Genomic DNA, 56708 nt, shown 5'->3' with positions numbered 1-56708 from the left:
AGGCCGCGATGGGAACGCAGGGATGGGAACTCCACGCGACGGCTGGCGCCGGCCGCGTTTTCACCGGCGAACGGGAAGGGACGAGCGGATCGCCGTCAGGCCAGCCCTGTCCGACTGGGTGGGCGGCACCTCGCGGCTGCGGGAGCTCTTGATGGACGCTCCCCAGCAGTACGTGCTCAGCGCGGATAAGTCGCACGCGGACGACCCGCCAGTGGCGGGGCTGGTGCCGGGCAAGGGCCGCACGAAGACCGGGCGCCTATGGCCCTACGTTCGTGAACACGGGCCTCCGCCATCAGCGCACGGAGTCTCACGCAGTGGGTTGCCGGGACGGCTTGCTCATCTCCGAATCCGTGGACCGGCCCGTTCGCCGGTGGACCAACCCGACCCGGTGGAGAAAACGCGTGTCAACAGAACCGCACCTCGACCTCGACCAGGCACGTCGGCGGAGGCTGTCACCTCGCCTTTGTCGTTGATCGCATAGGCGTTGTACAACCGAATGTCCTGTCCCAGTGGGTCAGTGGGATCGATCAGGTCCTTGAGCCGCTGAAGTCCGCCGCTTCGCGACCACAAGATGGCTTCGTCGTTCAAGCTGCCGGCGACCTGACCCTCGTTGTTGATGTCGTTGGCATGGCTGTATGCGTTACGCGGCCCTCCGAGGCGCAGCAGTCCTTCGTGCTTGCTCCATACGAAAGCCTCCCGGCGACCATCGCTCGAGCGCGTCTCCCCTACGACCTGCCCCTGTTCGTTGATGGCGTTGGCCTGGCTGCTCATGTTCGGAGGACCCAAATGGGCGCCGAGATCCTGCATGCCGGTGGCCTCGCTCCAAAGGAACGCACGTTCCCCGGTCCCGGCATTCTGGACTGTGACGGCTGCGAAGCCCACCACTTGCCTGGCGTTGTTGATCGCCCTCACGCTGACGCGGCCCTGCGGGTAAGTCGGCAAAGAGCCGAGGTCACGCACCCCGCCCCTGTGGTCCCAGAGCACTGCCCTGCCACTGCTCTCGCCGACCACATCGCCGAGATCATTGATGGCCTGAGCAAAGGCGGACTTCCGGTGGCCGGGCCGCTCAAGATCCGGTAACGCCTTGACGTCGCCACCAGCCGCCCACAGGACGGCACGGAACCGGCCTGGCCAGGGTTCACGATTGGAGCCGAAGGTCTCTTCCCAGCCAACGATCTGCCCTCGCTGGTTGATGCCGTAGGCCTGCTGTTCCCAGCCGCCGCTCGCGGGCAAGTGGGGGAGCGCTTGCGCCCGGCCGTCGCGGCCCCACAAAACAGCGCCGGAACCTTCGCCTTGAAACTTGCTGACGCCAACAATCTGGCCGTGATCGTTGAGATCGGTGGCGCGGGTAACGTCCTCGTAAGGAGGGAGATGATCGAGCAGAACGACGCGGTAGCCGGGCTCGGCTTCTGCGCCCAGCGCGGGGAGCGCCGCAACGGCAGCAACAAGGTATCGGCACACGGCATGATGAATGGGAGTGCTCATGGCGAGACCTTTCAGCGGAGACGGCCCTCATCAAACTAGTCGTTCGACGCGCCAGCGTCCACCCACCGGCGCAGCTTCCCGCTTCGGCGTCCGGGATCGAGCTAGCCCCGGCCTCCGCCATCGCTGGTTCCCCGGGGCTTCAGCGCCCCTCCGCCGTCGTCGGCGATCTCGCTGTGCAGGGCGATCCTGGGCGCCTATGCTGTTCCGTATCGAGCTGCGGCAGACGCCGCCACCGCACGACGGCACCGAACGGAACGAGTCAGCGCAGGAGGACGACGGGGCCAAAGCGCCGGCATGCGACAAGCCGAACTGAGCTGACAGGCCGTCCGATGCTGCAGACAGGAGCACTGACATGAACCTACTTCTGCATCGTTTCCGCTGTGTCTCCGTCCTGCTGGCGCTGCTGAGCAGCGTCGCTGCCGCAGCGCCACCGCTCTACCGCGCGGAGCGTTTGCCCGGTCTCTCGCCAGACGGCACCCCGGGGTCTGCTGCACTCTTCTACCAGTGGCTCAGCGATGCCGGTGAGGTGGTCTACCAAGTGCCCATGACCGGACGCCTCGCCGTCTGGTCCGGCGGCCGGCTGCGTGAACTTCCACCCTTGGGTTTGGACCCGGAGGGGAACAGGGACACGGTGCTCACCGGAATCAACGCGGCCGGTACCGCGATCGGCCTTGCCTCGATCCACCGTGGTCACACCTATCTCGGCAGTCGGGCGGTCCTGTGGCCGTCGACAGGCGGCATCATCGAGATCGGGCTCTTCGGCACCGATGCCACCGGATATGGCTCATCCTACCCCTCCGCGATCAACGACAGCGGTGTTGTTGCCGGCGGCTCGGAAGTCTTCACTCGAGAGGGCCGCTCCCTCGGCAGACGGGGTTTCCTGTGGCGACAGGGCCAACTGCTCCAGTTGCCTCCGCTGTCCATTCCGGGCTATATCCAGGAGGGATCGTTCGCCCTGGCGCTAGACTCTGCAGGGCGCGCAGTCGGCTACTCCTCTCTCCGGTCGGGCGAGGTGACCCTTACACGGGCGACCCTGTGGACACCTGAGGGCCACCCGATCGACCTGGGGTCGCTCTACGACCGACCCGGAAGCCCGGGCAGCAGCTCCGCGGTGGCCATCAATGAGCGCGGCGAGGTGATTGGCGCCAGCTCACCGACCGTCGCTGAGGCCGAGCAGGAGGCGGCTCGGCGTCTTTCACGGCCAACGATGTGGTCCGCGGGCCGGATCATCGACTTGGGGTCGATCGACGCCCCGCCGCGCGGCAATCTGCAGGGGCCGTTCGGGAGCGGGGCGTATGACCTGAACAACCTTGGTGAGGCTCTCGTATCCATGGACCCACCCAGCCCTCATCTGATGCAGGACGCTGCGCTATGGCGAGCCGGGCGCTTGCACCACCTGCGTCCTCCTTCACCGGCCGGTCCGCAGGCCTACGCCTGGGCGCTTGATCTCGACGACCAGGGGATCGTGGTCGGCGACGGTGAAAACCAGCCCGGGGCCTCGGGCCGGCGCGCACTCGTTGCCCGTGACGGCGTGACTTTCATGGACCTCAATGAACTGGTCAGACCGGGCGACCTGCAGGGCTGGACGCTGATCGCTGCCGAGCAGATCAATCGCCGCGGGCAAATCCTCGCCCACGGCGAGGATCGCGAATATCGCCAGGCCCTCTTCGTTCTCACGCCTCTAGATTGATGCGGCGGCTGCGTCGCGCTTTCTACAAACGCGAAGCCCTGCGTGGCGGCCGCCGGTGGGTCTGAACGGGCTCAACGGGACCCTCCGCATAGTCCCCACCTGGCCTCCCCTCACCCCCCACGCAACTCACGAAACCCCACCACCACCCTCATCACCCGGCACGTCGCCTCATCCAGCGGCCCGACTGCCCGATGCGCCACTGCCAGCTGCCGCGTCAACGCCGGCCGCAGCCTCACGATCTGGATCCTCCCCTCCAACGCCTCGCTCGGATCCTCGAACGGCAAAATCGCCGCCCCGTAGCCCGCAGCCACGAGCCGCCGCGTCACCTCGTTGAACTGCATCTCGATGCGCGCCGTCGGATGCAACCCCGCCGCCCCGAACCATGCCATGGTCTGCTGATGCACCTGCGTCGTGGGCTCGTTGAAGATCAGCGGCCGGCTCGCCAGCCACTGGGGCGTCACCGCTTTCGGGGCCTCCCAGCGCGCCGGCAACATCGCGACCATCGGCGTGTGCCGCCAGGGCGTCACCTTGAGCCCGGGGAAGACGGCCTGCGGCGTGGCGACCAGCGCGAGGTCCACATCGCCGACGAACAGCTTGTTCATCAGCTCGGCAGAGCGCCCCACCGTCACCTGGACATCGATGTTCGGCAGCTCCGCGTCGAGCCGCTCGAGGATCTGCGGCAGCAGGTGCACCATGGCGCCGGAGGAACTGCCCAGCCGCACCCGTGCGACCTGGCCTTCACGATGGCGCTTGACGAGCTCGACCGCCTCGTTCGCGTCGCGCAGCAGCTGGCGCGCCCGTGCGACCAGCACCTCGCCGGCACCGGTGGGCGTCACGCGACGCCCACCGCGGAAAAGCAGCAGGGTCGCCAGCCTCGCTTCGAGCTCGCTCACATGCAGGCTGACCGTCGGCTGCGCCAGGTGCAGCGCCCGCGCCGCAGCCGAAAAGCTGCCGAGCTCCGTGACAGCAACCAAGGTACGCAGCTGGTCGAGACTCAGTTCTCGCATCATCTTTCCTGATAGCGGCAAGCAGCAAATTCAACTTTTCCGATGAGACCACAAAGGGCAGCATAACGCCGATGAACTCCCGGTCGAACGCCGCCCGTCCCGCCTCGCTCAACGTCCATGCCCTGGTCGCCCTGTGCGTCCTGAACCACATCGCGCTCACCGGCAGCCGTGTCGCGGTATCGCTGAGCGCACTGACGCTCGGCTTCTCCGCCTTCGAGGTCGGCCTTCTGCTGGCGCTCTTCTCCTTGCTGCCAACACTCGGCGCAGTGGCCTTGGGCCGCTGGATCGACCGCGCCGGCACACGGGCGCCGGCGCTATCCGGCATGGCGGCCGTCTGCGTCGGCCTCCTGCTGCCAGCCTGGCAACTGACGCCCGCCATGCTGTGGCTGGCCGCGGCGCTGCTCGGATCCGGCTACAGCGCCCTGCTGCTGGCAGTGCAAGCCCAGCTCGGCCGCTGCCCCGATGCCGCCGAGCGCGCCAAAGCTTTCTCGGCCTTCGGGCTCGGCATGGCCATCTCGGGCAGCGTCGGTCCACTCGTCGCAGGCCAAGCCCTCGCGCTGGCCGGCAACCGGCTCGCGTTCTTGCTGCTGGCAGGCTTCGCGCTGCTGGCGTGGGGCGCCGCGGTGCTTGGACGACGTCGACTGGACGGCCCAGGCGGGCGAGCAGCCGGGGCGCAGAGCAGCCGGCCGTCCATGCGCCAGGTGCTCGCCGATCCGAAGCTGCGCCGCATCCTGCTCGCCGACCTGTTGATCGCGATCGCCTGGAATGCCAACACCTTCATCGTGCCCGTCTTCGGCACGCAACATGGCTGGTCGGCGGCGGCGGTCGGCCTTGTGCTCGCGACCTTCGGCGGCGCGGTACTGCTCGCGCGCGCCCTCCCCGCCGCGTGGCGGCAACGCCTGGGCGACTGGCACATGATCCGTTTTGCGCTCGCGTCCAGCAGCGTGTGCTATCTGCTGTTCCCGTTCGCGGGCTCGCTGCCGATCGCGTTCGCGCTCGAATTCGTTCTCGGGCTCGGCCTGGGCGGCGCCTTGCCGAGTGTGCTCGCGCTGCTGCATGCAAAGTCGCCCGCCGATCGGAGTGCCGAAGTGCTGGGCGTTCGGCTGGTCGCCCTCAACATCAGTGCGGTGGTACTGCCCATGGGCCTTGGGGGAATGGCGGCGTCGCTCGGCTTCGCCGGCGCAGTGTGGTGTCTGGCTACCGTTTTTGCCTATGGGGCAGCCAGGCAGCGGCAGCGCGCGGATGCCGGCGGCACCTCAAATCCAGCCTCCGAAAGGACATAAACCCTCTGTCCCTGCAGGATTCGACGAACACCGACGCCGCCGAAACACTCCAAGCAGAAACGAACCCTCGCCGCCACCCCAGCCCTGCCAAAGCTCACGGTGTGATTCCATGTCCACCTCGTTTGATCTCTTCAAGGCCATCCACGAACAGCTCAAGCACCAACGTTTCACCCCGGCGCTGGAACTGCTGCTGGAGCCAGGGGGCGCGAGGCTGCGCCGCCGCTACAGGAGCGATGCAAACCATGCCTGGTACTGCGTGGGAGACGCGCGCTCTCGACTCAGGGACTTTGCCGGCGCCAGAGATGCGTTTCGGAAGGCGCTGCGGATCTGGCCCCAGGATGCCGAAGCTCTGTTTGCCATCGGTACCTGCTATGACGAGCTGGGCAAGCCGAAGCTCGCAGAGCGATGTTTCCGGAACTGCCTGTCCTTGATGGACGCCAACGGTGCCCCCAGGGCATGGCTGAAAGACGCTGCGCTGTTCAATCTCGCCAACGCCCTGTTTGATCAAGGAAAGTATCGAGACGCGGCCGACCTCTACAAGAAGCTCGCCCGCAAAACGGGGTCGATGCAGGCCAAGGCCAGGACCAACCTGGCGATGGCACAAGCGCGAGTTGTGCCCAAAGAGGCTCGCCCCAAGAAGAGGCCATCAAGGTAGCCACCTTTCCGGGTGCGTCAAGGCGGGTCTCGGCGAGCCATCGTTTTCGCACTGCCCGCAAGACTGCGCATCACCGCCTCATGCGCCTTGGTCGCTGCCGCGACGACCTCCCGGTCCGCGTGCTGGGCGGCCATCAACGAGACAACATGCTGCTGCCACACCGGCAGCAGAACGCTGGAGAACTGGCCGAAGCGGTCCAACTGCTCGATCGCCTGCGCCCGTGCCAGCTGCAGTTGCGGCAGGCTCAGTGCCAGCGTGGCTTCCAGCGTCTTGAGATGGAGCAGGCGGCGTTGCAAGCGATCGCGCGGGCGGTCGTACTCGAAAGCGCCTGCACCCGGCACGCCGGCTTCCGGATGCTCGGACAGGTAGTCGACCGCGGCGAGGTGATGTGCCTGCACCGAGCGCAGCCGAGCCTCGGTCGACGCCACGGCTTGCTCCAGGATGCGCACGGTGCCACGAACCCGGTCGGCGGCGCGCTCTGCCTCCTGCAGCAAAGGCTCCAGGCGGCGCCCGGCGGCTTCGTAACCCGCTCGTACTTCGTCATCGAGCGCGAACATACGCTTCAGCCAGGCGGCTTTCCGGGTGATACGTCGCGGGTCGGCGCCGCGCAGCACGGCGCCGATTTCGGCGAGCTTCACGCCCAGAGCGATCACGGGTGACTGCTCCATCAGCGTGAAGACGCTGGCCAAGCTGTCCTCGTCGGTGGCGACGCTGCCGAACTCGCCGATCAGCGAGGGGTTCGCGAACACCTTGGGCAGCAAGACTGCCTTGATGTCTGCGACGCTCATTTCCCTGATCGTCATGCTGTGCTCCCCGTTCCCCTCGTCACAAGGGGCCAGCCACTCTCAACGGCTGCCGCCCCCCTATTGGAGCGCCGGGCTGGTGAAAAGCCAAAGCTCCTGGAAGATCGAGTTCGGCATCCCGTCGCTCATCTGCAAAGCCACCTGCCCCTGGGGACCGGGCACCAGCTGCGACGGCACATCGTTCCCCCCACCCGCGGTGAGCTTGTAGGCCGGTGTCGCGACGATGGCAAGCGTGTTGGCGTCCACCACAGCCAAGCTCCGGGTGCCATCGTCCGCCGGATTCTGGGCGCACACCAGTCGGTTCGGTACCGCGTGCGCTCGGCATCGACCCAGCACATTCACCTGCCCTCGCAGGGCCAGGTCGGAAGCCCCGACCACCAGGTTGCCGACCACCAGGCCTTGGGCGCTCCAGTCGATGTTGTGCGTGTAGTAGACGTCGGGGGTGGTCTCGACCGCGTCATACGTCACACCGTCTGGCAGGACGTTCAAACGATACACCTCTCCGGGGTGGGAGTACGTCTTCAAGCCATAGGCCTTCGTCCCCGCGGCGTCGAACACGACCACGGTGGGGCCGTCGGACTCCGGCGTCTTGGTCGGCTGCAAAACGCCCGCTCGGACCAGGACAACGCCGCCTTGGCGTGGCGTGAGGCCGGCCCGGTAGGTCGCCACGATGACGGCGTCGGAATCTGCCGGAGAGACGGCCATGTCTTCGGCGAGAAGGTGTCCAGCCAACGGACCGGTACCGAGATGGGCTCGCCATTCTTCTTCGAAGTTCGGAAGCCTCAGCTTGACGATTTCCCCGGTTCCGTCGAGCCCGACATACAGCGCATCGTCGGCCGCATCGAGCGCCAAGGCCCCCGGGCTGGTGCCGATAGCCCGGCTCGAATAGCTCACCGCGCCTGTCGACGGGTTGATGATGGCAATGCGATTGCCGTTGCCCGCCACACTGTCAGGAATGCTGGCGTAGTAGCGATTGCGGGTGCGGTCATAGACCAGGTCATTGTGCATCAAAGCCAGAGACTGAACCGTGCCGTCCGTTCGGGGCCATACCGCCTGGCCACCCACCGTGGCACTCCTCAGCACGAGTGTCTCAGGCAGGGTGACGGCCACACCGTCGGCGTCCTCCACCGTACGCTCCAGGCGTACCAGCCCGATCCCCGGCGCCCACCAAGCGTCTTCGTTGGATGTGATGGTGACCGACTCGTAGTCGCGCGAAGACGGCTGCAGCGTGAGCGCGAGCACGTTTCGGAAGTGCGCCACATCGGCCAGCGGCCCCCTCGGTGTCGTGATCGGCCCGATGGCCACCAGGATCTGGCTCCACTCCAGCCGAAAGCTTTCCGGAGCGCCGTCACCGTCCAGGTCCTCCGCCCAGACACCCTGGCGGATGATGCGGCGTGTGGCACCTATGGGATAAAAGGGCTCGGGATACTCCAGGAGGTCGCCGATGAACCGGCTGACGGAATCGGGAGCTATCACTTGGAAAGGGTTGACCACGAGGTGCCCCTCTTCCGATCGGCGATAGGTCACCACCTCGGTGCCGCCAGGGGCAGCCTCGGTCACCGTGAAACTCGAACCGGACACACCCGTCACCGTCCGGGTCACAGCCGCTTCGGTCGTTCCGTGGCTCTGCTGGAGGTCGTAGGTCCAGGTGTCGCCGGAGGCCGCCGGAAAATAGTTGCGCGCCCGGTGATCGAGCCTCGCACCGGCCGGGTTGATGTTCTGCGAAACGGTCGGCAACGGCTCCCGGGTGTCCGATCCGCCCCCCCCGCCTCCGCCGCAAGCGGACAGCACCATGGCGGCGAGCAAGGCCACCCCTCTCCGAACCCTCTTCACTCAGCTTCTCCTTGACGCCGGGGGACACTGCGCCCCTTTTTTGCCCGCCTTTGGCGGTCCGGCAGAGTCATGGAGTGTAGAAGAACAACTTACACTATGAAACGCACGCGTGACCCCTCACCCAAGGGGACCCGTCGCCGCTGAGCGACAAGCGAATGCGGCCATCCCCTCGTCAGTCGTCACTCCCAGCATCCAGCTCGGGGAACGACACCGGCGTGAACCCGAAGCGCGTGAAGCGTGGCGGAAGCAGCCTGTCCTTCCTCGTTTCCGAAATGGCCGAGCTCATCGGCCACCTTCCACGGCAACAGATCTGCCACCCGGTCCAGGGACTGTTCACGGCGCGGCAAGGAAAGGCACCACGTGGAAGGCAACAGCAAAAGCACAGCCCGCGGCAGCGCCGGACAAGGCGAACAGCCCGACGGTGGTCCAGGGGGACGGATGCCGGGGGGCCGCGTCCTTCAGGGCCAGGGCGAGCTCGCTTCGCATCAGCTGTCGCAGGACCTTGACCGACTCGGCACTCAATGGCCGCAGCTCCGCGTCGAGCTGCTGTGGGGCCCGCCGGCCAGTGGCGCTGGCGTCGCGCTCGATCTGTTCCCGGTAGGCCTCGCCAGCTTGGTTCAGAAGACCGATGAGGCGCGTGAACCGGCGTTCCGTTTCCTCGGTCTGTGCCGGCAACACCCTTTGGAGCTCTTTGACCGCCTCGTGGAGCTTTCCGATGTCGCCGAGCATTTCGGCGATCAGGGCGTCCCGCACGCTTGCGGCTTCCATGGTGCCGGTCTCAGTCCAGCAGGGCTTTGAAAGCGGCGTCCAACTCGTCCAGCACCCCGGCTGCGAGTCGTTTCACGCCCAGCGCCTGGGAGTACTTCATCTTTTCGCCCGGATCGGTCGAGTCCTTGATGAGTTGCTTGTAATCGGTCGGATCGTCCAGAACCTCTTGAATGCTGCGGCCTTGCAGCTTGCCGTACAGCTCATTGGTGTGGACCACGGCGCCGGGTGAGAGTTTGAAGTTCTTCCTGTCAGCGTGATACGAAAAGAGGGAGGCAAACAGCGAAGCAGGTGCGTCGCCCAGATCTACCATGTTGAAAAGGACGCGGATGCGGCTCGATTCGACCCCGATGGCGGACAGCGCTTCGATGGTGGTGATGGTGTCGCGCATCTGCTTGGCGACCGGGGCGGTCGGAACCACAAAGCAGTCAAAGTCCTCGTGACTGCCTTTGTATTGCCCCATCAGCGTGATGACGTCCTCGACGTTCGAAGCCCCGATGTCGACCACCGCGTTGTCGGTCACAGCCAGCGCTTCCAGGAGCTGGCCGTATTGTTTGCCTTTCATCGCCTCGTCCGTCAAGCCGTCATCCGCATTGATGGTTTCGATGGGAATGACCGGAGCGTTCTTCAATCGCGGCGCGAGGAGATGCCGGGCGACCGTGGACTTCCCGACATTCCCGGAGAAATTGATGACGGCGATCTTCATTATTTCTGACCCTTGTGGATGAATTTCAGGAAAGGATTGGCTTCTGTCTTGTTCATGTACTGGTCAGCCACCTTCTCGATTTTTTGTTTGTCGATCAAGACTGCCGGACTCTGCTCACTAGAATCTTTTCGCGGTGTTTGCCGGGCGGCGGGCGCAGGCGATGCCGAGTGAGAAGAGCGAGGGGGTGCGTTGCTGGAGGCGCGGCGCTTGCGCAGTCGATAGAGCGTGTTTTCAAAGGTCTTCATCGACATGGTGAAGCCTTGCGCATGCAGCACATCGAGGACGGCAGCCCGGCTGACACCGGCATTCAATGCGTGCTCTACATCGTCCAAGACCTCGCGAAGGCGAGCTGTCTCGGAGCGTTGCCCTTCCTCGGCAAGGACGCGAAGTGCTTGCGAGATGGCGGCTTTAGGAGGTTGCGGACTCGTCATGGCGCTTGATGTGTAGGCGCCCGCAGTGTGCACCAAGCGGTCCGCCCAGGGCGGCGTTACCGGACCAGTCGCGAATGGGCGTTACTGCTTTTACTTCGTCATAAGCAGCCCTGCCTTGCCGTGCAATTGATGTCCAGTTGCTGCATTAGTGAAGTGTTCTCGCCGTGGCGGCGGATTGGAAAAGTCGGCTCAATCGTCGCTCCCCACCTCCAGCTCCGGGAACAACACCGACGTGAAGCCGAAGCGCGTGAAGTCCCGCATCCGCATCGGATAAAGCTTCCCGATCAAATGGTCGCACTCGTGCTGCACCACCCGCGCATGAAAGCCCTCCGCCTCGCGTTCGATGCGCTGCCCCCTTGCATCGAAGCCGCTGTAGCGGATCCGGGCCCATCGCGGCACCACCCCCCGCATGCCGGGCACCGAGAGGCAGCCCTCCCAGCCCTCCTCCTCGGCCTCGCCCACCGGCTCGATCACGGGGTTGACCAGCACCGTCTCCGGTACCGCCGGCGCGTCCGGATAGCGCGGATTGCTGCCAAAGCCGAAGATCACCACCTGCAGGTCCACCCCGATCTGCGGCGCCGCGAGGCCTGCGCCCCGGGCCGCATGCATCGTGTCGAACAAGTCCTCCACCAGCGCATGCAGCGCCGGCGTGTCGAACTCGCGCACCGGCAGCGCCATGCGCAGCAGCCGCGGGTCGCCCATCTTCAGAATCTCCCGGATCGCCATGCCTGCTCCCCTCAGCCCTGCAGCAGCTGCCGCAAACCATCCTCGTCGAGCACCGTGAGGCCCAGCTCCTGCGCCTTCGCGAGCTTGCTGCCCGCCTCCGCGCCGGCCACCACGTAGTCGGTCTTTTTGGAGACCGAGCCGGCCACCTTGCCGCCGGCCGCCTCGATCATGTCCTTGGCCTCGTCGCGCGAGAGCGTGGGCAAGGTGCCGGTCAGCACCAGCGTCTTGCCCATCAGCGGCCGCGGCGCGCTGCTGGCGCTGCCCTCGCCCTCCTCCCAGCTCACACCGGCCGCGCGCAGCTGCTCCACCACCTCGCGGTTGTGCGGCTGCTCGAAAAAGGTGTGGATGCTCTGCGCCACCACCGGCCCGACGTCGTTGACCTCCAGCAGCTGCTCGACGCTCGCGTCCATGATGCGGTCCAGCTGGCCGAAATGCCGCGCCAGGTCCTTGGCGGTGGCTTCGCCAACATGGCGGATGCCCAGGCCGAACAGGAAACGCGGCAAGGTGGTGCGCTTGGACTGCTCCAGTGCGTCGACGATGTTCTGGGCCGACTTCTGCGCCATGCGCTCCAGCGCCGAGAGCTTCGCCACCCCGAGCGTGTAGAGCTCGGGCAGCGTGCGGATCAGGCCCTGGTCCACCAGCTGCTCCACCAGCTTGTCGCCCAGGCCTTCGATGTCCATCGCGCGGCGCTGGGCGAAGTGCAGGATGGCCTGCTTGCGCTGCGCGCCGCAGAACAGCCCGCCGGTGCAGCGATAGTCGACCTCACCCTCCTCGCGCACGATGTCGGAAGCGCACACCGGGCACTTGCCCTCCAGGCGCTTGTAGAGGTCCCAGGGCTCGCTGGCCGTGCCCTGGGGCGGACGCATCTCCAGCAGCACGGACACCACCTCGGGAATGACGTCGCCGGCACGCCGCACGATCACCGTGTCGCCGATGCGCACGTCCTTGCGCGAGATCTCGTCCTGGTTGTGCAAGGTCGCGTTGGTCACCGTCACGCCACCGACGAACACCGGCGCCAGCTTGGCGACCGGCGTCAGCTTGCCGGTGCGGCCCACCTGCACGTCGATATCGCGCACCGTCGTCATCTGCTCCTGGGCCGGGTACTTGTGCGCCACGGCCCACACCGGCTCGCGGTTGCGAAACCCCAGCTCGCGCTGCAGCGCCAGGCTGTTGACCTTGTAGACAACGCCGTCGATGTCGAAGGGCAGCGCGTCGCGCTTGGCCGCGACCTGCTGGTGGAAGGCCACCAGGCCCTCGGCCCCGGACGCCACCGCGCGCTCGGCGCTGACCGGCAGCCCGAAGGCCGCCAGCGCGTCCAGCGTGCCGCTGTGGGTCTCGGGGGCCTGCGTCCAATCGACGACCTCGCCCAGCCCGTAGGCGTAGAACGACAACGGGCGCTGTGCGGTGATCTTGGGGTCGAGCTGCCGCACCGCGCCGGCCGCGGTGTTGCGCGGGTTGATGAAGGTGCGCTCGCCCGCCTCGCGCTGGCGGGCATTGAGCCGCTCGAAGGCATCGCGCCGCATGTAGATCTCGCCGCGCACCTCCAGCACCGGAGGAACGCCCTGGCCTTGCAGTCGCAGCGGGATCTGGCCGATGGTACGGATGTTGGCGGTGACGTCCTCGCCCTGCTCGCCGTTGCCGCGCGTGACGGCACGCACCAGCAGGCCATTCTCGTAGCGCAGGCTGATCGCCAGGCCGTCGAACTTGAGTTCCGCCGCATAGTCCACCGGCGGCGCCTCGGCCGCCAAGCCCAGGCGCTTGCGAATGCGCGCGTCGAAGGCACGTGCGCCCTCGGCCGTGGTGTCGGTCTCGGTCTGGATCGACAGCATGGGCACGCGGTGCGGCACGCTCTGCAGCTCGTCGAGCAGTGCGCCACCGACACGCTGGGTCGGCGAGTCCGGTGTCTGCAGCTCGGGGTACTCGGCCTCCAGGGCCTGCAGCTCCTGGAACAGCTTGTCGTACTCGGCGTCGGGGATCTCCGGCGCGTCGAGCACGTAGTAGCGGTAGGCGTGGTGGTGCAGCTGCGTGTGCAGCTCGGCGGCGCGCGCCAGGGCCGCGTCGCGCGAGAGGGAGGAGTTGGAAGCCATGCGATCCGGAAGACGAGGAAAGGACTGCAAAGCCAGGAGCATGCCACGAGATGCCGTCGGCGGGCTGCCGGCGTCCGCAGCGACCGCGGAGCCCATGAAAAAAGGGGCCGCACGCGGGCGGCACCTTTGGTTCCCTTGGCCGGTCTCAGAACGGAATCGGCTTCCCGTCCACCTCGAACTGCAGGCCCCCGGCCGTGCCGATGATCTTGCCAACCACCACCCCGCCGCGGCGCAGCACGACTTCGCCGCTGGCGCCGCCGCCGATCGCGAACACGGTGGTCAGCTCGCCGCTGGCGGTGTAGCGCTCGCCCTGCACGTCGAAGGTGACGTTCTGGTACTGGGTGCGCATGCGCTTGGGATCGCCGGACGCAGTGTCCTCCACGACATCGATGACCAGGGTGTTGATCACCGGGAAGGTCGCGGTGATCGCGCTCAGGTTGTTCAGCAAGGTCGTCGACGCATGGATCTTCAAGGTCGCGCGGCCGGTGCGCTCGCTGCCGCTGGTCGAGCTGGTGAAGCTCGCCTCGGCGCCACCGGTGACGGTGAAGTCGCGCTCGGACGCACCCACGTCGCCGGTGCTGCGCAGGCGTGCCGCGTTGAGCAGCGCCGACATCGACCCGACCCCGGGATCCAGGGAGGTCATGTTGTAGTTCATCCCCACCGTGCCCGAATACCGGGTGCCTGCGCTCACGCAGTCGCTGAAGGCGGCCGTCAGCTGGCCCTGCATCGGCAGCACCTGCCCCACCGGGAAGGCGCCGCTCTGCATCGAGACCGCGGCGGAGCCTGAGCTGCAGACGCTCGCGGGGTCGAGCGCCAACAAGGTGTCGTCCTTGGCGAAGATCATCGGCGCGCTGGCCGCCTCGTACACCTGGAAGGCGAGATTCACCAGCCGCAGCAGCTTGATCGTCTCGTCGGTGGGGCTACCACCCACCGTGAGGACGGCGGCGTTGCTCGTGACGCTGCCGGCCGCGTTGCTGACGACCACACTGAAGCTGGCGCCGTTGTCGGCCGCCGTCACCGGCGCCGTCTGGTAGGTGGCCGAGGTGGCGCCGGCGATGGCCTGGCCGTCCCGGCGCCACTGGTAGTTCAAGTTGCCGCCTGCGGCGACGACGGCGAAGGTCGCCCGTTCGCCGACCGGCACCGTGGCGGGCAACGGCTGGACCTCCAGGCTGGGCGGCTGGGCCGCCTTGACGCTCAGTACCGCTTCGGCGCTGGTCACCGCGCCGGCGGCATTGCGCACCACGACACGGAACCTGGCGCCGTTGTCGGCCAAGGTCGTGGCCGGCGTCCGGTAGGTGCCCGTGGTCGCGCCCGGAATGTCGACGCCGTTGCGTTGCCACTGGTAGGTCGGCGAGCCACCGGAGGCGACCACGTAGAAGGTGGCCTGCTCGCCAACCGTCACACTGCGGGCCATCGGCTGCGAGGCAATCACCGGGGGCTGCAGCGCCTTCACGGTGAGCGTGACCTCCACGCTGGTGACGGAGCCGATCGGGTTGCGCACCACGACGCGGTACTTGCCGTTGTCGGTCGGGCCGGTCGCCGGCAGCCACAGGAAGGACGAGACCGCGCCGGGGATGTCCACGCCGTCGTGCTGCCACTGGTAGCTCAGCGGTCGCGAACCGACAGCGGTGACCTGAAACCACGCCGGGTCGCCCACGGTGGTCGTCAACGCAAGGGGCTGCTCGACGACAAGCGGTGCAACGGCGGTATCGGGCAGCACCAGGCATTCGTCGAGGTGAATGTCCTCCGCCGACGGACCGACGATGATGCTCGTCATGGCATCGCCATCGAGCCGCTGGGCCGTCAGCGTGGCCCGGCTGTTGCGGCGGATCGCTACCTTGAACTCGCCCTCTCTGTCGCTCAGGTCCGAGTCGGTGCCGGAATAGTCGATGCCATAGGTCTGCACATGCGCCCCCTCGACCCGGCGGCCTGCCTTGTCGGCGACGCAGCCGTAGACATAAATCGTGTCCTGGACGATGTCGGCGTTCCAGTAGGTGAAGTGCTTGACCTTGCCTTCGTAGTAGCGGTTCGGCGCGGTGCCCTGGAGGGTCGCCGAGCCTTCCTGGACCCAGCGCCCAGCGGTCTCGTCGAAGTACCACAGCGGAATCGTGGGCGGCGGCGTCGGCGAGCGCGAAGACAGCGGGATGCGCAGCGTCGCCTCCTGGCCGGCCTTCAGGTTCATGCGCCGGCCCTCGGCATCGCGCAGGCGCACTTGCATCGCACCGAAACTCTCGATGCGCTCGTCCTGGTCGGTGGTGTAGTCGCCCGGCATGCTGCCCGGGTCGGCCGCCGTGTCGAGCGGTGTCAGCTCGACCGTGACCCGGCCGCTGGGCGCCTCGCCGTTGGGCCCTTGCAGGCTGGCGGCCGGCAGGTCGACGCGCGCCGGGCTGTCCGGCACCGTCACCACGTTGGCCTGCGCAGCATCGATCGTCTGCGTCCTGCCGACCTTGACCAGCCGGACCTCGCCGCCATGGCGGCCGCCGGCCAGCAGGTCCAAGGCCAGGAAGCCGTCGGCATAGCCGGCCTTCTCGACCTTGACCACTTCACGCTGGCCCGCCGGCACGCCTTCGAGCACGAAACGCCCCTGGGCATCGGTGCGGGTTTCGGCGCCCGCCACCGTGACGCGAGCCTCGGCGATGGCCGCCGAGCCTTCGCTGCTGACCGCCACGCCGCTCACCGCGGCAGTTGCCGGCGGCGCGGGGGGGGCGTCGCCGCCCCCACCCCCGCCGCAAGCGGACAAAGCCAGAACGACGGCGGCAGTCTGGGCATGGGCCAGCCACCGCAGCAAACGATTTTTCAAGAGGCACTCCCTGCTGGAGGAAAGGGGCTCCGGGCGTGCGCGTGCAGCACCGAAGCAGGACGCCACGCAGCTCGTCAGCGGCTGCTCGGTGACGGTCGACGCGGCGCAGTGTAGAAGTTGGCAGGGTGCTTGCCGAGCGGCAACGGGACCCCGATCTAGGGGGTGCTTGAAACCGGATGTGTTAGGGGCTTGCGCGACCGGGCGCCACGCGGACTTGGCAACACGCGGCTGCAGGGCCGGCGCACGACCGGCCTTGCTTCACAAGCATTCAGCTGAACACGCGCCTGGCGGCGGGCGAGCCGGCCGCCAGGCCGCGCTCCTCCAGCGTGCGATAGAGCTGCTCCAGCTCGCGGCCGATGGCTTCGAAAGCGGCCGGGCTCAAGGGCTGGTGGTTGTCGTCGACGACCACCGCTTCCATGTCGCGGGCCAGCGCTTCGGCGCTGGATTGCCAGGACTGGAAGGGCTGCTCCGAGGCGGCCGTCTGCGGCACGTCGAAGGACAGGGTGACGTGCCGCACGGCCACCAGGTGCGGGTCCTCGGCAAAGGCCGCCTGCGGATCGAACTGCAGACTCAACACGGGCGGCGCCCCTTCCTCGCGGGCCGGCAGGACCAGTCGCCCGGGCACGACGCCCGGCACGAAGCCGTGCCGCACCGCGTGCTGCTGGATGTAGGAGACCGCCCAGGCCGCGCCGCGGCTCAGCAGATGGCAGATCAGCTGGGCGTCGTGCTGACTGGCGAACTGGTCGAGCTCGCGGGCCCGGCCCACTTCGTCCAGCATGTCGGGGAAGTCGGCGGCGGCGCCCATCGCATCGGCAAAGCCCTGCAGCTTCTGCACGAACTCGGAGTACTCGATCTCGTTGAGCGCGCCGGTGCGGTTGGCCAGTTGCACGCCGGCCTGCAGCTGGCGGTAGGTCTGGCCCGGATGGGGCGTCTCCCACTCGCCGCTCTGCTCGTTCTGCCCCTCGATGAAAAATGGCTTGCTGCCCGCGCGCCGGGTCGGCGGCAGGTGGGCCAGCACGTTGTCGCCGCTGACGCGGCTGTCGACGGCCAGCGTCGCCATCGCATCGATCAAGGGGTCGAGCCGCACGCCGTGCTGGCGGCGCAGTGCCACCGAAGGGATCAGCGGCGGGATCGAGGCATGTTCTTCTTCGGCCGGTGCCGCGGCGGCGCCGTCCGGCATCTCGACCGGGCCGAAGCTCGGCTCGATCGCGGGCGGCAGGTCCTTGGGCGAACGCACCAGCGGCTGGCGGATGCCGGCCTTGCGCGACTGCCAGGCGCCGTGCGCGACGACGCCGGCCAGCACCAGTCCGCCCAGTACTGCCAGTGCCACTTGCAAGCTGCTCATGGGGCCTGATGTCCTTTGTAGATGCTTACGCCGCCTCGGCCATGCCGAGCGCGGATTCCATATCGACCGCCACGATGCGCGAGACGCCCTGCTCCTGCATGGTCACGCCGATCAGCTGCTGGGCCATCTCCATCGCGATCTTGTTGTGCGAGATGAACAGGAACTGCGTGCCGCTGGACATGCTTTTCACCAGGTTCGCATAGCGCTCGGTGTTGGCGTCGTCCAGCGGCGCGTCCACCTCGTCGAGCAGGCAGAACGGCGCCGGGTTGAGCTGGAAGATCGCGAACACCAGCGCGATCGCCGTCAGGGCCTTCTCGCCGCCCGACAACAGGTGGATGGTGCTGTTTTTCTTGCCCGGCGGCTGGGCCATCACCTGCACGCCGGCATCCAGGATCTCGTCGCCGGTCATCATCAGCTTGGCAGTGCCGCCGCCGAACAGCGAGGGAAACATGCGGCCGAAGTGCTCGTTGACGAAGTCGAAAGTCTTCTTCAGAAGATCGCGGGTTTCAAGGTCGATCTTGTAGATCGCGTCCTCCAGCGTCGCGATGGCCTCGTTCAGGTCGGCCGACTGGGAGTCGAGGAAGGTCTTGCGTTCGCGCGCCGCCGTCAGTTCATCCAGCGCCGCGAGGTTGACCGCGCCCAGCGCCGCGATGTCGCGGTTGATGCGGTCGATCTCGCCCTGCAGGCCATAGAGCTTGACGCCGCCGTCCTCGATGCCGCGCGCCAGCGCCTCCAGGTCGACGCCGGCCGCCGTCAGCTGCTCCATGTACTGCGCGCCGCCCAGCGTGGCGGCCTGCTGCTCCAGCTGCAGCTTGGTGATGCGGTCGCGCAGCGGCTGCTGGCTGCGCTCGAACTCCATGCGCTGCTCCTCGGCGCGCCGCAGCTTGAGCGACAGGTCGTCGTATTCGCTGCGCTTGGCTGCCAGCGCCGCCTCGCGCTCGGTCCGCAGCGCCAGGGCTTCCTGCAGCCCCGCCTGCGCGGCTGCGTCGTTGAAGCTGTCAAGCTCCGACTGCAGCTGGGCAGCGGCCTGTTCGTTGGTGGCGATCTGCTGGGCGGCCGTCTCGATCGAGCGCTGCAGCTCGCCGCGCCGCGCGGCCAGCGCGCGCGCCGAGAACTGCGCCTCCTGCGCTTCGCGCTCCAGCGTGCGCAGCTGCTCGCGCGCCTGGGCCAGGCGGCGCTCGACCTGGATCACCGCCTCCTCCAACTCGGCGTGGCGCTCCTGCTCGGTCGCCAGCGCCATGTCCAACTCCTCGAAGCGGGCCTCCCCGGTGGCGCGGCGCTCGTTCAGGTCCTCCAGCTGGGCGTCGATCTCCGACAGCTCGGCCTCGATCTGGCCACGCCGGGCGCCGGTCTGCTCGGCCTGCTGGGTCAGGCGCAGCAGCTCGACCTGCAGCTGGTGGCTGCGCCCCTGCAGCTCGGTGGCCTCGCGCCGGGCACCGCCCAGCCGCTGCGAGGCCTCGGTGTAGGCAGCTTCGGCCCGTATCAGCGCCGTGCGCGAGTCCTCGGCGATGAGCGCCTGGGCGCGCACCTGGCGCTCCAGGTTCTCGATCTCCTGGGCCCGTTGCAGCATGCCGGCCTGCTCGGAGTCGGGCGCGTAGAAACTGACGGCGAACTGCGAGACCGCATGGCCTTCGCGGGTCATGATGACCTCGCCGTGCGTCAGCTTGCCGCGCTCGGCCAGCGCCTGGTCCAGCGAGCCCGCGGTGTAGACGCCTTCCAGCCAGTCGTTCAGCAGCGCCTTGAGCCCGGCGTCGTTGAGCCGCAGCATCTCGGACAAGCGCGGCAGTGTCTGGTGGGTGTTGGACAGGGCCGCCTGCGGCAGGGTGTAGAAGGCCAGCTTGGCCGGCGGCGCGTCCATCGCGAAGGCACGCACGGTCTCGACACGGCCGACCTCCAGCGCGTTGAGGCGTTCGCGCAGCGCGGCCTCCAGCGCGGTCTCCCAGCCGGTCTCGATGTGCACCCGGGTCCACAAGCCCTGCAGCCCTTCCAGCCCGTGCTTGGCGAGCCAGGGCTTGAGCTTGCCTTCGGTCTGCACTTTCTCCTGCAAGGCGCGCAGCGCCTCCAGCCGGGCGCCCAGGTCGGCCTGCTTGGCCGACTCGGCGTTGACCTCTTCCTGGCGGCGGCGGCGGTCCTCGTCGAGCTGCGGCACCTGCTCGGTCAGCTCGTGCAGCCGCTCTTCGGCGACCGCCAGCGCCTCGGCGGCCTGTTCATGCTGACGCTGCAGGTCGGCCAGGCGGCCTTCGTCGGGCGCGGCCAGCCCCTTGATCTCCGCGGCCAGGCGCTCGCGGCGCAGGCTGAACTGGCGTGACTGTTCCTCGACATTGCGCGACTCGGCGGCCAGCAGCTGGATCTGCTGCTGCACGCCGGCCGCCTTGCTGCGCTGCTCGTTGGCCTTCTGCTGGGCGGCGCGCAGGCTGTCGTCATGGCTGGGCAGGTTGGCGGCCTCTTCCTCGGCCTGGGCGGCGAGGATCTCGGAGCGTTCCTCGGCCATCGCGATCTGCTCGGCGATGGTGTCCAGCTCCCCCTCGGCCTGGGCCCGGCGCTCGGCCCACTGCTCGTTCTGCGCCCGCAGCTCGACCAGGCGCTGCTCGACGCGGCGCCGGCCCTCGACCACGTAGCGGATCCGCTCCTCGAGCCGGCTCACTTCGAGGCTGGCCTCCGACAGGGCGCTCTGCGCCGCGTGCAGCTCGTCGCTGGCGGTGTAGTGGGCCTGGCGGATGGTCTCCAGCTCGGCCTCGACATGGCGCAACTCGGCCAGGCGCGACTCCAGCGCGTTGGTGGCCTCCAGCACCTCCTTGCGCACCCGCTCTTCCTCAGTCGCGGCATCGCGGTGCTTGAGGAACCACAGCTGGTGCAGCTTGAGCGTGCCCTGCTCCTGCAGGTGGCGGTAGCGGGAAGCGATTTCGGCCTGGCGCTCCAACTTCTCCAGGTTGGCATTGAGCTCGCGCAGGATGTCCTCGACGCGGGTCAGGTTCTCGCGCGTGTCCTTGAGGCGGTTCTCGGTCTCGCGGCGGCGCTCCTTGTACTTGGAGACGCCTGCGGCCTCCTCGAGGAACATGCGCAGTTCCTCGGGCTTGGACTCGATGATGCGGCTGATCGTGCCCTGGCCGATGATGGCGTAGGCACGCGGCCCCAGCCCGGTGCCGAGGAAAACGTCCTGGACGTCGCGACGCCGCACCGGCTGGTTGTTGATGAAGTAGCTGGAGGTGCCGTCGCGCGTCAACACCCGCTTGACGGCGATCTCGCTGAACTGGTTCCACTGGCCGCCGGCGCGCGAGTCCTCGTTGCTGAAGACCAGCTCCACGCTGGCCCGGCTGGAGGGTTTGCGGTTGCCCGAGCCGTTGAAGATGACGTCCTGCATGGACTCGCCGCGCAGCTCGGAGGCCTTGGACTCGCCCAGCACCCAGCGCACCGCGTCCATGATGTTGGACTTGCCGCAGCCGTTCGGCCCCACCACGCCGACCAGCTGCCCGGGCAGCTGGAAGTGGGTCGGCTCCGCGAAGGACTTGAAGCCCGACAGCTTGATCGAATTCAGGCGCATGAGTGGGGGGAACCGGTCGAAGCCGTGCGGCGGTCAGCTCTCATAAGTGTTTGATTTTCCTCGCGATTCCCGGGTTTTGGCGAGGTTCAACCGAGGCGGGATGATACCATCGCCCCTTCTCCGAACAGACCGCCCCCGCAGACGCGACGCCATGTCCAAAAAAGCCGACAAGTCCGCCCAGAAAGCCGCCAAGGCGACCGCCGCCCCGGCACCGCAGCAGCGCCCGATGCCTGTGAACCCGCCGTCGGCGCCGTCGAAGGAACTGCATGTCTTCGACAACCCGGCGCCGCAGCGCGACTATGTGATCCAGTTCCAGATCCCCGAGTTCACCTGCCACTGCCCGCTGACCGGTCAGCCCGACTTCGCCCATTTCACCATCGACTACATCGCCGACCAGCTCTGCATCGAGCTCAAGAGCCTGAAGATGTACATGTGGAGCTTCCGCAATGAGGGCGCCTTCCATGAGAAGGTGACCAACGACATCCTCGACGACATCGTCAGGACCATCCAGCCGCGCTATGCCCGTATCGTCGCCAAGTGGTATGTGCGCGGCGGCATCTACACCAACGTGGTCGCCGAGCACCGCCAGCAGGGCTGGCAGCCGCAGGCCCCGGTCGAGCTGCCCCGCCACGAGCAGGAATCGGGGATGCTGCGCTGAACCGACGCGGGCCTCCGACCACCGTTTCGCCGTGCTGCAGCCGGGGCGCCCGCCGGGGATAATCACGCCATGAACCCCCTGCTCTCCCGCCTGCAGCCCTATCCCTTCGAGCGGCTGCGCGAGCTTACCCGCGATATCCAGCCCCATGCTGCACTGCGCCACATCGGCCTCGGCATCGGCGAACCCAAACACCCGACGCCCGAGCTGATCAAGGCCGCGCTGCGCGACGCCATGGCGGGGCTGGCCAGCTACCCGGCCACGGCCGGCGAGCCCAGGCTGCGCGAAGCGATGAGCGCCTGGGTGGCGCGCCGCTACGGCGTCCAGCTCGACCCGGCCACCCAGGTGCTGCCGGTCAACGGCTCGCGCGAGGCGCTGTTCGCGCTGGCGCAGACCGTGATCGACCCGAATCAGCACCGCGACCAGGGCGGCCCGGTGGTGGTCTGCCCGAATCCCTTCTACCAGATCTACGAAGGCGCGGCCCTGCTGGCCGGCGCCCGGGTGGTTTTCGCCAACAGCGACCCGGCCCGCAACTTCGCGCCCGACCTCGCCAGCATCCCCGAGTCGACCTGGGCCGCGACGCAGCTGCTCTACCTCTGCTCGCCCGGCAACCCCACCGGCGCGGTGATGGGGCTGGACGAATGGCGCCGCCTCTTCGAACTGAGCGACCGCTACGGTTTCGTGATTGCCTCCGATGAGTGCTATTCCGAGATCTACTTCCGCGACGAGCCGCCGCTGGGCGGGCTGGAAGCCGCGCTGAAGCTGGGGCGTGGCGACTTCCGCCGCCTGATCGCGCTGACCAGCCTGTCCAAGCGCTCCAACGTGCCGGGCATGCGCTCGGGTTTTGTCGCCGGCGATGCGCAGCTGATCAAGCAGTTCCTGCTCTACCGCACCTACCACGGCAGCGCGATGAGCCCGCTGGTGCAGCAGGCCAGCATCGCGGCCTGGAACGACGAGCAGCACGTCGTCGACAACCGTGAGAAATACCGCAGCAAGTTCGCCCGGGTCACGCCTATGCTGTCCGAGGTGCTGGACGTGCGGCTGCCGGACGCCGGTTTTTACCTCTGGGCCCGGGTGCCCGGCAACGGCGCGAACCCCGAGCTCGAGTTCGCGCGCGGGCTGCTGGCTCAATACAATGTGACGGTTTTGCCCGGCAGCTTCCTGGCGCGCGAGGCGCATGGCGTCAACCCCGGCGCCGGGCGCATTCGCATGGCGCTGGTGGCCGAGGTCGACGAATGTGTCGAAGCCGCCGAGCGCATCGTGGCCTACGTCCGTTCTCTCTCCTGACACCGAAGATCTTTTGTCATGACCCAACACATCGAAGCCCTCATCAACCAGGCCTGGGAAGACCGTGCGAACCTCTCGCCGAAGGCCGCCCCGAGCGAGGTGCGCGCCACCGTCCAGCAGGTCGTCGACGAGCTCAACGCCGGCCGCCTGCGCGTGGCCCAGAAAGTCGACGGCGGCTGGGTGGTGAACCAGTGGGTCAAGAAGGCCGTGCTGCTGAGCTTCCGCCTCAACGACAACGCGGCGATGCGCTCCGGCGACCTGGCCTTTTTCGACAAGGTCAAGACCAAGTTCTCCGACCTCAGCGAGGACGAGATGCGCGCCACCGGCGTGCGTGTGGTGCCGCCGGCGGTCGCCCGCCACGGCAGCTACATCGCGAAGAACGTCGTTCTGATGCCCTCCTACGTCAATATCGGCGCCTACGTCGACGAGGGCACGATGGTCGACACCTGGGCCACCGTCGGCTCCTGCGCACAGATCGGCAAGAACGTGCACCTGTCCGGCGGCGTCGGCATCGGCGGCGTGCTGGAGCCCCTGCAGGCCAACCCGACCATCATCGAGGACAACTGCTTCATCGGCGCCCGCTCCGAAATCGTCGAGGGGGTGATCGTCGAGGAGAACTCGGTGATCTCGATGGGCGTCTACATCGGGCAGAGCACGCCGATCTACGACCGCGCCACCGGCGAGACGAGTTATGGCCGCATCCCGGCCGGCTCGGTGGTGATCAGCGGCTCGCTGCCGCGCGACGGCGGCAAGTACAGCCTCTACTGCGCGGTGATCGTCAAGCGCGTGGACGCGCAAACCCGCTCCAAGACCAGCATCAACGAGCTGCTGCGCGCCTGAGGCGACGCAACTGGGCAGTAGCAGGCATGACAACGAGCAGCCAGCAACGAGGGGACAAGCGATGAGCGGTGGCAACATGGAGCGGGTGCTCCGCCTGATGGCCGAGAAAAAGGCGTCCGACGTCTACCTGTCGGCCAAGACGCCCATCCTCATCAAGATCCACGGGCAGATCCTGCAGGTCAGCGACCAGCCCCTGATGCCCTCGCAGCCGCGCCAACTGCTGGCTGAGCTGCTCACCCCCACCCAGCTCGAAGAGCTCGACGAAACCGGCGAGCTCAACATCGGCCTGGTGCTGCCCGGCGTCGCCAGCTACCGCCTGAGCGCCTTCAAGCAGCGCGGCTCGGTGGCCGCGGTGTTCCGCTGCATCCCCAGCGAGATCCCGTCCATCGACAGCCTCAACGTGCCGGACGTGCTGACCAATCTGGTGATGGAGAAGCGTGGCCTGATCCTGATGGTGGGCGCCACCGGCACCGGCAAGAGCACGACCCTGGCGGCCATGCTGGAGCACCGCAACCAGCTGGTGACCGGCCACATCCTCACCATCGAGGACCCGATCGAGTTCCTGTTCTCGAACAAGAAGTCGGTCATCAACCAGCGTGAGGTGGGCCGCGACACGCAGTCGCTGCAGGTGGGCCTGAAAAACGCGCTGCGCCAGGCGCCCGACTGCATCCTGATCGGCGAAATCCGCGACCGCGAGACCATGACCGCCGCGCTGTCCTACTCGCTCTCCGGCCACCTGGTGCTGGCGACCATGCACGCCAACAACAGCTACCACGCGATGAGCCGCATCCTGTCCTTCTACACGCCCGAGGCGCGCCCGGCGCTGCTGTCCGACCTGGCCTCCGGTCTGAAGGCCGTGGTGTCGCAGCGCCTGCTCAAGGCGGTGTCCGGGGGCCGCGTACCGGCAGTCGAGGTGCTGCTCAATACCAAGCTGGTGTCCGAGCTGATCGAGAAGGGCGACCTCACCGGCGTCAAGGAAGCCATGGAGAAATCCATGGCCGAAGGCTCCCAGACCTTCGAGATCGACATCGCCCGCCTGATCAACGAGGGCCGCGTGACCCGCGAGGAAGGCCTGACCTACGCCGACTCGCCGACCAACCTGATGTGGCGGCTGCAGAACGACACCGCCGCCCAGTCCAAGGCCACGCCGAAGAAGGAGGAGGCCGAGGACGGCCCGTCCTTCACCGAGATCACGCTGGACGTGCGCGAGGAGCGCCCGAGCGGCTACAGCACCACCGGCTTCGGCACCACCGGCTTCGGCTCGATCCGCTGAGGAAGCCGCCCCCGATGTCGCTCACGCTGCGCCTTGCCGAAGAACTCATCGCCCGCCCCTCGGTCACGCCGGAGGACGCCGGCTGCCAGGCCCTGATCAAGAGCCGCCTGGAGGCCCTGGGTTTCGCCTGTGAAACCCTCCTCAGCGGTCCCGAAACCTTCCGCGTCACCAACCTCTGGGCCAAGCGGGCCGGCAGCGCCGGCAGCGAGGCGCGCACGCTGGTCTTCGCCGGCCACACCGACGTGGTGCCCACCGGCCCGCTGGAACAGTGGCACAGCGACCCGTTCACACCGACCCACCGTGACGGCAAGCTCTACGGCCGCGGCAGCGCCGACATGAAGGTGTCGCTGGCGGCCATGGTGGTGGCGATCGAAGAGTTCGTCGCCGCGCATCCGCACCATCGTGGCTCGATCGCGGTGCTGTTCACCAGCGACGAGGAAGGCCCGGCCCGCGACGGCACCGTGAAGGTCTGCGAATGGCTGACGGAGCGCGGCGAGCGGCTCGACTGGTGTATCGTCGGCGAGCCCACCTCGGTGGACCGGCTCGGCGACATGGTCAAGAACGGGCGCCGCGGCTCGCTCTCGGGCAAGCTGGTGGTGCGCGGTGTGCAAGGGCACATCGCCTACCCGCAGCTGGCGCGCAACCCCATCCACCTGGCGGCGCCGGCACTGGCCGAGCTGACGGCGATCGAGTGGGACGCCGGCAACGCCTTTTTCCCGCCGACCAGCTGGCAGGTGTCCAACATCCACGCCGGCACCGGTGCGACCAACGTCATCCCGGGCGCGCTGACGGTGGACTTCAATTTCCGCTACTCCACCGCCTCGACGCCGGAGGCGCTGCAGGCACGGCTGGAGGCGGTGCTGCAGAAGCACGGCCTGGACTACGCGCTGGAGTGGACCCTCGGCGGCCTGCCCTTCCTGACCGAGCCCGGCGCTCTGAGCGACGCCCTGACGGCTGCGATCCGCAGCGAATGCCACCTGACGCCCGAGCTCTCGACCACCGGCGGCACCTCCGACGGCCGCTTCATCGCGCGCATCTGCCCGCAGGTGGTCGAGTTCGGCCCGACCAACGCCACCATCCACAAGATCGACGAACACGTCGAGGTGGCCCACATCGAGCCGCTGAAAAACATCTACCGCAAGACCCTGGAAGGTTTGATCGCATGACGCTCCTGGAACTCATCGAGCGCAACAGCGCCCGCCTCGACCAGGCGGGCGTTTCGTTTGGGCATGGCACCACCAACGCCTTGGACGAAGCGGCCTGGCTGACCTTGTGGAGCCTCTCGCTGCCCCTGGACGGGCTGGACGCCGTCGCGCAGCAGCCGGTCTCGCCCGAGCAGGTGGCCCGCGCCGAGGCCCTGGTCGAGCAGCGCATCGCCACCCGCAAGCCCGCCGCCTACCTGACGCACGAGGCCTGGCTGCAGGGCGTGCCCTTTTATGTCGACGAGCGTTGCATCGTGCCGCGCTCCTTCATCGCCGAGCTGCTGGCCGAAGGCAGCATCGACCCCTGGCTGTCGGAGCGCACGACCCGGGTGCTGGACCTGTGCACCGGCAACGGCAGCCTGGCCGTGCTGGCGGCGCTGGCCTATCCCGAGGTCCGCGTGGACGGCGCCGACCTCTCGCGCGAGGCGCTGGAAGTGGCCCGCATCAATGTCGAGCGCCACGGCCTGGCCGAGCGCGTGACGCTGGTCCGGAGCGACCTGCTCGAAGCCCTGCCCGGCCCCTACGACCTGATCCTGTGCAACCCGCCCTACGTCAATGCGACCACGATGGGCGCGCTGCCGGCCGAGTACCAGGCCGAGCCGGCGCTCGCGCTGGCCGGCGGCCCGGATGGCATGGACCTGGTGCGGCGCCTGCTGGAGCAGGCGCCGTCGCGCATGAGCGAAGACGCCGTGCTGGTGCTGGAGATCGGCAACGAGCGCGCGCATTTCGAAGCCGCCTTCGAGCGGCTGGAGACGGTGTGGCTGGACACCAGCGCCGGCGAAGACCAGGTGCTGCTGGTGACGCGCGCCGCCCTGCTGGAGGCCCAAGGCCGATGATCACCCTCAAGAACCTGACCCTGCGGCGCGGTACCAAGGTGGTGCTGCAGGACGCCAACGTGACCCTGCATCCCGGCGAGAAGGCCAGCCTGGTGGGCCGCAACGGCGCCGGCAAGTCCTCGCTGTTCGCGCTGCTGACGCACCGGCTGCAGGCCGATGCCGGCGACGCCGAGATCCCGGCGCGCTGGCGCATCGCCGAGGTGGTGCAGTCCATGCCGGAGACCGAGGACTCGGCCACCGACTTCGTGCTGCAGGGCGACACCCCGCTGATGGAGGCGCGCGCCGCACTGACGCAGGCCGAGGCCAGCGGCGACGGCCACGCCATCGCCGAGGCGTACCAGATGATCGACGAGGCCGGCGGTTTCGACGCGCCGGCACGGGCCCAGGCGCTGCTGATGGGCCTGGGCTTCAAGCCGGGCCAGCTGGAGGCGCCGGTCAACAGCTTCTCGGGCGGCTGGCGCATGCGCCTGCAGCTGGCGCGCGCGCTGATGTGCCCGGCCGACCTGCTGCTGCTCGACGAGCCCACCAACCACCTGGACCTCGACGCGCTGGTGTGGCTGGAGAGCTGGCTCAAGCGTTTCGAGGGCACGATGCTCGTGATCAGCCACGACCGCGAGTTCCTCGACGCCATCACCCGCGTGACCCTGCACCTCGACAACGCCCAGCTGACCCGCTACACCGGCAACTACAGCGCCTTCGAGCAGATGCGTGCCGAGCGTTTGCTGCAGCAGCAGTCGGCCTTCGAGCGCCAGCAGGAGCGCATTGCCCAGCTGAGCCGCTTCATCGACCGCTTCAAGGCCAAGGCCAGCAAGGCCAAGCAGGCGCAAAGCCGGGTCAAGGCGCTGGAGCGCATGGAAAAGCTCGCGCCGGTGCTCACCGCAGCCGACTTCAGTTTCGAATTCCGCGAACCGCTCAACCTGCCCAACCCCATGCTGGCGCTGGATGCCGTGTCCTGCGGCTACCGCAACGAGGAGACCGGGGCCGAGACCACCATCGTGCGCCACATCGACCGCTCGGTGCTGGCCGGCCAGCGCATCGGCATCCTGGGCGCCAACGGCCAGGGCAAGTCGACCCTGGTCAAGACCATCGCCCGCATGCAGCCGCCGCTCGCGGGCCAGATCACCGAGGGCAAGGGTCTGGCGATCGGCTACTTCGCCCAGCAGGAGATGGACGTGCTGCGCGCCGACGAATCGCCGCTGCAGCACATGATCCGCCTGGCGAAGGACGTCGGTCCCGCGGCGCGCGAGCAGGAGCTGCGCGACTTCCTGGGCAGCTTCCGGTTCGTCGCCGAGATGGTGAACCAGGCGGTCGGCACGATGAGCGGCGGCGAAAAGGCCCGCCTGGTGCTCGCCATGCTGGTGTGGCAGCGCCCCAACCTGCTGCTGATGGACGAGCCGACCAACCATCTCGACCTCAACACCCGCGAGGCGCTCAGCATGGCGCTGAACGAGTTCGAGGGCACCGTGATGCTGGTCAGCCACGACCGCGCGCTGCTGCGCGAGGTCTGCGACGAGTTCTGGCTGGTCACCAGCGGCGGGGTGGGCCCCTTCGACGGCGACCTGGACGACTACCAGCGTTGGCTGCTCGACCAGGCCAAGCTGCAGCGCGAGGCCGCCACGCAGGCGGCGCCGGCGCTGGCCGCCGCCCCAGCGCCAGCGGTCGCCGCACCCGCCCCGGCCAGCACCTCGACCATCGCTCCGGGCAACCGCCGGGAGGACCGCAAGGCCCAGGCGCAGGCGCGCCAGCGCGCCGCCGAGCAGGTCAAGCCGCTCAAGCAGGAACTGGGCCGCATCGACCAGCGCCTGGCCGCGCTGAACGCCGAGAAGACCGGCATCGAAGAGACGCTCGCGGCCGGCACCCTCGCCCCGCCCCAGCTGGCCGCCCACGGCCAGCGCCTCAAGGCCATCGCGACGGAAACCGAGGAACTCGAAGCGCGCTGGCTGGAGCTGTCCGAGCAGATCGACCAGCTGGCCTGAGGGGCGGGCCTCCGGGCCCCCGGTGCTTCAGTCCGCCGCCTGGCGCGCTCAGGGCGCAGGCGGACGGCGCCCCGTCAGCACCGGTTGAAAGAGCACGTCATCCCGGCGCGCGACATCGACGAAGCCCGCGGTGCGCATCAAGTCCGCCAGCCGGTCGACCGTGATGGCGTAGTAGCGGCTCTTGAGCACACGCGTCTCGCACCGGCCTTCGCCCGACTCCGAGGTGAGGTACATGCGCACCTCGTACTGATCGCCCTCCCACTCCCACACCTGGACCGCCAGGAAGCGGCTGGCGCCCTCACGGCGCAGCCCGTAGGGCCGGACATCCGGGCTCTTGCGCTCGATCACGGCGTAGTCGCGCACCGAAAACACTGCGACACCCCCCGGCCGCAGGCAGCGGTGGCAGCTGCGCAGCGCCTGAAGGATCTCGGCGTCGGACAGCAAGTGCGGCAGGCTGTTGTCGCAGGCGATCACCGCGTCGAGGGGCGGGCCGGCGTGCCCGGCCAAGGTGCGCAGGTCGTCGACCCGCGCCTCCAGGCGGAGACCGCGCCGGGAGGCCTCCTGCCCGAGCCGCTCGACCGCGCCCGGTGAGAGGTCGGATGCCGTCATCCGGTAGCCCTGCTGCAGCAGGCCGAGGGCCTGCGTGCCGATGCCGCAGGCGGCGTCGAGGACGACCGCGCCGGACGGGATCTCCAGTGCCTGCAGCAGCTCCGCGAGCGCCCGCCCCTGCGCGTCGACCGAAGCCTTCCAGTCGGCGTAAAGCAGGTGGTAGAACGGGGCGAGATCGTCGTAGAAGGTGGTGGTGTCCGTGTTCATGGGCGAGCTCATTGTGTTGGCGCCCGGGCCTTCGATCCGCGAAGGGCGACAAAGGCGCTGGGCTTCTCGCGCCGGATTTGTATTGCACACAATTAAATTGCGGCTTATACTGGCGCCATGTCCTCGCCCAAGCGCCCCCACCCCGGCCTGTCCGACACCGACAGCGCGCTGCTGCAGCTCGACAACCAGCTGTGCTTCGCCGTCTACTCGACCTCGCTGGCGATGACCAAGCTCTACAAGCCGCTGCTCGACGAGCTGGGCCTGACCTACCCCCAGTACCTGGTGATGCTGGTGCTGTGGGAGCAGGACGGTCTGAGCGTCGGTGCCCTCGGCGAGCGGCTGTTTCTCGATTCGGGCACCCTCACCCCGCTGCTCAAGCGCATGGAGGCCGGCGGCTGGTTGACGCGCACCCGTGCCGCCGAGGACGAGCGCCGCGTGATCATCACGCTGACCACGGCCGGTCGCAGCCTGCGCAAGCGCGCCGCGGACGTGCCGCGCGCGGTGTCCTGCGCGGTGCAGTGCAGCTTCGACGAGATGACCGAGCTGCGCCAGCGCCTGCACGACCTGCGCAAGCGCCTGAGCCTGCATCAGGCCCACCCAGAGCCGGTCCACGGCCGCGACGACGAGGCCGCCTGAGGTCCGCCATGGTCCCTGCCCTTTCGACCTCTTCTTTTTTCAATTGCGACCAATTAAATAGCTCGCTTTCTTTCTGGCAAACTTGCCTTTGACCTTTCCCTCCACGCTCAACCACTCAGGAGCCACACCATGAAACTCGACAAAGTCATGTACACCGCCCAAGCCACCGCCAACGGGGGCCGCGACGGCCGGGCCGTGTCCTCCGACGGCCAGCTCGATGTCAAGCTGACCACGCCGAAGGAACTGGGCGGCGCCGGCGGCGCGGGCACCAACCCCGAGCAGTTGTTTGCGGCCGGCTACTCGGCCTGCTTCATGGGCGCGATGAAGTTCGTGTCGCTGCAGATGAAAAAGCCCCTGCCGGCCGACACCTCGGTCACCGGCAAGGTGGGCATCGGGCCGATCCCCGCAGGCTTCGGCATCGAGGTCGACCTCGCCGTCTCGCTGCCCGGCATGGACCGCGCAGAAGCCGAAGCCCTGGTGGCGGCGGCGCACAAGGTGTGCCCGTATTCCAACGCCACCCGCAACAACATCGAGGTGCGTCTCAGCGTCGTCTGAGTCTGCTCGCAGGGAAAGAGCCGGTGCCGCCTCAATGGCGTCACCGCTCCGCGCCGCCCGACAACCCGCGCAAGCGGGTTGTTTCGCTTCCAGACGGCAGCGCCGCTCGCCGGATCGGCGCTGCGGGACCGCGGGGGTGCATCCCTTCAAGCGAGGGGATGTTTCTGGAAGTATCTTTAAGTAACATGACGGCATTGATTCGAGTTGCGTCGTTGCGTCATGAGGACATCCACCGTTTTTCTCTCCCTACCCGGACTGGCGCTGGCCCTTGGCGTCGCCGCCGCTGGCCTCTCCTCGGATGCCCGCGCCCAAGGACAGGTGTATCGGTGTCGCGACGCCTTCGGCGCGGCCACCGTGTCCGATCGCCCCTGCCCGGGGGCGAGGATGGGCTCGGTCGCGCCGCCACCCCACCACGGAAATTCCTCGGGTTGGACCCCTCCCTCGAGCCCGACGCGCAACCACTACTACTCCTCGCAGCAGTACCGGCTGCCCGATCACTACGCCTACCTCAGCCCGCGTTGCCAGCAACTGCACGACGCCATCCGCACCGCCGGAGCGCGGGGCGTAGGCTATCAAACCCAGAGCGACTTGCACGCCGAATGGCGGCGCCAGTGCAGCGCCAGCGAGACGGATGCATGGCAGCAAGCGCGCGACGCCAATCGCAGCGAGAGCCGCCAGCGCGAGGAAGCCGCCGCCGCGGTGCGCCGGGAACGCGCCGAGGTCGAGCGTCGACGCGAGCAATGCGCCGAACTGCGTGGCGCCTTGACGAAGCGCAAGGCGCGTGAGGCCACGATGACCGAGGGCGAGCGCGGCGACCTGCGGCGCTTCGAGGCGAACTACCAGGAACGCTGCTCGGCCGCGTGAGAGGCCCGAGGCCCGGCCGGCCTCGCGGGCCACTGCAGGGCCGATGCTCGCCTCATGCGCCGTGCTGTCGGCGCGCCTCGAGCAGGAGCTGCAGCAGCACTTCCACCCGCGCCTTGAACGGCGTCAGCGCCCCGGCATCGGGCAGCAGGTCACCGGGCTTGGCCAGCACCCGGCCTTGCGCGCAGCGGGTGCTGCGCCAGACCTTCACCCCGGCGGCCCGGGCCCGCACCAGGGCGGCCTCCAGGCGCTCATGCACGGTTCCGTTGCCGGTCGCGAGCACCACCAGTCCCTGCACGCCCAGCGCCTGCAATGCGCTCACGACCCGCCCGTCGGCACCCGCATGGCTGGAGACCAGCTCCACCCAGGGCCAGTCGGCCGCCTCCGGCTCCAGCAGGTCCAGCCCCAGCCCCTCCCCCTGCGGCCACTCGCGCAGGCGGCGCAACTGGCCGGCTTCGACATAGGCGAGCGGACCCGCGTCGCCCGAGCAGAAGGCGTCGAGCCGGTAGGTGTGGCTCTTGCGCACCTCGGCGCCGGGATGCACCGTGCCGCCGAGCACGGCCAGCACCCCCCGCGCGCCCGGCTCGTTCGCGACCCTCAGCGCATCCAGCAGGTTCTGCGGGCCGTCCGGGTGCAAGGCGCTGGCAGGCCGCATCGCCGCGGTCAGCACCACCGGCTTGGACGGCGCCAGCACACGCTGCAGCAAGTAGGCGGTCTCCTCCAGGGTGTCGGTGCCGTGGGTGATGACGAGGCCGCCCACCTCCGGCCGGGCCAGGTGATGCGCGCAGCGGCGCGCCAGCGCCTGCCAGACCCCGTAGTCCATGTCCTTGCTGTCGAGCTGGGCCACCTGCTCGGTCTCCAGCGCCTGGCCCGCGAGGCCCGGTACGTCCCGCACCAGCGAGGCGACGCCCAGCTGGGCGGCCCGGTAGCCGATCGTGTCGCCTGCTTCGACGGCGGTGCCCGCAATGGTGCCGCCGGTGCCGAGGATGACGATGCTGCGCTCTGGGTTTTGCATTTTTCTCGAGACTGGATAAAAATACAGCTACTGGATGCCTGAACAGTACGGCATCGATTCAACCTTCACGAGGTGCCCGTGGACCCGCAGATGCCCGACAGCCCCAAGCTCACCGCTCGCCAGCAGCAGATCCTCGACCTGATCCGCAGCTCCATCGAGCGCACCGGCGCTCCGCCCACCCGGGCCGAGATCGCCACCGAGCTGGGCTTCCGCTCCGCCAATGCCGCCGAAGAGCACCTGCAGGCCCTGGCCCGCAAGGGAGCCATCGAGCTGGTCGGCGGCACCTCGCGCGGCATCCGCCTGAAGTCTGACACACTGCGCTCGCTCAACGCGTCGCGTCTGCAGGGGCTGGGCCGGCAAGCCCTGCTGCCGCTGCCCGGCATCGCCCAGCTGGCCCTGCCGCTGGTCGGCCGCGTCGCCGCCGGCAGCCCGATCCTGGCGCAGGAGCACATCGACCAGACCTACCACGTCGGCGCCGACATGTTCGCGCGCCAGCCCGACTACCTGCTCAAGGTGCGCGGCATGAGCATGCGCGACGCTGGCATCTTCGAAGGCGACCTGCTCGCGGTGCAGAAGTCCAAGGAAGCCAAAAACGGTCAGATCGTCGTGGCCCGCCTGGGCGACGACGTGACGGTCAAGCGCTTCCGCAAGACCCGCGGCAGCATCGAGCTGATCGCCGAGAACCCCGACTTCAAGACCATCGTGGTCGAACCCGACCAGGATTTCGAGCTCGAGGGTGTCGCGGTCGGGCTGATCCGCAACAGTCTGCTGATGTGATCCGGAGCCTTGCCACGCTGCCGTTGCCCCCTGCCCTCACGCTGCCCCACCACCCTCCAGGACGTTTGATGAAAGCCTTGCGCCACACCGACTGCCTGCATGCCACCGCGTCGCTGGAGCTGATCCCCAACATCGGCCCGGCCTTGGCGGAAGACCTGGAGCTGCTGGGCATTCACACGCCGCGCGACCTGATCGGCCGCGACGCACTGGTGCTCTATCACGAGCTGTGCGCCCGCACCGGGCAGCGCCACGACCCCTGCGTGCTCGACACCTTCATGGCGGCGATCGATTTCATGCGCGGCGCACCGGCGGCGCCCTGGTGGCACTACACCGCGCAGCGCAAGCTGCTCTACGGCCAGGCGCGCGGCACCGAACCCGGCGCCGACGGCCCTCGCCGCCGCGGCTCCGCCCCACCGGCGGGCTGAGCAGCCCACATCGTTTCTCCCCGGCCGCTGCGCGGGTGGCGGGCGTTTCACGAGCACGAGTTCGTGAGCCCCGCGCAGCGAGCCGGAAGCCGGGCCGATCGTGCCCGACTTCCAGACCGACCAATCCTGCCGAACGTCATTGCACTTGTTCTTGATTTTCGGAGACGGACATGGCCTCTATCCCTACCCAGCCCTCGACCCCTGCGACCGCCGCCGACACGGACCGGCCAGCACGCCCGGCGCGCAAGATCAGCTCGTCCTGGTGGACCCGGCTGCGCGAGCAGCTGTGGCTGCCGCTGGCCGATGTGGCGTCGAGCGCCGTGGCCGAGCGCGGCACCGCGGTCGCGACCAGCGGCTTCCCGGCGCTCGACGCCGTGCTGCCTGCGGGCGGCTGGCCGGCGGCCGGTGTGGTCGAGGTGCTGGCGCCCCAGCCCGGTCATCCGGAACTGGCCCTGCTCAGCCCGGTGCTGTGCAGCGCCGCCTCGCACGGCCAGCGCACCGCGCTGCTCGGCCAGCCGGAAGGCATCGTGTTCGACCCCTCGCAAGGTTGCATGGCCACGCCCGGCGCCCGCGCGGCCACGCAGGCCTCGGCCCCCGCCGCAGAAACCCTGCCGCGCGCCCTGTCCTGGCTGCGCGCCGGCCGCGGCGGCGTGCTGGCCGTGTGGCTGCCCGAGCTGAAAACAGCCGAACTGCGCGACCTGCAGCGCGCCGCGCGCCGCGCCCACACCACGGTGTTCGCGGTGCGGCCCTGGTCGGCCCACTGGGACGACAGCGAAGCCGACCTGCGTGTCAGCCTGTTCGCCGGCAAGGGCGGGCGCTGGGAGGTGCGTGTGCACCTGCAGCCCGGCGCCGCCGCACCGACCGTGCGCGTGCCGGCACTGGGCCCGGCGCCGGCGCGCCACCTGCGTGTGGTGCAGGACCCGAGCGACCACCGCCGCACCTTGCTGAGCGGCAGCTTGATCGAGGTCTGCCGCGAGCTGGACCGGCTGGCAGCGCTTGAATGTGCCGCCGAGACCAGCCTGCCGGGCTGCCGGCTGGTGGCCGCGGTCTGACGGCAGGCCTCTTGGACCGCCGCGTCAGACGGCGCTGAGGGGGGCTGCTTGGCTGCGCACGCGTGGCACGGCAGCCAGCAAGGTGCGGGTGTAGGGATGCTGCGGACGGTCCAGCACGTCGTCGACGCTGCCGCTCTCGACGATGCGGCCTTCCTTCATCACCGCGACGCGGTGGGCCACGTACTCCACCGCGCCGATGTTGTGCGTGATGAACAGATAGGAGATGCCGAGCGCCGACTGCAGCCCGCGCAGCAGGTTGAGGATCTGGGCCTGCACCGAGACGTCGAGCGCCGAGGTGGGCTCGTCGCAGACGATCAGCTGCGGCTCCACCGCGAGCGCCCTGGCGATCGCCAGGCGCTGCCGCTGGCCGCCCGAGAACTCGTGCGGATAGCGCGTCAGGGCGTCGGACCTCAGCCCCACCTGCCCCACCAGCTTCTCGACCTGGGCGCGGCGGGCCGCCGCGTCCCACTCGGGGCGCAGTGACAGCAGGCCCTCCTCGAGGATCTCGAAGACGCGCATGCGCGGGTTCAGCGACGCGAAGGGGTCCTGGAAAATGATCTGCACCTGGCGCCGCGCCGCGCGCAGCGCGTCGCCGTCCAGGCTGAAGAGGTCATCGCCCTTGAGCAGCACCCGCCCGGCGATCTCCGCCTTGCCGCGCAACAGCTGCACGATGGCCTTGCCGGTGGTGGTCTTGCCGCAGCCGGACTCGCCCACCAGCGCCAAGGTCTCGCCAGCGCACAGGTCCAGCGAGACACCCTGTACCGCCTCGACATGGCCCTGCACCCGCTGCAGCAGGCCGCGGCGGATCGGGAAACGCACGCTCAGCTGCTCGACCTGCAGCAGCGGCGCCCCCGGTTCGGGCCGCTGGCCGGGCTGGGCCGCCGGCGCGAGGTCGGGCGCGGCCGCCGCCGCGGCGGCCGAAGGATGGGCCGGCGCATGCTCCGGCGCGTCGCTCGCATACAGCAGGCAGCGCACCGCGTGGTCGGGCGCCGGCCGCTCCATGGCTGGCAGGGTCGACCGGCAGTGCGGCATCGCGCGGTCGCAACGCGGCTCGAAGCGGCAGCCCTGGAACTCGCCCCACAGCGGTGGCACCGTGCCGCGGATCGCGGCCAGCGCCTGGCCCCGCTTGCTCGCGTCGGGCAAGGCGCTCAGCAGCAGGCGCGCATAGGGATGGCGCGGTTGCGCGAAAAAGTCCTCCGCCGAGGCCACCTCGACGATCTGCCCCGCATACATCAGCGCCACCCGGTGCGCCATGCCACTCACCACACCGAGGTCGTGCGTGATCATCAAAAGCCCCAGCGAGCGCTCGCGCTGCAGTTGCTTGAGCAGGTCCAGGATCTGGGCCTGGATGGTGACGTCGAGGGCGGTGGTCGGTTCGTCGGCGACGATGAAGTCCGGTTCGCCGGCCAGCGCGATGGCGATCATCACCCGCTGCTTCTGCCCGCCGCTGAGCCGGAACGGGTACTCGTCGATACGCCGTTCGGGCTCGGGCAGGCCGACCCGGCGCAGCCAGTCGATCGCCTTCTGGCGGGCTGCCGTGCCGCGCAGCGGGGTGTGCGCGACGATGGCCTCGACAATCTGGTCGCCCACCCGCATCACCGGGTTGAGACTGGTCGAGGGCTCCTGGAAGATCATCGCGATGCGCCCGCCACGGACTGCGCGCATGCGCGCTTCGGGCAGCCCGAACAGCTCCTCCTCGCCCAGCTCCAGGCGGCCCGCCGCCACCCGGCCGTTCTCGGGCAGCAGGCGCATCAGTGCCAGCGCGGTCATGCTCTTGCCGCAGCCGGACTCGCCCACCAGCGCGAAGGTCTCGCCGCGCGAGAGCGTCAGGCTGAGGGCGTCGACGGCCCGCACCAGGCCAGTATGGGAGTCCAGCTCGACGGTCAGGTCCTTGATGTTCAGCATGGCAGGGTCCTCACGCGGTCGCACGGTTGCGGGTGCCGAGGCGGGCGCGCCAGGCACGTCCGCGCGGATCGAAGGCCTCACGCACGCCGTCGGCGAAAAGATTGGCCGCCAGCACCAGGGTGACCATGAAGGCGAAGGCCGCGCCCACCGACCACCACACGGTGGGCTCGCGCGAGAGCTCGCTGCGCGCCAGGTTGATCATGCCGCCGAAGCTGTTCATCGACGGCTCGACGCCCACGCCGACATAGGAGAGCACCGCCTCGTAGAGGATCAGCGCCGAGAATTCGAGCACCGTCGTGATCAGCACCAGGTGCATCACGTTGGGCAGGATGTGCCGGCTCATGATGCGCAGCGGCCCGACGCCGAAGGCCGTGGCGGCCTGCACGAAGTCGAGCTCGCGCAGCTTCAGCGTCTCGGCCCGCAGCAGCCGGCACAGCGAAGCCCAGCCGGTCACGCCCAGGATCAGGCACAGCAGCAGGATGCGCAGGTCCGCGCGTTCGGCACCGGTCTGGAACAGCTGCGGGTTCTTGTCGATGAACACCTGCACCATCAGCACGCAGGCCGCGATCAACAGCACGTTGGGAACCGAGGACAGCGTGGTGTAGAGGTACTGGATCACCTCGTCGACCCAGCCCTTGAAATAGCCCGCCGCGACGCCCAGCCCGATGGCGAAGGGCAAGGTCGCGATGGTGGCGAGCGAGCCGATCACGAAGGCGGTCCGCACGCTCTTGAGCGCCTGGTAGAGCACGTCGTTGCCGGTGCGATCGGTGCCCAGCACATGGTAGTGGCCCATCCAGCCGGTGCAGGCGCCGGCGACCACCGCCAGCAGCGTGAAGGTGACAGCCGCCGCGCGCCACGGCAAGGCGGTCTGGTCGCGCCACAGAAGGCCGGCCATGGCCTTCCAGGTCATGGCCTGCCGGCGTGCCCCGAGGGCGATGCCGAGCGCGATCACGGCCGCTGCCGCCAGCGCGCCCAGCGCCGCGCCGGCGAGGCCCCGCTGCGTCACGTCGCCAGCCCATTGTGTCGCCGGGTCCTGAAGGTGCGAGCCGGCATGCGGCAGGCGCGGAAAGGCGCGCTCGGTGCCGCCTCCGGTCGCGATGCTGTCCTTCACGAAACCCTGCCAGGCCAGCGGCGACGAGTACGAGGGCTCGCGCATCGCGATCTGGCGCGCCATCGCCAGATCCAGCAGCGACTCGACCCGCGGGTCGTAGGCCAGCTGCTGGCCCTCGCCGGCCGACGGCAGTGCGCGGCGAAAGTGCACGCTGTCGGCCACCGCCGCCATCAGGAAAACGACCAGCACCACCGCCGAGCACATCGACGAGGCGTCGCTGAAGACCTGGGCCCACTTCTCGCGCATCGGCGGCCGGCGCCGCACGTGCCAGACGTAAAAGACCAGCGCCGCCAACAGCGCCCACAGCACCAGGTCGGTCCAGAGGAAAACCAGCTTGAAACCCATCTCGTGCTTCCCCTCAAGCCAGCCGCACCCGGGGATCGACCCAGGTGTAGGCGATGTCGATCAACACATAGGTCGCGATGTAGAGCAGCGACCCGAGGAAGACCATCGTGCGCACGATGGCGAAGTCCTGCGCCCCGATGGCTTCGATCACATAGGCCCCCAGGCCCGGGATGCCGAAAAAGCTCTCGAACACCAGGCTGCCGAGGAAAACGTAAGGCAGGTAGGAGCCGGCGCTGGTGATGATGGGGATCAGCGCGTTGCGCAACACGTGGCGCAACAGCACCACGTGCTCGGCCAGGCCTTTGGCGCGGGCAGTGCGCACATAGTCCTTGCCGACCTCCTCGAGGAACATGGCCCGGTAAAGCCGCGCCTCGCCGCCCAGCCGCGACAGCAAGGACAGGAGCACTGGCAGGATCAGGAACTTCACCGCGTCCAGCCCGCCGGCGTAGCCCGAGATCGGCACCAGCCGCAGCACCTTCGAGAACAGGTACTGGCCGAAGATGATGTAGAACAGGCTGGAGATCGAGAGCATGAGCACGCACAGCACGACGCCCCAGAAGTCGATGCGGCTGCTCCTGAAAAAGACCAGCAGCAGCGCGAAGGCCGTGCTCGCCACGACCTGCAGCAGGAACAGCGGCACCGCCAGCTGCAGGCTCACGCCCATGCGGCGCACCACCTGGTGCCCGATGTCGCCGGCACTCTCGCCGTCGGCGCGACCGAAGTTCAAGCTGAACAGCGAGACCGAGCGGTCCCAGAACACCGTGTCGGTCAGTTGCTGAAGGCCCTTCTGGTCCTCGTTCCAGTAGAGCGGCTTGTCGTAGCCGCGCGCGACCTTCCACTTGTGGATCTGCTCGGCCGTGATGCGCTGGCCGCCAATGTTCATGCGGGCCATGTCATCGGGCGTGTTGACCGTGAAAAACAGCGTGAAGGTCAGCAGGTTGACGCCCAGCAGGATCAGGAAGCCGTAGACGATGCGGCGGATGATGTAGTTGAGCACCTCAGGCCTCCTTCAGCACTTCGCCCCTGGCGGTCACGCGATCGCGTTCGCGCACGCTGGCGCGCGTCCGCCAGACCAGCCATACCCCTCCCAGAGCGAGCAGCGCCACCGGCCACCAGATCGGCCTGTTCCACTCGCGCTGCCGGGCCACCCGGGTCTCGGGATCGACCCGGAAATAGCGCAGCTGGTCACGGATCATCATGCTGGGCTTGGCGTTGTGCACCCAGGACTGGTAGGCGCCCGAGGTGTAGGGGAAAAATCCGAAGGTCCAAGGCGCATCCTGCTGCAGGATGGCACTCATCTCGTCGATCACCTTCTGCTTCTCGGGGCCGTCGTCCATGAAACGCAGCTGGGCATACCGTTTGTCGTACTCCGGATCGACATAGTTCGCGGTGTTCTCGCCGTCGAACTTCGCCTTGCTGTTGGGGCCGTAGAGCAGGAACAGGAAGTTCTCGCTGTCCGGGTAGTCGGCCAGCCAGCCCCACCAGAAGATCTGCTGCACGCCCTTGCGCACCTTGTCCTGGAACTGGTTGTAGTCGGTGGCACGGATCTCCAGCTGCACACCCAGCTTGGCGAACTGCTTGACCATCCAGTCCAGCTCGGACTTGAGCTCCGGCGTCGGCACGCGCTGGTAGTCGTAGTGCAACACCAGCGGCTGGCCCGAGCTCGCGTCGCGGCCGTTGGGGTAGCCGGCCTCGGCCAGCAATCGGCGCGCCTCGTCGAGCGAGCGGCGCACCACCTGACCGTCGACGACCTGGTGTGTCACCGGGTTGACCCCGGCCAAGGTGCCGTGGCGGGAACCGTACATGCCGGCCGGCAGCGGCGACATCGCGGTCTCGCCGCCCTTTCTCGGGAACACCCGCGCGTACTCCTCCCAGTCGATCGCGATCGACAGGGCCTGGCGCAGCTTGCGGTTGCGCACCTGGCGCTCCGGTGTATCGCCCTTGCCCACCACAGGGTCGAGCCAGTTGAAGCCGACATACCAGTTCGTGAGGTCGACGTTGCGGGGCAGTTGGAAGCCCTTGGCCTTGTACTCCTCCTCCACCGCCGGGGAGTCCCGCATCTCCAGCGCGAACTCGATGCCGTACTCGGGCCGCTCGACCTCGGGCACGTCGTAGTAGCCCTGACGGAACTTGGCCTTCACCGGCACATTCTCCTTCTCCATCGTGAAGACCAGCTTGTCGATGAAGGGCATGGGTTTGCCGCAGTCGTCGAGCAAGCCTTTTTCCTTGTCGCCCGGCATGCCCTCGCAGGGGTAGGGGTCGTGCCGGTAATGGGGGTTGCGCACCAGCACGTGACGCCGGTCCTGCTCGTAGACGGACATCATGTAGGGACCGGTGCCCACCGGCCAGACATTGAGCGACAGGCCGCGCGCCGCCATGCCGGGCTGGGCGTAGAAGGCATCGGCCTCCCAGGGCACCGGCGCCATGAAGGTCATCGCCAGCCAGTACTTCCACTGCGGGTACTTGCCCTTGATGCGGAAGCGCACCGTGTAGCGGTCCACCGCCTGCACACCCTCCAGCGGGTACTTGCGGAAATCGAGGAAGGGGTTGTCGAGGCTGGACGGGTCCTGGCCGGCGCGCAGCTTCTTGTCCTCGGCGCGGATCAGCTCCCCGTATTCCTTGAGGCCCACCACGTACTCGGAAAAGACGCCGAACACCGGGGCCTTGATGCGGGGGGTGGCATGGCGCTTGAGGGCGTAGACAAAGTCCTCGGCCGTCAGCTCGCGGGTCCCCCTCTGCTCGAAGTCCCAGGGGGTGCGCTTGTCCCCGAGTTGCTCAGGCGTCACGCGGTGGTACAGGTAGCGGCCCTGTGCGTCGGTGGCGAAAGCCGGGTGCGGCGCGAAGCGGATGCCCTTGCGGATCGGCACGTCGTAGACGCTCTCGGCGATCGCGTCACCCGGCGCATCCTGCGGCAGCGGGTGGCCGTTCTTGTCGAGATAACGCGGCTGCACCACCGCCGCGGCGGCCCTGGGAATCAGCTCATACGGCCTTTTGAGATAGTGGTAGCCGTAGAGCGGTTCGTAGACCTGATAGGTGTAGGGCGTCTCGTTGTTGGAGTACGACGCGGTGGGGTCCAGGTACTTGGGGGAGCGCTCGGCGAAGGCCGAGAACAAGGTGTTCTGGGCGGCCGCGTCACCGGGATGCGGACTGTTGTTGCAGCCGGCCAATGCCAAGGCCATGCACACCGCACTTCCCCATCGCCGGACGCGAAACCGCCAGGCGGCGCTGGGGGGAAGACAAGGCGGCGGGCAACACGACATAGGGCATCCTCCTGTACAAGGGGGCCTGACGGCCCCTCAACCGGAGAATGCCATGCAACTTTCTTACCAGGCCAGCAGGACTTCCCTGCCTTGCACCACGAGTTGCACTTTGGCACCGACAGGAACTGTCACCTTGGTCGGCACATGGCCGAAGGGCAGTCCGGTCAGGATGGGCACCTGCGTGAGGCCGCGCAGGTGCTCGACCACGCTCTTGAGCGTGTAGCCCCGGTCCAGAGGCGAGGGTTTGTAGTCGGTGAAGCGGCCGAGCACGACGGCCTTCTGCGCATCGAGGACCCCGGCCTGGTGCAGTTGCAGCAGGCAACGCTCGATGCGGTAGGGGTGCTCGTTGACGTCTTCAAGGAACAGGATGCCGCCCTTGACCTTGGGGAAGTGCGGCGTGCCCAGCAGCGCATTGACCACGCTGAGATTGCCCCCCCAGAGCGTGCCCTTGAGCTCCAGGCCGTCGAAACCAGCCTCGGTGCGGAAACCCACCGCCTCCAGTTCCCCGCGCATGGCTTCGAGGAAACAGGCCTCGGTCACCTCGTCGACGCTCTCGCCACCCAGGTCGTAGGCCGCCAGCGGCCCGGCCCAGGTGCGGGCGCCCTTGTGCCGCGCCAGCAGCGCCAGCTGCAGCGCGGTGAAGTCGCTGTGGCCGACCCAGCGGGTCCCGGATTCGATGCTTTGCAGCAGCAGGTCGAAGTCGATGCGGTCGAGCAGGCGCGTCAGGCCGTAGCCGCCGCGCGCGGCCAGGGCGACCGAGACGCCGCTGCGTGCGACGCGGTGGATGGCGTCCAGGCGCGTGTTGTCGTCGCCGGCGAAACGCTGGTACTTGGCCAGCGCGCTCTCGTCGAGTGTGGCTTCGATGCCGTGGGCACGCAGGCGCTTGACCGCCAGCTTCAGGGCCGAACCCTGGGCCACCACGCCCGAGGGCGAGAAAATGGTCAAGGACAGCGGGCCGTCATGAAGGTGGCAGTGCTCGTCGCAGTCGTGTCCGTCGTGACCATGGTCAGGATCGGGATCACGCGCGGGCTGTCGCTTCGGCTGGGGAGCGGTCAAAACTTGGTCTCCGGGTCGGGCAGTTCGCTGACATCGCCGGTCGGGATGGGTTCGACCGACAGGACCGAACTGTCTTCGAGAGGCAGGGGGGCGCCGGCCGCGCGACGGCTGCGGTGCAGCGCGCGCCGTTCGGCGAAAAACTCGCGCAGCATACGCCCGCAAGGATCGGCCAGCACACCGCCCTGTACCAGGGTATGGTGGTTGAGCTGACGCTGGGCGAACAGGTCAATCACCGAGCCGGCCGCACCGGTCTTGGGGTCGAGCGCGCCGAACACGACCCGCTTGAAGCGGGCGTGCATCAGCGCCATCGCACACATCGCGCACGGCTCCAGCGTGACGTAGAGCTCGCACTCGGGCAGCCGGTAGTTGCCGAGCAACTGCGCGGCATGGCGCAGCGCGACGATTTCGGCATGCGCGGTCGGGTCGTGCTCGGTGATGGGCCGGTTGTAGCCGGTGGCAATCACCTTGCCTTCGCGCATGATGACGGCGCCCACCGGGACCTCGCCGACCAGCCAGGCGTTCTGCGCCTGGTCCAGCGCGATGCGCATCGCGTATTCGTCGGCGGCAAGCAGCTCGTTCATGGCAGGGCCAACAACCGGGAGCCGGTGGCGATCATCATTCGTCGTCGATACGGCGCGGGGCCTGCTGCATGGCCTGGTCCAGGTCCTTCTGCAGCTGGCGCATCTGCTCGCCGGGGGGCAGGCGCTGCGAACTGCTGGCGGCCGGATCGGAGGAAGTGACGGACGGCACCTTCACCGCCGCCATTTGCTTCTTGAGCAACACGCCGATGACGGCCAGCACGACCAGCAGGGCTGCCACACTGAACAAGGCTCGCATGATCTCTCCTACCACTTCCCTATCGCCTCCAACAGGCTGCGTTCGCTCGCGGACCACGTCCTTGAGCGAGGGCGGAGTTTACCGTCCCGGCCCCAAGGTCCCGAGCCCTTGCAGGCAGACCGCCCGGACTACGGTGGTTCCGTTCTCGGCCCTTATGGGGTGTCTCTGGTCCTATGCATCCTTCCAGGGGTTGATGACAGTCACGCCGGCCGCTTCATAGGGCGATGTGTCGCGTGATGCCACGATGAAGCCCCGTGATGCGGCAACGGCCGCGACGTAGCCGTCTGGCATCGGGAAGCCGCGCCCGCCGTTCTTGGCCATCACGGCCAGGTCGGCATAGTGACGCGCTGCATCCGTATCGAACGGCAGGACCCGATCCTTGAACAGCTCCAGCAGTTCGGTCAGAGCGCGGTCGAGCAGGTTCTTGCGCTTGCCCGCCGGCAGCGCCCGGATGCCAAACAGCAACTCGGCCAGTGTGACGCTCGACAGATACAAGGTTTCCGCCGCCTGCTCGTTCAGCCAGGCCCTCACGGCCGCGTCTGGCTCCGGCTTCATCGCCTCGGAAACGACATTGGTATCCAGGACGATCATTCAATCAAAGCTCAAGGGTTTGGCCGGCGTTTTGTCGCGCACACTCTCGAGGACGGCGACATCTTCATGGGTCAGACCGATCTTGCGGCCGATGGCTGCCAGGGCTTCCCCCACACGCACACGCTTCTCCGGCTTGACCACGGCTGCCAGAATCTCGCGCACCTCCGCCTCCGTGCTGCGACCGTGCTGAGCCGCCCGCACGCGCAAAGCGCGATGCACGTCATCCGGCACATTCCTTACCGTCAGGATGGCCATAATTCAACACTCCTCTTTTGCTTTCCGTGACTGCAATCATAGAATCATGCAGTCATCGGTGCAATCGTCAAACGCCGCAACTCTTCCTGGAGAAGACGCGCCCGCAGCGCAATCGCTGGAAGCGTTGAACGACCTGCGTCAGATGGCCCTCATCGAATCCACCGAGTCCTCGAACCGACCGCGATGGCCGACCTGACTCAGCGGTACGCCTTGGCGCTGGATCAGCGTCTGGCCGCCCCCCCTCGTGCTCGTGCCGCTGGCCATGTCGCTCCGGCGGACAAGGGTCGCGGCGCCAAGTGGGTCAAGATCTCTGAACCCAGGTGAACCGGACCTTGCCACATTGGGCACGGCCACCGGCCGCGCCTGCCTCACTCCCACTCGATCGTCGCCGGCGGCTTGGAGGAGACGTCGTAGGTCACCCGGTTGATGCCGCGCACCTCGTTGATGATGCGGCCCGAGACCCGCTTCAGCAGGCTGTAGGGCAGCTCGGCCCAGTCTGCGGTCATGAAGTCGCTGGTCTGCACCGCGCGCAGCGCCACCACGTAGTCGTAGGTGCGCCCGTCGCCCATCACGCCCACGCTCTTGACCGGCAGGAACACCGCGAAGGCCTGGCTGGTCAGCTCGTACCAGGTCTTGCCGCTGGGGCCGTCGGTGGTGTTGCGCAGCTCCTCGATAAAGATCGCGTCGGCGCGGCGCAGCAGCTCGGCGTACTCGCGCTTGACCTCGCCCAGGATGCGCACGCCCAGCCCGGGGCCCGGGAAGGGATGGCGGTAGACCATCTCGTGCGGCAGGCCCAGCGCCACCCCCAGCTCGCGCACCTCGTCCTTGAACAGCTCGCGCAGCGGCTCCAGCAGCTTCAGGCCCAGGGTCTCGGGCAGGCCGCCGACGTTGTGGTGGCTCTTGATGGTGGTGGCCTTCTTGTTCTTGCCGCCGGCCGACTCGATCACGTCGGGATAGATGGTGCCCTGGGCCAGCCACTGGGCCTTGGTCAGCTTCTTCGCCTCGGCCTGGAACACCTCGACGAACTCGCGGCCGATGATCTTGCGCTTGGCCTCCGGGTCGCTGACGCCCGCGAGGTGGCCCATGAACTGGGCGCTGGCGTCGACGTGGACCACCTTGACGCCCAGGTTGCGGGCGAACATGTCCATCACCATCCGGCCTTCGTTCAGGCGCAGCAGGCCGTGGTCGACGAAAACACAGGTGAGCTGGTCGCCGATGGCCCGGTGGATCAAGGCCGCCGCGACGCTGGAATCGACACCACCGGACAGGCCCAGGATGACCTCCTCGTCACCCACCTGCTCGCGGATGCGGGCCACCGCCTCGCTGATGTAGTCGCCCATGACCCAGTCCGGCCTGGCGCCGCAGATCTGCAGCACGAAGCGGTTGAGCATGTCGCGGCCCTTGAGCGTGTGCGTTACCTCGGGGTGGAACTGCACCGCGTAGTAGCGCCGCGCCTCGTCCGCCATGCCGGCGATCTCGCAGGACGGCGTGGAGCACATGCGCACGAAGCCCGGCGGAAGGCCGGTGACCTTGTCGCCGTGGCTCATCCAGACCTTCAGCATGCCGTGGCCCTCGGCGGTCGAGAAGTCCTCGATGGCCTCCAGCAGCTGGGTGTGCCCGTGCGCACGCACCTCGGCATAACCGAACTCGCGGTGGTCGCTCCATTCGACCTTGCCGCCCAGCTGCTCGGCCATGGTCTGCATGCCGTAGCAGATGCCGAACACCGGTACGCCGAGCTCGAACACCGCCTTGGGCGCGCGCAGGTCATGCGACTCGTAGGTGCTGGCGTGGCTGCCCGAGAGGATCACGCCCTTGGGGTTGAACTCGCGGACGAAATCGTCCGAGACGTCGTTGGGGTGGATCTCGCAGTAGACGTGCGCCTCGCGCACCCGGCGGGCGATGAGCTGCGTGACCTGGGAGCCGAAATCGAGGATGAGGATCTTGTCGTGCACGGTCGGGGCCTGTGTCAAAAAACGGAAAAGGCAGCACCGCGTGCTGCCTGGGGCTCTGTTGACTACCGGTCACTCGACCCGGTAGTTCGGCGCTTCCTTGGTGATCTGCACGTCGTGGACGTGGCTCTCGCGGATGCCGGCCGAGGTGATCTCGACGAACTCGGCGCGGTTGCGCATCTCTTCGATGCTGGCGCAGCCGCAGTAGCCCATCGAGGCGCGCAGGCCGCCGGCCATCTGGTACAGGATGGCGACCACCGAGCCCTTGTAGGGCACGCGGCCCTCGATGCCCTCGGGCACGAACTTGTCGGCGTTGGGGTTGACGGTCTCGTCGTTTTCCTGGAAGTAGCGGTCGGCCGAGCCGGCCTTCATCGCGCCGATCGAACCCATGCCGCGGTAGCTCTTGTAGCTGCGGCCCTGGTAGAGGATGACCTCGCCGGGCGCTTCCTCGGTGCCCGCGAACATGCCGCCCATCATCACCGTGCTGGCGCCGGCCGCGATGGCCTTGGCGATGTCGCCCGAATAGCGGATGCCGCCGTCGCCGATCAGCGGCACGCCCGAGCCCTGCAGCGCGGTCGCGACATTGTCGATCGCGGTGACCTGCGGCACGCCGACGCCCGCCACGATCCGGGTGGTGCAGATCGAGCCCGGGCCGATACCGACCTTGACCGCGTCTGCGCCGGCCTCGACCAGCGCAAGTGCCGCGGCACCGGTGGCGATGTTGCCGCCGATCACGTCGACGCCGGGGAAGTTCTGCTTGACCCAGCGGACGCGATCCAGCACGCCCTTGCTGTGGCCGTGCGCGGTGTCGACCACGAGGGCGTCGACGCCGGCCTTGACCAGCAGCTCGACCCGCTCCTCGGTGCCCTCGCCCACTCCGACCGCGGCGCCGACGCGCAGCTTGCCGTGCGAGTCGCGCGCGGCGTTGGGGAAGGTGGTCTGCTTGGTGATGTCCTTGACCGTCATCAGCCCGCGCAGCTCGAAGGCCTCATTGACGACCAGCACGCGCTCCAGCTTGTGCTTGTGCATCAGCGCCTTGCCCTCGGCCAGCGAGGCGCTTTCGTTGACGGTCACCAGGCGCTCGCGCGGCGTCATGATCTCGCGCACCGGCGCGTCCAGGCGGGTTTCGAAGCGCAGGTCGCGGTTGGTGACGATGCCGACCACCGTCTTGCCCTGCAGCACCGGGAAGCCCGACACGCCGTGCTGGCGCGACAGCTCCACCACCTGACGCACGCTCACGTCCGGCGTGATCGTGATCGGGTCGCGCAGCACGCCAGATTCGTAGCGCTTGACCTTGGCCACCTCGGCCGCCTGCTGTTTCGGCGTCAGGTTCTTGTGGACGATGCCGATGCCGCCTTCCTGGGCGATCGCGATCGCGAGGCGCGCTTCCGTCACCGTGTCCATCGCCGCGGAGACGACGGGCAGGTTCAAGGTGATATTGCGGGAAAGGCGGGTCTTGAGGGACGTGTCGCGGGGCAACACTTGGGAGAAAGCCGGCACCAACAGAACGTCGTCGAAGGTGAGCGCTTTACCGAGCAGGCGCATGAGAAAGCTCCAGACGCAAAAGCGAATTATACGGATCCGGCGAGCGAGGCGCGAGCCGCCGGCCGGCGGCTGCGTCAACACGGCGCGCGCCGGAGCGTGCGATAGGTCACGGAGCATCCCCGCGGCGCTCGTGCGGCACTTGGTGCGCCGGGGGGCCCCCGCTACACTGCGCCGCATGAAATTCGTCTCGCAAGGTGTACTGATCGTCGCCCTCGGCCTGGGGCTCGGCCTGGGCGCGAGCCTTCCTGCCGCCGCCCAGTGGAAGTGGCGCGATAACGGCGGCAAGGTGCAGTACAGCGACCGCCCGCCCCCGGCGAGCGTGCCGGAGCGGGACATCCTGCAACGGCCGGCCGGCCAGCGCAGCAGCGCCGCCGCCGCGCCGGTCGCCGCCTCGGCCCCCGAGAGCGCTGCCCAGCCGCCCGCGCCCAAGGCCCCGGCAGGCGTCGACAAGGAACTCGAAGAGCGTCGCAAGAAGGACGCCCAGGAAAAGGAAGCCCAGCAGAAGGCCGAGGAAGAACGCATCGCCAAGGCCCGCATCGAGAACTGCGCGCGGGCCCGCAGCTACCAGCAGACGCTGGACAGCGGCATCCGCATTGCGCGCACCAACGACAAGGGCGAGCGCGAGATCCTCGACGACGCGGCGCGTGCCAAGGAAGCCGAGCGCAATCGCCAGGTCATCGCGAGCGACTGCAAGTAAAACTCGCTCCCGGCCGCCCGCCGCGCCGGACGCCCCGTCCTCTCAGCGCTGCTTCTGCCCGCGCAGGCGCAGGCGCCGTGCTTCCTTCGGATCGACCTTCAAACCCCGGTAGACTTCCACCCGATCGCGGTCGCGCACCGGATCGCTCAAGCTCTTGAGCCGTCCCCAGATGCCGATGCGCTGGCTGCCGAGGTCGATCTCGGGGTGCCGCTCCAGCAGTCCGCTGGCCCTCAGCGCGTGCAGCACCGTCGCGCCCGGCGCCAGCTCGACGGTGAGCCGTTCCACCGTCCCGGGGGCCGCGCCGTAGACAACCTCGACGCGGCAACGGCCGGCCGGCTCAACGGGGGCCATACACCTGCTCGGCGCGCCGCACGAAGGAATCGACCAGGGTGTTGGCGATGCGGTCGAACACCGGGCTGACCAGGGCCGACAAGGCGCCGCTGGAGAAGGCATAACGCAGGTCGAGCTCGACCTTGCAGGCCGGTGGGCCCGAGCTGCCGGCGCTCAGGGTGTTGAAGCGCCAGTTGCCCTCCAGCAGCGAGAAGGGGCCGTCCACCAGCTTCACCACCACCGTCTCGCCCGGTACGTGGGTGTTTTCGGTGGTGAAGGCATGGCGCAGGCCGGCGTAGGCGAGTGTCAGTCGGGCCGTCATGCCATCCGGCTTTTCGGAGAGGATTTCGGCTTTTTCGCACCAGGGCAGAAACTGGGGATAGTCGGTCACCCGGGTCACGAGTTCGTAGATCTCCTGCGCGGAATACCAGAGCAGGACGGACTTCTTGACGTGCTTCATAGAATGCACACATTGTAGTTAGCCTCTTGAGACAGAATCCCCCACCCATGGCCATCGCTGAAAACAGAAAAGCCCGCTTCGACTACCAGATTGAGGAACGCCACGAAACCGGCGTTGTCCTCGAAGGCTGGGAGGTCAAGGCGATCCGTTCCGGCCAGGTGCAGCTGACCGACGGGTATGTGGTGATCCGTGACGGCGAGCTCTACCTGATCGGCTGCCGCATCAACGCGCTGCGCTCGGCCTCGACCCATGTACGGCCGGAGGCCGACCGGACCAAGAAGCTGCTGATGCACAAGGATGAGATCCGGCGCCTGATCGGCAAGGTCGAGCAGAAGGGCTACACACTGGTGCCGCTGGACCTGCACTACAAGGCCGGGCGCGTGAAGGCCGAGATCGCGCTGGCCAAGGGCAAGGCGCAGCACGACAAGCGCGAGACCGAGAAGAAGCGCGACTGGGAACGCGAGAAGGGCCGGCTGATGCGGCACAAGGTGTCGTCCAATCCCAAGGACTGAGGCGGCCGCGACGCGCGGCCGCCCTGCCCGCCCGGCTCAGCCTTGCAGCCGCGCGAGCGCCTGGCCGAGGTCGGCAATCAGGTCCTCAGGCCGCTCCAGCCCGATCGAGAAACGCACCAGGCCGCCCGCATGCGGCCAGCCGGTCTTGCGCATGCTCGGCACCTCGTAGGGCACCGCCAGGCTGACCGCCCCGCCCCAGGAATAGCCGATCTTGAACAGCCGCAGCGCATCGACGAAGGCGTCGACCTGCTCCGGCGCGTAGCGGGCGTCGAAGACCACCGAGAACAGGCCCGCCGCCGCGGCGCAGTGGCGCGCCCAGTGCTCGTGCCCGGGCGACCCGGCGAAGGCCGGGTGCAGCAGCTGCACGACCTCGGGACGCTGCTGCAGGAACGCCGCCACCTCGCGCGCCGCCCGGTCCTGGGCGGCATACCGCAGCGCCACGCTCGGCAGGCTGCGCAGCACGGCCTCGACGTCGTTGGCGCCGACACCCAGGCCCAGGCGCATGTGGGTGAACTTGAGCTTCAGGTGCAGGTCTTCGTCGCGCGTCGTGACCGAGCCCATCAGCAGGTCGGCGCCGCCCGAGGGGTATTTGGTCAGCGCCTGCACCGAGAGGTCGACGCCCAGCGGCTCGTCCCGCGTGCCGAGCACGAAGGGATTGAAGGCCAGCCCCGCGCCCCAGGTGTTGTCCAGCCCGGTGAGCACACCGCGCGCGCGGCCCGCGCGCACCAGGCCCTGCAGGTCGGGAAACTCCATCGTCACCGAACCGGGCGCCTCCAGCCACAGCAGCCGGGTGCGTTCGCTGATCAACCCTGCCAGCGCCTCGGCCGGCTGCATCGGATCGTAGAAGCGGTGCGCGATGCCCCAGCCGGCCAGTTCGTGGCGCGCCAGCTCCTTCGCCGGGCCATAGGCGTTGTCCGGAATCAGCACCTCGTCGCCCTGCTTGAGCAGGGCCGCGAAAGTCAGCAGGATGGCTGCCAGCCCGCTCGGCGCAAGCAGGGTCTGCCGGCCGCCCTCGAGCGTCGCGATGCGCTCCTCCAGCGTGAAGGTGGTCGGCGTGCCGTGCAGGCCGTAGGTGTAGCCGGTCTTGTCCTTCCAGTTGCGCGCGCGCAGCGCCGCGACGTTCGGGAACACCACCGTCGAGGCCTTGTGCACCGCCGGCACCAGGGCCTGGAAACCCGCTGGCGGCACATAGGGGTGGTGAATCAGCTCGGTGCTGGTGGTGCAGGGAGCTGCGGCTTCGGCACCCGGCCGGGACACGGCCGGGGTGTCGGAAGCGGCGGCGGGCGGCGACAGCGGGCGGGACTTGCTCATCCTCAGACCGGCATCGCGATCAGGTCGTGACCCTCGGCAGCGACGATGTGGGCACGCGTGAATTCACCGACCTTGAGGGTCTTGGAGGCCTTCTCGGGCGGCAGCAGCCGCACCGTGCCGTCGATCTCCGGCGCATCGGCGTAGCTGCGCCCCACCCCGCCTTTGCGGCCCAGGGCCGGCGCACTGTCGACCAGCACCTGCATGGTGGCACCGACGCGACGCTGCAGCTTGGCCGCCGACACCTGCTCGGCCACGGCCATGAAGCGGGCGCGGCGCTCGTCGCGCACTTCGTCGGGCAAGGCGCCCGCCAGTTCGTTGGCGCTCGCGCCCTCGACCGGCGAGTAGGCGAAACAGCCGGCGCGGTCGATCTGGGCTTCGCGCATGAAGTCCAGCAGATACTGGAACTCGGCCTCGGTCTCGCCCGGGAAACCGGCGATGAAGGTGCTGCGGATCACGATCTCGGGGCAGATTTCGCGCCAGCGCAGGATACGCTCCAGGTTCTTCTCGCCGTTGGCGGGGCGTTTCATGCGCTTGAGCACGTCGGGATGGGCATGCTGGAACGGCACGTCCAGGTAGGGCAGGATCTTGCCCTCCGCCATCAGCGGCAGGATCTCATCGACGTGCGGATAAGGGTAGACGTAGTGCAGCCGCACCCAGGCGCCGTGGCGCTCGGCCAGCTCGGCCAGCGCCTGCACCATGTCCAGCAGCTTGGTCTTGACGGGCTTGCCGTCCCAGAAACCGGTGCGGTATTTCACGTCGACGCCGTAGGCGCTGGTGTCTTGGCTGATCACCAGCAGCTCCTTGACGCCCGACTCGAACAGACGCTGCGCCTCGCCCAGCACGTCGCCGATCGGGCGCGACACCAGGTCGCCGCGCATGCTGGGGATGATGCAGAAGGAGCAGCGGTGGTTGCAGCCCTCGCTGATCTTCAGGTAGGCGTAGTGCTTGGGCGTGAGCTTGACGCCGGCCGGCGGCACCAGGTCGACGAAGGGATCGTGGGGCTTGGGCACGTGCAGGTGCACCGCGTCCATCACCTCGTCGGTGGCGTGCGGGCCGGTCACGGCCAGCACCTTGGGATGCACCTGGCGCACCAGGTTGCCACCGCCCTCGCCCGCCTTGGCACCCAGGCAGCCCGTGACGATGACCTTGCCGTTGTCGGCCAGGGCCTCGCCGATGGTGTCGAGGCTTTCCTTGACGGCGTCGTCGATGAAACCGCAGGTGTTGACGATCACCAGATCGGCACCCTGGAAGGTCTTGGAGGTCTCGTACCCCTCAGCGCGGAGCTGGGTCAGGATCAGTTCGGAATCCGTCAGGGCCTTCGGGCAACCCAGGCTCACGAAACCGATCTTGGGGGCCGCTGCCGTGGTGGGAGTCGGGGCGGCGGTGGCGATATCTTGTGTCATGGCCGGGATTTTCGCCGATCCGGGCCGCGGCGCGCCGGCGCAGGGAAAAACGTGCTCAGCGCTTCTGTGGAGGAAAACCGGGGAAACCCGGCATCAGCGACTCGGCCTGCTTCTGCATTTGCTCCTGCATCTGCACGAACATGTTCTTCGACTGCTCCAGGTAGTTGCTCATCATGCCCTGCATCATGGGCGCCTGGACGTTGAGAAACTGGGTCCACATCTCGGGGTTGAAGCCCTTGGTGTCGTACAGGCCCGCGGACTGTTCCGCGAAGCGGTTCTGCATGTCGATGAAGGCCTGGATGTTTTTCTCCAGGTAGGCGCCCATCAGCCCCTGCATCGTGTGCCCGTAGAAGCGGATGATGTGCGCCAGCATGCCGGTCGAGAACATCGGCATGCCGCCGGTCTCTTCCTCGAGGATGATCTGCAGCAGGATGCTGCGCGTCAGGTCCTCGTTGCTCTTGGCGTCGCGAACGACAAAATCCTCGCCGGCAAGCACCATCTGCTTGACGTCGGCCAGCGTGATGTAGCTGCTGGTCTCGGTGTCGTACAGGCGCCGGTTGGGGTATTTCTTCAAGGTTCTAACCCCGGACTCGGGCTTATCCTGCCCCGCGTCCGCACTGCGTTTGGCTTGAGCCATGCGTGAATCTCCAACGACGTGCAGCATGATGGTGCACAGCACAACGATTCTAGGGTGGCGTCGGGCGTCGCTTGGAGGAGGGTTTCCCCAGGGGAAAACCGCTGCCGCGCGCGCAGCACAGCGCCCGGCAGCGGAACAGGCGGCGGGTGGTGCGGGCAGACCGCGGCCTGCCCGGCACGGGCGACGCTCAGGCGCCGAACACGAAGTCGGAGGCGTCCAAGGTCTTGGCGGCGTCGACCGAGACGCTACCCAGCAGCAGGCTGTCGCCGCCGCCCTGGGTGGTCGGGTTGTACCAGATCTGCCCGTCGAGCGTGTTCACATAGATGCCGCTGTATTGGCCATCCATGCTGCCGGTTTTGCCTGCCCCCTTGAAGAACCAGCCCTCGGCCAGCGTCTGGCCCGCGCCGACGTCCTTCAGGAAGGCGAGGCCCAGCACGCCGGCGTCGAGCGCGCCGTTGAGGCCCCAGTCCAGCTGGTTGCCGAGCACGATGCCGTCGTCGGCATGGCTGAAGTCGGTGACGTGGTCGGCGTGCTGCACACCGGTGGCATTGAAGACGAAGCGGTCCTGGCCGGTGCCGCCGGTCAGCACATCGCGGCCCACCAGGCCGATCAGGGTGTCGTTGCCGGCGCCGCCGTCCAGGCGGTCGTTGCCGAGCTCGCCGTTGAGCGTGTCGTTGCCACCCAGGCCGGAGAGCTGGTTGTCGCCGTAGCTGCCGTTGATGACATTGTCGGACGCGTTACCGCGCCCCGTGGTATCGCCGCTGAAAGCCTCCAGCGTCAGGTTCTCGACATAGCTGGCCAGCGTGTAGCTCACGGTGCTGTGGACCGTGTCGGTGCCGCCGAAAAACACGCTTTCGATGACGGTGTCGCCGGCGTCGTTCACCAGGTAGATGTCGTTGCCGCGTCCGCCGACCATCGCGTCGGCGCCCGAGCCGCCGTCCAGCCGGTCGTCGCCGTGGCCGCCGTGCAGGGTGTCCTCGCCGAAGTCGCCATACAGCTTGTCGCTGCCGCTGCCGCCCAGCAGCACGTCGTCGCCCTCGCCGCCGTCGAGGTAGTCATCGCCGTTGCCGCCGTGGAGCGTGTCCTCGCCGAGCCGCCCGCGCAGGGTGTCGTTGCCGTCCAGCCCGGACAGCAGGTTGTCGCGGTCGTTGCCGTAGATGACGTTGTCGAGCCGATTGCCGTAGCCCATTTGCGCCGCCGGCACCCGCTCGCTGCCGCCGTCGGGCAAGCGCACCAGTTCGGTGGGGATGTTGCTCAGCGAGAGGTTCTCGACCTGGCTGCCTAGGGTGTAGCTGCGCAACTGGGACACCACCGTGTCGACGCCCTGCCCGGCCGATTCGATCACCCGGTCTCCGCCCGAGTTCACGTTGTAGGTGTCATTGCCGGCACCGCCGCTCATGTGGTCCTCACCTTTGGACCAGTTGGCGTTGAGCGTGGAGCTGGAGTCGCTGCCGAGGTCGTTCAGCGTCTCGCTCGCATCCGTGCCATTGATGATAGACATGTATTCCTCCGAGAGTGGATAGAAGGACGGTTGCCCGTCCGCGGTGAGGCGGCACCTCCGCTTGCCGCCGTTCCCCCAACAGGGGACCTTCCTGTCGCCCTGCCCGGGCCGGGGCAACGCCCCCCGACCGATGCAGCAGACGGATGAAGGAAAGGTTCTTCAGGAACAAGATCGCGCCGGTGCCGGCCGGCACCGGGACCGCCGCGAGCCCTCACGGCTCGCGCAGCGCGCGGCGGCCGAACACGCCGAGCGGCTCCAGCAGGTACTGCAGCAGGCTGCGCGGCGGTGTGGTGATGAACACCTCCGCCGGCATGCCGGCCTGCAGGCGCAGGCCGCGGTGGCGCGCCAACTCCTCGGCCGTCACCTCGACCTGGGCGCTGTACCAGGACCGCTGCGTCTCGCTGTCCTGCTGTGCATCAGGCGCCACCGACAGCACCCGGGCCGCCAGCAGCGGCGTGTCGCGAGCGTCGAAGGCCGACAGGCGTACCTCGGCCTCGTCACCGGCACGGACCTGGTCGATGTCGTGCGGCTCGACGCGCAACTCGATGACCAGGTTCTCGCGGGCCGGGACGATCTCCAGCAGCGGTTCGCGCGGGCCCACCGCCGTGCCGGGCGCACTGACGCGCAAGGCCATCACGCTGCCGTCCACCGGGGCGCGCACGGTCTGGCGCTCCATCTGGTCCTGGGTGGGGCGCAGCCGATCATCGAGCTCGCGCTGGCGCGCCACGGCGTCCTTGAGTTCGTCGGCGGCGCGCTGCTGGTAGGCACCCCGCAGCTCGGCGCCGCTCTGGGCCAGGCGGCTGAGGTTCATGCGCGCCTCGGCCAGATCGCTGCGGGCGGCCTCGGCGCGGCCCTCGAGGTCGGCGACGTAACGCTGCATCGACATCAGACGGGTTTTCTGGATGAAGCCGCTCTCGACCAGCGGGATGTTGATCTCGAGCTCCTCGCGCGCCAGCTGGGCACCCTTGCTCGCGGACTGCAGCTGAGCCTCCAGTGCCGTGATGCGGGAGCGGGCGCTGCTCTCCTGCGCCTGCAGCGCGGCGAGCTGTTGCTGCAAGGCCTCGCGGCGCGTCTCGAAGAGCTGCCGCTCGCGGTTCAGCACCTCGTCGGCGGCGCCAGCTGGCCAATCGACGCGGGGGGCGAAGGCGAGCTCGGCGCGGGCCCGCTCGGCGCGCACGCGCTCGGCGTCGCGCTGCTTGCTCAGCATGTCGAAGGCCGCGTCGCTGCGCACGTCGCCCACGACGATCAGCGGCTGGCCCTTGGTGACCGCCTGGCCCGGGCGCACCAGCAGCTCACGCACGATGCCGCCCTCCTGGTGCTGCACGACCTTGCGGCCCAGCTCGGTCTGCACCTGCCCGCCCGCCACCACGGCGCCGCTCAGCGGCGCCCAGGCGCACCACGCGCCCACCAGCAAGGCCACCACCGCCAGCGGCATCAGCACACGCCGCCTCAGCAGGCGCAGGGCCCGACCGTGCTCGGCATTGGGCTCGGCCTCGGCCAGCAGCACGGCGATGGTGACCGGCCCGGTGGAACGGCGGCGCGAAGGCGCCAAGCTCAGATCGGTTCCGAAGGACGACGGGAAGGCCGAGTTCGCGGCGCTGCTCATTGGGAAACCTCCGTGCTGCGCACTGCGGTGCGAG

At 68.2% G+C, this 56708-nt stretch carries 50 protein-coding genes and 1 pseudogene (1 of these 51 running past the window's edge); 19 read left to right on the top strand and 32 right to left on the bottom strand.

Features of this window, described 5'->3' with window-relative positions; translation table 11 throughout:
• Positions 1–274, top strand: a pseudogene (locus OOT46_RS31055) (IS66 family transposase); its annotated part reaches 23 nt to the left of the window's first position; the annotation flags it as partial.
• A gap of 62 nt (positions 275–336) precedes the next feature.
• Here OOT46_RS31055 and OOT46_RS25950 read toward each other — a convergent pair.
• Positions 337–1485: a hypothetical protein gene (locus tag OOT46_RS25950; protein ID WP_265406524.1), complete on the bottom strand. Its 1149-nt coding sequence runs from the start codon at positions 1483–1485 to the stop codon at positions 337–339.
• Positions 1486–1837: 352 nt separating this feature from the next.
• Between OOT46_RS25950 and OOT46_RS25945 the strand changes: the two genes are divergently transcribed.
• The gene (locus OOT46_RS25945; RefSeq protein WP_265406523.1) at positions 1838–3175 is read left to right on the top strand and encodes a hypothetical protein; all 1338 of its coding nucleotides are present in this window, start codon (positions 1838–1840) and stop codon (positions 3173–3175) included.
• 110 nt (positions 3176–3285) lie between these two features.
• Here the strand turns inward: OOT46_RS25945 and OOT46_RS25940 are convergent, their stop codons facing one another.
• Complete coding sequence (locus tag OOT46_RS25940) at positions 3286–4182, bottom strand: LysR family transcriptional regulator (protein WP_265406522.1); 897 nt, start codon at positions 4180–4182, stop codon at positions 3286–3288.
• A 71-nt stretch (positions 4183–4253) separates the two neighbouring features.
• Between OOT46_RS25940 and OOT46_RS25935 the strand changes: the two genes are divergently transcribed.
• Both OOT46_RS25935 and OOT46_RS25930 read left to right on the top strand, forming a co-directional pair.
• Positions 4254–5465, top strand: a complete 1212-nt coding sequence (locus OOT46_RS25935; protein ID WP_265406521.1) for an MFS transporter — start codon at positions 4254–4256, stop codon at positions 5463–5465.
• 109 nt (positions 5466–5574) lie between these two features.
• Positions 5575–6120 (top strand): tetratricopeptide repeat protein, encoded by a 546-nt coding sequence (locus OOT46_RS25930; RefSeq protein WP_265406520.1) that lies wholly within the window; start codon positions 5575–5577, stop codon positions 6118–6120.
• Between the two features lie 17 nt (positions 6121–6137).
• Here OOT46_RS25930 and OOT46_RS25925 read toward each other — a convergent pair whose 3' ends face one another.
• The 10 genes from OOT46_RS25925 to smc form a co-directional block, all read right to left on the bottom strand.
• The gene (locus tag OOT46_RS25925) at positions 6138–6923 is read right to left on the bottom strand and encodes a protein KlaA (protein ID WP_265406519.1); all 786 of its coding nucleotides are present in this window, start codon (positions 6921–6923) and stop codon (positions 6138–6140) included.
• 60 nt (positions 6924–6983) lie between these two features.
• A complete protein-coding gene (locus tag OOT46_RS25920; protein WP_265406518.1) occupies positions 6984–8735 on the bottom strand; it encodes a hypothetical protein in 1752 nt (583 codons plus the stop codon).
• 354 nt (positions 8736–9089) lie between these two features.
• Positions 9090–9524 carry a hypothetical protein gene (locus OOT46_RS25915; protein ID WP_265406517.1) on the bottom strand — a complete coding sequence of 145 codons (435 nt, stop codon included), beginning with the start codon at positions 9522–9524 and terminating at the stop codon, positions 9090–9092.
• Positions 9525–9534: 10 nt separating this feature from the next.
• Positions 9535–10227, bottom strand: a complete 693-nt coding sequence (stbB, locus tag OOT46_RS25910; RefSeq protein WP_265406516.1) for a StbB family protein — start codon at positions 10225–10227, stop codon at positions 9535–9537.
• Positions 10227–10658: a hypothetical protein gene (locus tag OOT46_RS25905; RefSeq protein ID WP_265406515.1), complete on the bottom strand. Its 432-nt coding sequence runs from the start codon at positions 10656–10658 to the stop codon at positions 10227–10229. The genes stbB and OOT46_RS25905 overlap by 1 nt, the downstream gene beginning before the upstream one ends.
• A 189-nt stretch (positions 10659–10847) precedes the next feature.
• Positions 10848–11384 carry a peptide deformylase gene (def, locus tag OOT46_RS25900; RefSeq protein WP_265406514.1) on the bottom strand — a complete coding sequence of 179 codons (537 nt, stop codon included), beginning with the start codon at positions 11382–11384 and terminating at the stop codon, positions 10848–10850.
• A gap of 11 nt (positions 11385–11395) precedes the next feature.
• Complete coding sequence (ligA, locus tag OOT46_RS25895; protein WP_265406513.1) at positions 11396–13471, bottom strand: NAD-dependent DNA ligase LigA; 2076 nt, start codon at positions 13469–13471, stop codon at positions 11396–11398.
• A gap of 145 nt (positions 13472–13616) precedes the next feature.
• A complete protein-coding gene (locus OOT46_RS25890) occupies positions 13617–16271 on the bottom strand; it encodes a hypothetical protein (protein ID WP_265406512.1) in 2655 nt (884 codons plus the stop codon).
• Between the two features lie 268 nt (positions 16272–16539).
• On the bottom strand, positions 16540–17616 hold the full coding sequence (locus tag OOT46_RS25885; RefSeq protein ID WP_265406511.1) for a cell division protein ZipA C-terminal FtsZ-binding domain-containing protein: 1077 nt from the start codon (positions 17614–17616) through the stop codon (positions 16540–16542).
• Positions 17617–17641: 25 nt separating this feature from the next.
• Positions 17642–21157 carry a chromosome segregation protein SMC gene (smc, locus tag OOT46_RS25880; protein ID WP_265406510.1) on the bottom strand — a complete coding sequence of 1172 codons (3516 nt, stop codon included), beginning with the start codon at positions 21155–21157 and terminating at the stop codon, positions 17642–17644.
• A 226-nt stretch (positions 21158–21383) separates the two neighbouring features.
• On the opposite strand from smc, the gene queF reads away from it, so the two are divergent.
• The 7 genes from queF (at position 21384) to OOT46_RS25845 (ending at position 29226) form a co-directional block, all read left to right on the top strand.
• Positions 21384–21815, top strand: coding sequence for a preQ(1) synthase (gene queF, locus OOT46_RS25875; protein ID WP_265406531.1), 432 nt, complete (start codon positions 21384–21386; stop codon positions 21813–21815).
• 69 nt (positions 21816–21884) lie between these two features.
• Positions 21885–23099 (top strand): succinyldiaminopimelate transaminase, encoded by a 1215-nt coding sequence (gene dapC, locus OOT46_RS25870; protein WP_265406509.1) that lies wholly within the window; start codon positions 21885–21887, stop codon positions 23097–23099.
• Positions 23100–23117: 18 nt separating this feature from the next.
• The gene (dapD, locus tag OOT46_RS25865; RefSeq protein WP_265406508.1) at positions 23118–23939 is read left to right on the top strand and encodes a 2,3,4,5-tetrahydropyridine-2,6-dicarboxylate N-succinyltransferase; all 822 of its coding nucleotides are present in this window, start codon (positions 23118–23120) and stop codon (positions 23937–23939) included.
• Positions 23940–24000: 61 nt separating this feature from the next.
• Positions 24001–25212, top strand: a complete 1212-nt coding sequence (locus OOT46_RS25860; RefSeq protein ID WP_265406507.1) for a PilT/PilU family type 4a pilus ATPase — start codon at positions 24001–24003, stop codon at positions 25210–25212.
• A gap of 14 nt (positions 25213–25226) precedes the next feature.
• Positions 25227–26378, top strand: coding sequence for a succinyl-diaminopimelate desuccinylase (gene dapE, locus OOT46_RS25855; protein ID WP_265406506.1), 1152 nt, complete (start codon positions 25227–25229; stop codon positions 26376–26378).
• Positions 26375–27250 carry a 50S ribosomal protein L3 N(5)-glutamine methyltransferase gene (prmB, locus tag OOT46_RS25850; protein ID WP_265406505.1) on the top strand — a complete coding sequence of 292 codons (876 nt, stop codon included), beginning with the start codon at positions 26375–26377 and terminating at the stop codon, positions 27248–27250. Before dapE ends, prmB begins: the two co-directional genes overlap by 4 nt.
• Entirely contained in the window at positions 27247–29226 is a 1980-nt protein-coding gene (locus tag OOT46_RS25845) for an ABC-F family ATP-binding cassette domain-containing protein (protein ID WP_265406504.1), read from the top strand. Before prmB ends, OOT46_RS25845 begins: the two co-directional genes overlap by 4 nt.
• 48 nt (positions 29227–29274) lie before the next feature.
• On the opposite strand, the gene OOT46_RS25840 is transcribed toward OOT46_RS25845, so the two are convergent.
• On the bottom strand, positions 29275–30042 hold the full coding sequence (locus OOT46_RS25840) for a class I SAM-dependent DNA methyltransferase (protein WP_265406503.1): 768 nt from the start codon (positions 30040–30042) through the stop codon (positions 29275–29277).
• 117 nt (positions 30043–30159) lie between these two features.
• Here OOT46_RS25840 and OOT46_RS25835 point away from each other — a divergent pair, with 117 nt between their 5' ends.
• The 3 genes from OOT46_RS25835 (at position 30160) to OOT46_RS25825 (ending at position 32097) form a co-directional block, all read left to right on the top strand.
• Positions 30160–30678 (top strand): MarR family winged helix-turn-helix transcriptional regulator, encoded by a 519-nt coding sequence (locus tag OOT46_RS25835; RefSeq protein ID WP_265406502.1) that lies wholly within the window; start codon positions 30160–30162, stop codon positions 30676–30678.
• A gap of 129 nt (positions 30679–30807) precedes the next feature.
• The gene (locus OOT46_RS25830; RefSeq protein ID WP_265406501.1) at positions 30808–31233 is read left to right on the top strand and encodes an organic hydroperoxide resistance protein; all 426 of its coding nucleotides are present in this window, start codon (positions 30808–30810) and stop codon (positions 31231–31233) included.
• Positions 31234–31452: 219 nt separating this feature from the next.
• Positions 31453–32097, top strand: coding sequence for a DUF4124 domain-containing protein (locus tag OOT46_RS25825; protein ID WP_265406500.1), 645 nt, complete (start codon positions 31453–31455; stop codon positions 32095–32097).
• Positions 32098–32149: 52 nt separating this feature from the next.
• Here the strand turns inward: OOT46_RS25825 and OOT46_RS25820 are convergent, their stop codons facing one another.
• Complete coding sequence (locus OOT46_RS25820) at positions 32150–33109, bottom strand: asparaginase (protein ID WP_265406499.1); 960 nt, start codon at positions 33107–33109, stop codon at positions 32150–32152.
• 90 nt (positions 33110–33199) lie between these two features.
• On the opposite strand from OOT46_RS25820, the gene lexA reads away from it, so the two are divergent.
• From lexA to OOT46_RS25805, 3 genes are all read left to right on the top strand, one after another.
• On the top strand, positions 33200–33886 hold the full coding sequence (lexA, locus tag OOT46_RS25815; RefSeq protein ID WP_265406529.1) for a transcriptional repressor LexA: 687 nt from the start codon (positions 33200–33202) through the stop codon (positions 33884–33886).
• 68 nt (positions 33887–33954) lie between these two features.
• Positions 33955–34311 carry a helix-hairpin-helix domain-containing protein gene (locus OOT46_RS25810; protein ID WP_265406498.1) on the top strand — a complete coding sequence of 119 codons (357 nt, stop codon included), beginning with the start codon at positions 33955–33957 and terminating at the stop codon, positions 34309–34311.
• Positions 34312–34481: 170 nt separating this feature from the next.
• Positions 34482–35363, top strand: a complete 882-nt coding sequence (locus OOT46_RS25805) for a hypothetical protein (protein WP_265406497.1) — start codon at positions 34482–34484, stop codon at positions 35361–35363.
• Positions 35364–35387: 24 nt separating this feature from the next.
• Here the strand turns inward: OOT46_RS25805 and OOT46_RS25800 are convergent, their stop codons facing one another.
• From OOT46_RS25800 to guaB, 11 genes are all read right to left on the bottom strand, one after another.
• Complete coding sequence (locus tag OOT46_RS25800) at positions 35388–37268, bottom strand: ABC transporter ATP-binding protein (protein WP_265406496.1); 1881 nt, start codon at positions 37266–37268, stop codon at positions 35388–35390.
• Between the two features lie 10 nt (positions 37269–37278).
• Entirely contained in the window at positions 37279–38724 is a 1446-nt protein-coding gene (locus tag OOT46_RS25795) for an ABC transporter permease (RefSeq protein WP_265406495.1), read from the bottom strand.
• A gap of 13 nt (positions 38725–38737) precedes the next feature.
• Positions 38738–39721, bottom strand: coding sequence for an ABC transporter permease (locus tag OOT46_RS25790; RefSeq protein ID WP_265406494.1), 984 nt, complete (start codon positions 39719–39721; stop codon positions 38738–38740).
• Position 39722: 1 nt separating this feature from the next.
• Positions 39723–41903 carry an ABC transporter substrate-binding protein gene (locus tag OOT46_RS25785; protein ID WP_265406493.1) on the bottom strand — a complete coding sequence of 727 codons (2181 nt, stop codon included), beginning with the start codon at positions 41901–41903 and terminating at the stop codon, positions 39723–39725.
• Between the two features lie 144 nt (positions 41904–42047).
• Complete coding sequence (locus OOT46_RS25780; RefSeq protein ID WP_265406528.1) at positions 42048–42935, bottom strand: LD-carboxypeptidase; 888 nt, start codon at positions 42933–42935, stop codon at positions 42048–42050.
• Between the two features lie 101 nt (positions 42936–43036).
• Positions 43037–43621 (bottom strand): tRNA adenosine(34) deaminase TadA, encoded by a 585-nt coding sequence (gene tadA / locus OOT46_RS25775; RefSeq protein WP_265406492.1) that lies wholly within the window; start codon positions 43619–43621, stop codon positions 43037–43039.
• A gap of 34 nt (positions 43622–43655) precedes the next feature.
• Positions 43656–43877: a hypothetical protein gene (locus OOT46_RS25770; RefSeq protein WP_265406491.1), complete on the bottom strand. Its 222-nt coding sequence runs from the start codon at positions 43875–43877 to the stop codon at positions 43656–43658.
• Positions 43878–44048: 171 nt separating this feature from the next.
• Complete coding sequence (locus tag OOT46_RS25765; RefSeq protein ID WP_265406490.1) at positions 44049–44468, bottom strand: type II toxin-antitoxin system VapC family toxin; 420 nt, start codon at positions 44466–44468, stop codon at positions 44049–44051.
• Positions 44469–44723 (bottom strand): FitA-like ribbon-helix-helix domain-containing protein, encoded by a 255-nt coding sequence (locus OOT46_RS25760; protein ID WP_265406489.1) that lies wholly within the window; start codon positions 44721–44723, stop codon positions 44469–44471.
• 368 nt (positions 44724–45091) lie between these two features.
• Positions 45092–46675 carry a glutamine-hydrolyzing GMP synthase gene (guaA, locus tag OOT46_RS25755; RefSeq protein WP_265406488.1) on the bottom strand — a complete coding sequence of 528 codons (1584 nt, stop codon included), beginning with the start codon at positions 46673–46675 and terminating at the stop codon, positions 45092–45094.
• Positions 46676–46744: 69 nt separating this feature from the next.
• Complete coding sequence (gene guaB, locus OOT46_RS25750) at positions 46745–48217, bottom strand: IMP dehydrogenase (RefSeq protein WP_265406487.1); 1473 nt, start codon at positions 48215–48217, stop codon at positions 46745–46747.
• Between the two features lie 175 nt (positions 48218–48392).
• Between guaB and OOT46_RS25745 the strand changes: the two genes are divergently transcribed.
• Positions 48393–48914 carry a DUF4124 domain-containing protein gene (locus OOT46_RS25745; RefSeq protein WP_265406486.1) on the top strand — a complete coding sequence of 174 codons (522 nt, stop codon included), beginning with the start codon at positions 48393–48395 and terminating at the stop codon, positions 48912–48914.
• 42 nt (positions 48915–48956) lie between these two features.
• On the opposite strand, the gene OOT46_RS25740 is transcribed toward OOT46_RS25745, so the two are convergent.
• Both OOT46_RS25740 and OOT46_RS25735 read right to left on the bottom strand, forming a co-directional pair.
• Positions 48957–49265, bottom strand: coding sequence for an RnfH family protein (locus OOT46_RS25740; RefSeq protein WP_265406485.1), 309 nt, complete (start codon positions 49263–49265; stop codon positions 48957–48959).
• Complete coding sequence (locus OOT46_RS25735) at positions 49252–49704, bottom strand: type II toxin-antitoxin system RatA family toxin (protein ID WP_265406484.1); 453 nt, start codon at positions 49702–49704, stop codon at positions 49252–49254. Before OOT46_RS25735 ends, OOT46_RS25740 begins: the two co-directional genes overlap by 14 nt.
• A gap of 47 nt (positions 49705–49751) precedes the next feature.
• Between OOT46_RS25735 and smpB the strand changes: the two genes are divergently transcribed.
• A complete protein-coding gene (gene smpB / locus OOT46_RS25730; protein ID WP_265406483.1) occupies positions 49752–50216 on the top strand; it encodes an SsrA-binding protein SmpB in 465 nt (154 codons plus the stop codon).
• Positions 50217–50252: 36 nt separating this feature from the next.
• Here smpB and OOT46_RS25725 read toward each other — a convergent pair whose 3' ends face one another.
• The 5 genes from OOT46_RS25725 to OOT46_RS25705 all read right to left on the bottom strand — a co-directional run bounded on the left by OOT46_RS25725 (position 50253) and on the right by OOT46_RS25705 (position 56674).
• The gene (locus OOT46_RS25725) at positions 50253–51527 is read right to left on the bottom strand and encodes a cystathionine beta-lyase (protein WP_265406482.1); all 1275 of its coding nucleotides are present in this window, start codon (positions 51525–51527) and stop codon (positions 50253–50255) included.
• 2 nt (positions 51528–51529) lie between these two features.
• Positions 51530–52930 carry a 30S ribosomal protein S12 methylthiotransferase RimO gene (gene rimO, locus OOT46_RS25720; RefSeq protein WP_265406481.1) on the bottom strand — a complete coding sequence of 467 codons (1401 nt, stop codon included), beginning with the start codon at positions 52928–52930 and terminating at the stop codon, positions 51530–51532.
• A gap of 55 nt (positions 52931–52985) precedes the next feature.
• The gene (gene phaR / locus OOT46_RS25715; protein WP_265406480.1) at positions 52986–53567 is read right to left on the bottom strand and encodes a polyhydroxyalkanoate synthesis repressor PhaR; all 582 of its coding nucleotides are present in this window, start codon (positions 53565–53567) and stop codon (positions 52986–52988) included.
• Positions 53568–53754: 187 nt separating this feature from the next.
• Positions 53755–55068, bottom strand: coding sequence for a calcium-binding protein (locus tag OOT46_RS25710; protein ID WP_265406479.1), 1314 nt, complete (start codon positions 55066–55068; stop codon positions 53755–53757).
• A gap of 211 nt (positions 55069–55279) precedes the next feature.
• Entirely contained in the window at positions 55280–56674 is a 1395-nt protein-coding gene (locus OOT46_RS25705; protein WP_265406478.1) for an HlyD family type I secretion periplasmic adaptor subunit, read from the bottom strand.
• Positions 56675–56708: the final 34 nt, after the last annotated feature.

The sequence above is a fragment of the Aquabacterium sp. A7-Y genome (assembly GCF_026153205.1).
Lineage (GTDB): Bacteria > Pseudomonadota > Gammaproteobacteria > Burkholderiales > Burkholderiaceae_C > Caldimonas.
Note: the sequence above shows the minus strand (reverse complement) of the source record. Positions and strands in the feature narration are given on the sequence as shown.

What these genes read in the sequence shown, in the direction of transcription:
- OOT46_RS25940 (WP_265406522.1), bottom strand. Translation starts at nt 4,182, where the DNA reads ATGCGAGAACTGAGTCTCGACCAGCTGCGTACCTTGGTTGCTGTCACG.
- OOT46_RS25905 (WP_265406515.1), bottom strand. Translation starts at nt 10,658, where the DNA reads ATGACGAGTCCGCAACCTCCTAAAGCCGCCATCTCGCAAGCACTTCGC.
- OOT46_RS25840 (WP_265406503.1), bottom strand. Translation starts at nt 30,042, where the DNA reads ATGAACACGGACACCACCACCTTCTACGACGATCTCGCCCCGTTCTAC.
- OOT46_RS25805 (WP_265406497.1), top strand. Translation starts at nt 34,482, where the DNA reads ATGGCCTCTATCCCTACCCAGCCCTCGACCCCTGCGACCGCCGCCGAC.
- OOT46_RS25930 (WP_265406520.1), top strand. Translation starts at nt 5,575, where the DNA reads ATGTCCACCTCGTTTGATCTCTTCAAGGCCATCCACGAACAGCTCAAG.
- OOT46_RS25945 (WP_265406523.1), top strand. Translation starts at nt 1,838, where the DNA reads ATGAACCTACTTCTGCATCGTTTCCGCTGTGTCTCCGTCCTGCTGGCG.
- OOT46_RS25860 (WP_265406507.1), top strand. Translation starts at nt 24,001, where the DNA reads ATGAGCGGTGGCAACATGGAGCGGGTGCTCCGCCTGATGGCCGAGAAA.
- OOT46_RS25740 (WP_265406485.1), bottom strand. Translation starts at nt 49,265, where the DNA reads ATGGCCCCCGTTGAGCCGGCCGGCCGTTGCCGCGTCGAGGTTGTCTAC.
- OOT46_RS25725 (WP_265406482.1), bottom strand. Translation starts at nt 51,527, where the DNA reads ATGAGCAAGTCCCGCCCGCTGTCGCCGCCCGCCGCCGCTTCCGACACC.
- OOT46_RS25760 (WP_265406489.1), bottom strand. Translation starts at nt 44,723, where the DNA reads ATGGCCATCCTGACGGTAAGGAATGTGCCGGATGACGTGCATCGCGCT.
- OOT46_RS25925 (WP_265406519.1), bottom strand. Translation starts at nt 6,923, where the DNA reads ATGACGATCAGGGAAATGAGCGTCGCAGACATCAAGGCAGTCTTGCTG.
- OOT46_RS25745 (WP_265406486.1), top strand. Translation starts at nt 48,393, where the DNA reads ATGAAATTCGTCTCGCAAGGTGTACTGATCGTCGCCCTCGGCCTGGGG.
- smpB (WP_265406483.1), top strand. Translation starts at nt 49,752, where the DNA reads ATGGCCATCGCTGAAAACAGAAAAGCCCGCTTCGACTACCAGATTGAG.
- OOT46_RS25770 (WP_265406491.1), bottom strand. Translation starts at nt 43,877, where the DNA reads ATGCGAGCCTTGTTCAGTGTGGCAGCCCTGCTGGTCGTGCTGGCCGTC.
- OOT46_RS25825 (WP_265406500.1), top strand. Translation starts at nt 31,453, where the DNA reads ATGAGGACATCCACCGTTTTTCTCTCCCTACCCGGACTGGCGCTGGCC.
- OOT46_RS25800 (WP_265406496.1), bottom strand. Translation starts at nt 37,268, where the DNA reads ATGCTGAACATCAAGGACCTGACCGTCGAGCTGGACTCCCATACTGGC.
- prmB (WP_265406505.1), top strand. Translation starts at nt 26,375, where the DNA reads ATGACGCTCCTGGAACTCATCGAGCGCAACAGCGCCCGCCTCGACCAG.
- OOT46_RS25705 (WP_265406478.1), bottom strand. Translation starts at nt 56,674, where the DNA reads ATGAGCAGCGCCGCGAACTCGGCCTTCCCGTCGTCCTTCGGAACCGAT.
- OOT46_RS25820 (WP_265406499.1), bottom strand. Translation starts at nt 33,109, where the DNA reads ATGCAAAACCCAGAGCGCAGCATCGTCATCCTCGGCACCGGCGGCACC.
- def (WP_265406514.1), bottom strand. Translation starts at nt 11,384, where the DNA reads ATGGCGATCCGGGAGATTCTGAAGATGGGCGACCCGCGGCTGCTGCGC.
- dapD (WP_265406508.1), top strand. Translation starts at nt 23,118, where the DNA reads ATGACCCAACACATCGAAGCCCTCATCAACCAGGCCTGGGAAGACCGT.
- queF (WP_265406531.1), top strand. Translation starts at nt 21,384, where the DNA reads ATGCCTGTGAACCCGCCGTCGGCGCCGTCGAAGGAACTGCATGTCTTC.
- OOT46_RS25950 (WP_265406524.1), bottom strand. Translation starts at nt 1,485, where the DNA reads ATGAGCACTCCCATTCATCATGCCGTGTGCCGATACCTTGTTGCTGCC.
- dapC (WP_265406509.1), top strand. Translation starts at nt 21,885, where the DNA reads ATGAACCCCCTGCTCTCCCGCCTGCAGCCCTATCCCTTCGAGCGGCTG.
- OOT46_RS25845 (WP_265406504.1), top strand. Translation starts at nt 27,247, where the DNA reads ATGATCACCCTCAAGAACCTGACCCTGCGGCGCGGTACCAAGGTGGTG.
- tadA (WP_265406492.1), bottom strand. Translation starts at nt 43,621, where the DNA reads ATGAACGAGCTGCTTGCCGCCGACGAATACGCGATGCGCATCGCGCTG.
- OOT46_RS25915 (WP_265406517.1), bottom strand. Translation starts at nt 9,524, where the DNA reads ATGGAAGCCGCAAGCGTGCGGGACGCCCTGATCGCCGAAATGCTCGGC.
- OOT46_RS25885 (WP_265406511.1), bottom strand. Translation starts at nt 17,616, where the DNA reads ATGAGCAGCTTGCAAGTGGCACTGGCAGTACTGGGCGGACTGGTGCTG.
- lexA (WP_265406529.1), top strand. Translation starts at nt 33,200, where the DNA reads ATGCCCGACAGCCCCAAGCTCACCGCTCGCCAGCAGCAGATCCTCGAC.
- OOT46_RS25935 (WP_265406521.1), top strand. Translation starts at nt 4,254, where the DNA reads ATGAACTCCCGGTCGAACGCCGCCCGTCCCGCCTCGCTCAACGTCCAT.
- stbB (WP_265406516.1), bottom strand. Translation starts at nt 10,227, where the DNA reads ATGAAGATCGCCGTCATCAATTTCTCCGGGAATGTCGGGAAGTCCACG.
- OOT46_RS25710 (WP_265406479.1), bottom strand. Translation starts at nt 55,068, where the DNA reads ATGTCTATCATCAATGGCACGGATGCGAGCGAGACGCTGAACGACCTC.
- smc (WP_265406510.1), bottom strand. Translation starts at nt 21,157, where the DNA reads ATGCGCCTGAATTCGATCAAGCTGTCGGGCTTCAAGTCCTTCGCGGAG.
- OOT46_RS25810 (WP_265406498.1), top strand. Translation starts at nt 33,955, where the DNA reads ATGAAAGCCTTGCGCCACACCGACTGCCTGCATGCCACCGCGTCGCTG.
- guaB (WP_265406487.1), bottom strand. Translation starts at nt 48,217, where the DNA reads ATGCGCCTGCTCGGTAAAGCGCTCACCTTCGACGACGTTCTGTTGGTG.
- OOT46_RS25835 (WP_265406502.1), top strand. Translation starts at nt 30,160, where the DNA reads ATGTCCTCGCCCAAGCGCCCCCACCCCGGCCTGTCCGACACCGACAGC.
- ligA (WP_265406513.1), bottom strand. Translation starts at nt 13,471, where the DNA reads ATGGCTTCCAACTCCTCCCTCTCGCGCGACGCGGCCCTGGCGCGCGCC.
- OOT46_RS25795 (WP_265406495.1), bottom strand. Translation starts at nt 38,724, where the DNA reads ATGGGTTTCAAGCTGGTTTTCCTCTGGACCGACCTGGTGCTGTGGGCG.
- rimO (WP_265406481.1), bottom strand. Translation starts at nt 52,930, where the DNA reads ATGACACAAGATATCGCCACCGCCGCCCCGACTCCCACCACGGCAGCG.
- phaR (WP_265406480.1), bottom strand. Translation starts at nt 53,567, where the DNA reads ATGGCTCAAGCCAAACGCAGTGCGGACGCGGGGCAGGATAAGCCCGAG.
- dapE (WP_265406506.1), top strand. Translation starts at nt 25,227, where the DNA reads ATGTCGCTCACGCTGCGCCTTGCCGAAGAACTCATCGCCCGCCCCTCG.
- OOT46_RS25735 (WP_265406484.1), bottom strand. Translation starts at nt 49,704, where the DNA reads ATGAAGCACGTCAAGAAGTCCGTCCTGCTCTGGTATTCCGCGCAGGAG.
- OOT46_RS25765 (WP_265406490.1), bottom strand. Translation starts at nt 44,468, where the DNA reads ATGATCGTCCTGGATACCAATGTCGTTTCCGAGGCGATGAAGCCGGAG.
- OOT46_RS25830 (WP_265406501.1), top strand. Translation starts at nt 30,808, where the DNA reads ATGAAACTCGACAAAGTCATGTACACCGCCCAAGCCACCGCCAACGGG.
- OOT46_RS25785 (WP_265406493.1), bottom strand. Translation starts at nt 41,903, where the DNA reads ATGGCCTTGGCATTGGCCGGCTGCAACAACAGTCCGCATCCCGGTGAC.